Origin of the sequence: Nonomuraea maritima, from assembly GCF_900100395.1 — a bacterium.
In the GTDB taxonomy this organism is placed as follows: domain Bacteria; phylum Actinomycetota; class Actinomycetes; order Streptosporangiales; family Streptosporangiaceae; genus Nonomuraea; species Nonomuraea maritima.
Window position 1 is genome coordinate 1 of sequence record NZ_FNFB01000030.1, and the last position, 55,470, is coordinate 55,470.

Here is a 55,470-nt window from a genome sequence, read left to right on the forward strand (position 1 = left end):
CCGACTTTTGGGGGCGCCGCCTCTCGTACCAGCTCGATGGCCCGGCGAGTGGCGTGAAGCTCGGCCTCCAACTCGGCGATGCGCCGTTTCGCGGCCGCCAGTTCGGCCTTCTCCCCACTGGTCAGGCCAGGCTCCAGGCCGCGGTCGATGCGGTCTTGCCGCCGCCAGTTGTAGATCGTCTGTGTGCTGATGTCCAGGTCGCAGGCCAGCTCGGTAGCCGTGCGGCCTGCTTCGAGTAAGTCCAGCACCTTACGCCGGAACTCCGGCGGGTAGCCCCGTCGTCCCATGCCACTTTCCTCTCATCAAGTGGCACAAGAATCCAGAAATCCACCTCCACTCAACGCGGGGCACACCAAAGTCTCCATCAATCCCGGCGCAGTTCATCCGTCCAAGGCGCTCACACTGGCTCAGGCGGACGCCGTGCTAAAGGCCGCCGAGGGAACCCGGATGCATGGGTATCTGGTGATGGCCCTGCTCACGGGCGCACGCACCGGGGAACTTCGCGCGCTGACGTGGGATCACGTGGACTTGGAGGGCGTTCCTGACGCTGACCCCGCTGTGCCGCCGCACGTGGCCGTGTGGCGGTCCGTCCGTACCGGTGGAGACACCAAGACCCGGAAGTCCCGGCGGACTCTGGCGCTCCCACAGCGCTGCGTGGAAGCGCTCAAAGCGCAGAAGGCTCAGCAGGAGGAGGACAAGAAGGCGGCAGGGGCGCGATGGACTGACAACGGCCTCGTGTTCGCATCGACCGTGGGCACGCCCCTCGACTCCCACAACGTGCGGCGCGCCTTTCGCGCTGTCATCTCCAAGACCGCCCTCGACCCCGACCAGTGGACGCCCCGAGAGCTGCGGCACAGCTTCGTGTCCCTGCTCTCAGACCAGGGCATCCCACTAGAGGAGATATCTCGGCTGGTAGGTCACAGCAGTACAGCGGTAACCGAACTCGTCTACCGAAAGCAGATACGCCCCGTTCTTCAGGAAGGTGCCGTGGTCATGGACCGCATCTTCAGCGCCTCTTAAAGGGCTGTCACAGCTGTTCAGAGTCGGCTTGCCCTCAGGCCGAGGGAGCCATCCGCAAAGTCGATTGGCCAGGGGATCGGCGGCCTCTAGCATTGCTTGCTATGGCCACTGCGGTATGCCCTCATTGCCGAATCGCTTCGCATTTCATTCGCCAGCACAGTTACAAGATCCACCATGGGGAGCATACCGACGACTATCAGACGGTGGTTATGCACGCGTGCGCCCGCTGCGGAATGCCGCTCGTCGAGGTGTTCGAGGACGATAAGACAATTGGGCGGTGGCCGTCGGCTGCCACAAATCGTTTGCGCTACCCAGATGTTCCTGAAGGCATCACTGACCTAGCGCGGGAAGCCCATGCGTCGTTGGCAGCAGGAGCAACGCGGGCAGCAGTGCTGATGGCGCGAAGCACGGTAGAGGCAGTTGCAAAGGACAAGGGCATCACTAACGGAAGCCTCGTCCATAAGATTGATCAGCTACGCGCCGGGGCGCATATCTCTCCTCTTATTGCCGAAGCAGCTCACGAGATCCGGTTTGCAGGTAACGAGGCCGCACACGGCCCCCTTGACTTGGACCCAGTGAGCAACGAAGACGCCGAAGCAATCACCCGCCTCATGGACAAGATCCTCGAACGCGTCTATCACGAGCCTGCTGAGATCGAGTACATCCGAATGAAGCGAACGCTAGGACCAGCCACCGCGCAAAGACATCCTGACTATGCGCCCGGAGACTTCGGCAGCCTTCCCGAAGCCAGTTGGGTTGACCAGCCAGGGCCACCCTTCTGACTGCTCCAAGGCGTCATAGTCACTCACTTAGACACTCAGAAGCCCTCCGGGATCATCCCGGAGGGCTTCTGGCCTGGAGCCGCCTTCGGGATTCGAACCCGAGACCCCTTCATTACGAGTGAAGTGCTCTGGCCGACTGAGCTAAGGCGGCGTGCATGTGCAGCGGACAAGAGTCTACAGGAGGTGCGGGGGTTCTCGCTCCCGTCGATCGCCCGAATCCTCCCCAACATCGTGCGCTCAGGCCGGCGCGTCCTCACCGTACGTGGCGTCGTACGCCTTGCGAGGTGCGCAGACGCTCGCCTTCGAGCAGGCGCAGCGCCGCCCGCCGTCGTTCAGCCGGACCACCACCGAGTCGGACGGGACGTTGTGCCCCACCACCGTCCCCGCCCCCTGCGGGGTTTCCACAGCGACCCCCACGCGTGGGGCGGAGGCACGGAACTCCTGGTAGAGCGGGTGTTCGTACTTCAAGCAGCACATCAGCCGCCCGCAGGCGCCCGCGATCCGCAGCGGGTTGACCGGAAGGTCCTGGTCCTTGGCCATCCGTACGGAGACCGGCTCGAAGTCCTTCAGGAACGTGGCGCAGCACAGGTCGCGCCCGCAGGGCCCGATGCCGCCCTGCAGCCGCGCCTCGTCGCGCGGGCCGACCTGGCGCAGCTCGACCCGGGCGCGCAAGTTGCGGGCGAGGTCGCGGACGAGGGCACGGAAGTCGACCCGGTGCGGCGCCGAGAAGTACACCGTGTAGACGTTGTCCTGGTCGAGGTAGTCGATGCCGATGACCTTCATCGGCAGCTCGTGCCGTTTGATCAGCCGCTTTGACACGCTCCGGGCCTCGGCCCTGCGGCGTGTGTTGGTCTCGTCGCGGGCGAGGTGCTCCTCGCCCGCGATCCCGGCGCAGATGGGCAGTCCGTCGATGTCCTCGCTGGTCCACTGCGGCGCCCACACGCACTCCGCCACCTCGGGGCCCCAGTCCGTGGGGACGAGCACCTTGTCGCCCACCTTGGGGCTGTGCTCGCCGGGATCGAGGTAGTAGAGCCGCCCGTAACGGGTGAAGCTCACAGCCATGATCATTCCCATGGGCGGGGCTCGCCTCCTGACCGGCCTTCGGGGGTAAGTGTCGGCCTCCTCGCCACACTACGTCGATCAACGCGAAAGCAGCAGGGGGCAGCGGATCAGTTGGCGGTGCCGCATGCCTTGTGGTCCGTCGGAATGACGCCGAAACGGGTGCTCAGGGTCGCGTAGTCGGCCATGCACGGGCGGAAGACGACCTGGGACATTCCCGGCTGTCTCCGCAACTTGGCGAGCACGCGGCTCTCGTCCGCACCTGCCTTGAGGGTGATCTGGAACGACTCCGGCATGTCCCGCACCCTGGTCGCCTCCAGCAACCGCTTGTTGTCCTGGTACGAGCGCCGGAAGTTCTCGTACGCCGTCTCCTGGTCCTCGAAGACGTAGGACTCCACCTCGGGCAGCGCATCGATCAACGCCCGAATGGCCTTCCGCTGGCTTTTCGTCGCCGCCTTGCCTTCCTCGGTGACCATCATGTCGCCGTTGTCGCTTATCTCACGCTTCGCACCGCATTCGGGTATTGCCGTATGGTCCTGACAGAGGAAGGCGCTGATGTCCGCTCCTGTGAAGGTGTCCGGCGCGAAGATGTCTTCCCTCACCACATTCTCGATTCCGGTCATCCCGAGAAGGGACCTATTCAGCCGAACCAGGTCCGCCCCCGGTCTCGTCCGAAGCCGGAACGACGGAGGCAGGTCGGTGAGCTTCACCTCGTCCAGGAACCTCTCGTTGTGGGCGAAGGTCTTGCGGAAGTCCTGGAACGCGGTCACCTGGCTGACAAAAGTCAGCCTCTCGACCTGCGGCAGCCGCCTCAACTCGCCCTCGAGCTCCTTCGTCTGTTCAGGCGTGATGCGGCCGGAGCACCGCGGCGACTCGGACATGCAGAGGAACACGGCCAGCTCCGTCGGAGGCGACGGCGGGTTCGCCACCACCGCTCGGTCCTCCTCCCCGTGGCCGCCCAACCCCGTGACGAGCGCCGTACCGGCCACCACCACACTCACCGCCGCGGTCACGAGCCGCAGGTCGAGACGGAAACGCCGCCGCTCGGGCGCCCGCAGCGGACGCAGCGTGCTGACGTCCAGGCTCGCCCCCGCCTCGGCCAGCGCCCCGCGAAGGCGGTCCTCCACCGGGCTGCTCATGCGTCCTCCCCAAGTGCTCGGGCGAGGGCGGCCAGCCCCCGCGTGATCGTGGACCTGACCGTGCTCGCGCCGATGCCCATGGCGTCGGCGACCTCCTGGTCGGGAAGGTCGAAGTAGTAACGCAGCGTCAGGGCCTCGCGCTGCCGGCGCGGCAGCGCGCGTAGGGCGAGCAGAACCTCGCGCCGCTCCTCGCCCACCAGCGCGGCGCTCTCCGCCGACCCGGCAGGCGGTTCGTACGGCACCCCCCGGCGAAACCCCCTGGCCCGCCGCCGCAGCGTCGACCGGCACCCGTTGAGCACCGAGGAACGCACATAGGCCAGCGCCTTGTCGGCGTCACGGATCCGGGACCGGCCCGCGTGCGTGCGTTCGAACGCCTCCTGGACGATGTCCTCGGCGCTCGCCTGGTCGCCGACCATGAGGAGCGCCAGGCGCACGAGCCCCACGTGGTGCTCGGCGAAGATCGACGCTACGTCGACGCGCTGCCGAGCCAGCGCTTCATGTTGGGTGAGTAGTTCGACTTCCACGTAACAGAGACGCCGCCGAACCTCATCTGCTGCTTCGGGAACTCAGGAACGCAGCGCCAGCATCATCGCCTCGACGGCGATCTGCGGGTTGACGTTGGCCGCCAGGCGTTCGCGGCCCCGCAGGATCGCGTCGATCCGGCGCAGCGTCTCCTCCGGGGTGGACGACCTGGCCAGCTGGTCGAGGTCGAAGCGGAGGTCGTCGTTGGCCAGCTCGACCTCCGCCCCGAGCTGCATCGCCAGCACGTCGCGGTAGAACGACACGAGCTCCAGCAGCGCCGCGTCGAGCGAGTCGCGCTTGAGGCGGGTGGCCCGCGACTTCTGCCGGTCCTCCAGCTCCTTGAGCGCTCCCGCGCCGCCGCGGACGAGGCCGCGGTTGAGTCCCTTGCCCGTCGACCCCTCCCCGTACAGTTTGCGCAGTTCGGACGTCTCGTTCTCGTTGAGCGTGGCGGTGGCGGCGGCCGCTTCCTCCTCGGCCGTCTTCACCAGCCGCTCGGCGGCCGCGATGCACTCGCCGACGCCCGTCAGGGACCGCGGGATGCCCAGCACCGCCTCGCGGCGCTGCCGTACGCCCTCGTCGAGGGCGAGCGCACGGGCCCGCGCGATGTGGCCCTGGGCGGCTCGGGCGGCGAACCTCGCGATGTCCCACGGGACGCTGTCGCGGGTGGCCAGCACGTGGGCGACCGCCTCGGTGGCGGGGGTGGACAGGGTGACCAGCCTGCAGCGCGACCTGATGGTGATCATCAGGTCGTCGGGGGCGGGCGCGCAGAGCAGCCACACCGTACGCGGCGGCGGCTCCTCGATGGCTTTGAGCAGGGCGTTGGCGGCGGCTTCCGTGGCCCGGTCGGCGTCCTCGAACAGGATCACCCGGTACCGGCCCTGCGTGGGCGCCCCGGCTGCGCGCAGGATCAGCTCGCGGGTCTGCTTGACGCCGTAGGACAACCCCTGCGGACGTACGGATTCGAGGTCGGGGTGCGAGCCGACGAGCACCTGGTGGCACTGGTCGCAGTGGCCGCAGCCGCCGTCGGGACACAGCAGCGCCGCTGCGAACGCGCGGGCGGCCTCTTCGCGGCCCGAACCCGGCGGGCCGGTGAACAGCCAGGCGTGCGTCATACCGGCGCCCCGCCCGCCCTCGACGATCTCGCCGGCCGCCGCCGCGGCCCTCGACAGCACGGCTGTCGCCTGGTCCTGCCCGACGAGGTCATCGAAAACCGTCACGAGCCCAAGGCTAGCCGCCGCCGACGCCCACCATGTCCGTACGCCTGACCGATCTTGACCTCGGGCCGGCCGTCTGGACAAAGTGGACACCGGAGGAGGCTTGAGATGAGTGACGTGCTGAGCCGCGTACGGACCGCGCCCGCGACCACCATGGACACGGCCGAGTACGGGGCCGACTTCGCCAAGGAGTTCGAGGCAGCTGCCGGGATCGTGTGGAAACTCGAACGCGCCCAGCATTTCGACGAGGGCGATCTGCCCAGTTATCTGGCGATGCTCGACGGCGACTGGGACCGCGCGATGGAACTGGCTGACGAGATGCGTCCCGGTTTCCGTGCCGACAATCCCGACCGGATGGACTTCCGGCGGATCAGGGTGGTGGCGGAACCGCTCACCCCGTACCTGCGCTGGGAGCTCCCGCTGCTGTCCATGCGCGCCGAGGAAGGCGAGAACAGCCGGGTGGTGCCGGTGTCCGCGGTACGTCCGTACGAAGCCGACGGCCCCGTGCCGGAGCTCGTGCTGTTCAACTCGACTGCGCTGTACGAAGTGCGGTACGACGAGACCGGACGGCACACCGGCGCCCGCAAGATCACCGACCCAGAGATCGTCGAGCCCTGCGTCCCGGTCCTGGAGGCTCTGTTCGATGCAGGCGAGGAACTGCGCGCCTACAGCGCTCGCCTGACCGGCTAGTCGCGGATGGCGGGCATGGTGCCCGTGGCGTCTTCCGTCTCGTGGGGTACGGGGTCGGGCAGGATCTCGCGGATGCGGTCCTGGATCTGCCGGGTGATCACGTCCAGCGGCTGCAGGCCGTCGATCACGAGGTAGCGCTCGGGCGCTCGCGCCGCCAGCGCGCGGAACTCCTTGCGCACCCGTTCGTGGAAGGCCAGCGGCTCGGACTCGATGCGGTCGGCCGCCCCGCCGAGCCGGGTCAGGCCCACCTCGGGCGGCGTGTCGATGAGCACGGTCAGGTGGGGCACCAGCCCGCCGGTCGCCCAAGCGTTGATCTTGGAGACGTCGGCCGGGTCGAGCACGCGCCCCGCGCCCTGGTAGGCCAGCGACGAGTCGACGTAACGGTCGGTCAGCACGAGCGAGCCCCGCTGGAGGGCCGGCCGGATCACCTTCTCGACGTGCTCGGCGCGGTCGGCGGCGTAGAGCAGGGCCTCGGCGCGCGCCGACATGCCGCGCTCGGCGGCGTCGAGCAGAATGGCCCGCAGCCGCATACCGACCTTGGTGGAGCCCGGCTCGCGGGTCTGCACGACGTCGTAGCCCTGGTCGCGCAGCCAGATCGCGATGAGCCGCGACTGCGTGGTCTTGCCGGAGCCCTCGCCGCCCTCGAACGCCACGAACAGACCGGGCACGTGCTCGGGAGCCTCGGTGGGGAACCGCTCGCCGCGCACCGCCGCGATGAGGTCGGCGGTCAGGGGGACGCCCTTGCGGTCGTCCATGTGCCGCAGCGCGAGCACGCCGACGGCCACGGCGAGCGCCCCGCCGATGAGGAGCACCAGGTTGGTGCCGTCGAACCGGTAGGTCAGCCGGCCGAACGCCATCTCGTGCATGCCGAACAGGGCGGCCAGCGGGTTGGCCACGGCCACCACGAGCAGCAGCGTCACCCGCGCCGTCGACTGCAGGAACGAGAACGTACGGCCCCGCAGCGCGTCCTCGACCTCCAGCCCGATCAGCGTGTAACCGATGATCCAGGCGATGCCGGCGCACGCCCCCAGCGCCACGGTCAGCATGACCACGATCACCAGGTTGTGCACGAGCGCGATCGCGACCAGCACGAGGCCGGCCACGGTGATGGCCAGGCCGAACAGCCGCCGCCGCGACAACTCGCTCAGCAGCCGCAGCCCGAAGAACATGCCGAGCGCCATGCCGACGAAGACCGCCCCGAACACCACGCCGTACGCCGCGTCGCCGCCCCCCAGCGCCTCGACGTAGATCTTGGCCACGCCGACCACGGCCCCACCCGCGGCGAACGCGCCCAGCATGCCGATGATCAGCCCGCGGACGAGCCGGTCGCCGCCGACGAACCGCCAGCCCTCGAACACCTGCTTGAGCACGGACGGCGTGGAGACCGCGCCGTCGCGCCGCGGGATGTCGCGCAGGGTGAAGATCAGCACGGCCGAGACGAGGTAGGCACAGGCGTTGACGACCAGCGCCACGGTGGTGGGATCGCGGCCGTCGAGGAACGGCACGAGACCGGTGGCCAGGTCGCCCACCACCGACAGCGCGGCGAACAGCAGGGCCGCGACCGGCGCGGTGCCGTACGTGACGAGGAGGTTGAGCTGGTTGGCCGACTCGAGCTGGTTCTTCGGCACCAGGTTGGGCACCGTCGCGTCTTTCGCCGGCACCCAGAACAGGTTGACGCACTCGACCAGAAGCGTCGCGATGATGACCCACTGGTAGCTGCCCACGAACGGGATCGACAGCACCACCGCGAACCTGGCCACGTCGGCCACGACCATCGTGAGCCGCCGGTCGAACCGGTCGGCGAACACCCCTGCGAGCGGCCCGAGCAGCACGGCGGGCAGCATCTTCGCGACGAAGACGCCGCCGACGGCCAGCGACTGGACGCGGTAGTCACCCTGGGTGAGGTTGCCCGCCAGCGCCGTCAGGGCCAGCAGGTTGAGCCAGTCGCCAAGACTGCACACCGACATGGCCGTCCACAGCCGTCGGAACGGCGCATTGGCCAGCACATGTGTCGGGCGGCTACGGCCAGGGGCAGTCATGATTTCAGCGTATCCAGGAGGAGAGCGAAGACGGGCAGACTAGCGAGAAGCCGGATATTCCCGGCTGCTCGGGGCTGAGGGTATTACGAGATCGACCCGAGGTGCAGGTAACACACCTTGAATAACACCGGAAAAACTTCGTCAAAACATTACTCCGGTCTCTTGTCGCGCCTCTTGCACCAATGGCTCCCACGCCGCGCGGACCTCTTCCGGCAGCGGGAGATCGTCCCACAGCTCGACCAGCAGCACGCCGTCGACGTGAGCGAGCAGCTCGTCGGGCTCGCCCCCGCACAGCAGCGCGGCGTACGCGGCCCGCCGCTCGGCGCGGACGGCGAGATCGTAGACCCGGTCGCCGACGCGCGCGACCCCCAGGGCCGCCGGCACCGGCAGTCGCCACAACCGGCTCGGCACGTGGAAGGCGCGGCCGTCGCGGGTCGCCAGCGTCACGCACTCGACCTTGGCCTCAAGCGTCAACCGGAACCCGGCCGCGTCGAGGATGCGCCCCGCGGTCTCGAGCGTGGGCGACTTGCGGCCGTGTTCGTACGCCGACAGCGTCGTGCGCGACGTGCCGCTCACGCTGGCCAGAGCCTTCTGGTTGAGGCTCGCGGCACGCCTGGCCCGCCTCAGCAGCAGCCCGCCGTGCCTGGCCCAGTGGGCGACGTCGTCACGCAACGCCTGCTCCATGGGCGACGGAACCATGTCGCACCTCCTGAAAGTATCCGGACGGATACTACGCCAGGATGGCGTCCCGTGACCACTCGATTACCTGAAGTCAGCTGCGCAGTTCAACCAGGGTGATCTCGGGCGGCGCGCCCACCCGCACCGGCGGGCCCCAGAATCCCGCGCCCCTGGTCACGTACACCTGCGTGTCGCCGAACCGGGCGAGACCCGAGACCACCGGCTGCTGCAGCCCCACGACCAGGTTGAACGGCGCGATCTGACCGCCGTGGGTGTGGCCGGACAACTGCAGGTCGACGCCGTGCCTGGCGGCCTCGGTCACCTGGATCGGCTGGTGGGCCAGCAGCACCGACGAGCGGCTGGTGTCGCGCCCGCCGAGCGCCTTGGCGAAGTCGGGCGGCTCGCCCGCGGAGGCCCCGCCGACGTCGTTGACCCCGGCCAGGTCGAGCACGGCGCCCTGGTGCCTGATCTCCACCCGCTCGTTCCGCAACGAGCGAACACCCAGCTCCCCCAGCTCCTCGATCCACTCCCCCGGGCCCGCCGGGTCGAAGTACTCGTGGTTGCCGGTCACGAAGAAGGCCCCGTAACGCGACTCGAGGTGCTTCAGCGGCTGCGCCAGCGGCCCGAGCCGGGCCACCGAGCCGTCGACCAGGTCGCCCACGATCGCGACCACGTCGGCCTCCAGGCCGTTGATCATGCGGACGATGCGTTCGGTGTGCCCGATGCCCGTGAGCGGCCCCAGATGGATGTCGCTCACCACGGCGAACCGCAGCCCGCTCAGCCGCTGGTCGAGCTTCGGCAGCGTGACCCCGACCCGCTCGACCACGGGATCGCCCAGCGCGGTCGTGACGCCGTACCCGACCGTGCCTGCCGCCCCGACCCCTGCGACCACGGCGACGGTTCGCGCGAGGAGAAGGCGCCGGTCGGGCGAAGCGGGCTCGCCGCGATCGGCAGCCTCCACCGACGCGGGCGCGGGCTCAACCACCGGATCGGAGGCGGGCGCCGAGAGGGCGGGCACCGCGACAGGCTCGCGCGCCCGTTCGCGCCGCAGGAACGCCCCCACGACCGCACGCGGGATCTCCAGCACCACCAGGATCACGACGAGGTAGAACATCACCGCGATCCAGAGGTAGCCCGGCCAGGCCACCCAGCTCTCCAGCCCCAGCCTGGCGCCCAGGAACGTCGCCATGAGCGCGGCCAGCATGAGCACGAGAACCAAGGTCATCGCCCTGCGCAGGCGCCCCTGGCCGGTCGTCTGGCGCACCAGCCGCCACCACAGATAGGCGTGCCCGAGCAGGACACCGGCTAAGAAGATCAGGACGAACACACGTCAGATGCTACTTACGATTTGGACGCCGGCTTCTTCGCCGTCGTCTTTTTCGCCGGCGCCTTCCTCGTCGTGGTCTTCTTCGCCGCGGGAGCCTTCTCGCGCCGCTCGGCCAGCAGTTCGGCCGCCCGCTGGATGGTGATCTCCTCCACCGTGTCGCCCTTGCGCAGCGACGCGTTGGTCTCACCGTCGGTGACGTACGGGCCGAACCGCCCCTCCTTCACCACCACGGGCTTCTGCGAGACCGGGTCGTTGCCCAGCTCACGCAGCGGCGCGGCCGCCGCGGCGCGCCGCCCGCGCTGCTTGGGCTGCGCGAACAGCTCCTTCGCCTGCTCGATGGTGACCGTGAGCAGGTCTTCCTCGGACGCCAGCGACCGGGAGTCGGTGCCCTTCTTCAGGTACGGGCCGAACTTCCCGTTGTGCGCGACGACCTCGACACCCTCCAGCTCGCCCACGACCCTCGGGATCGCCAGCAGCTTGAGCGCGTCGTCGAGCGTGACGGTGTCGAGCGACATCGTCTTGAACAGCGAACTCGTCCGCGGCTTGGCGGCGTCGGCCTTCTTGGTGCGCTTCTTCGGCGTCTCCTCGGCCGGCGGCTCGGGCAGGATCTCGGTCACATAAGGCCCGAACCGACCGTCCTTGGCCACGATCATGTGGCCGGTCACCGGGTCGTGCCCGAGCTCGCGGTCGCCCGTCGGCCGCGAGAACAGCTCCTCGGCCTTCTCCGCCGTCAACTCGTCGGGCGTCATGTCCTCGGGCACGTTGACCCTGGCGCCGTCGCGGTCGAGGTAGGGGCCGTAACGCCCGACCCTGATGACGATGTCGGTGCCCTTGATCGGGAAGGAGCTGATCTCCCTGGCGTCGATGTCGCCGAGGTCGGTGACCATCTCCTTGAGACCTTCGTCACCGTCGGCGCCGTAGTAGAACCGCTGCAGCTCCGGCACCCGCTCGGCCCGGTCGTTGGCGATGTCGTCGAGCACCTTCTCCATATCGGCGGTGAAGTCGTAGTCGACCAGGTTGCCGAAATGCTGCTCGAGCAGGTTGACCACGGCGAACGCCAGGAACGACGGCACCAGCGCCGTGCCCTTCTTGAACACGTAACCACGGTCGAGGATCGTGCCGATGATCGAGGCGTACGTCGAAGGACGCCCGATCTCGCGGTCTTCCAGCTCCTTGACCAGCGACGCCTCGGTGTAGCGCGCGGGCGGCTTCGTCGAGTGGCCCGCCACGTCGAGCCGCGTCACGCTGAGCGTGTCGCCCTCGGCCAGGTTGGGCAGCCGCTTCTCGGCGTCGTCGCGGTCGCTCGCCGGGTCGTCGGCCCCCTCGACGTACGCCTTCAGGAACCCGTAGAACGTGATCGTCCGGCCGGACGCGCTGAACTCGACCTCTTCGCCCGTGGCGGACCGGCCGCCGACCTTCACCGAGATCGACTCGCCGACCGCGTCCTTCATCTGCGACGACACCGTACGCTGCCAGATCAGCTCGTACAGCCGGAACCGGTCACCGGTCAGGCCGGTCTCGCCGGGCGTGCGGAACTCCTCGCCCGAGGGGCGGATCGCCTCGTGCGCCTCCTGCGCGCTCTTGACCTTGCTGGTGTAGACGCGCGGCTTGTCGGGCACGTACGCGGCGCCGTACAGCTTGATGGCCTGCGAGCGCGCGGCGGCGATGGCGGTCTCCGACAGCGTGATGCTGTCGGTACGCATGTAGGTGATGAAGCCTTCCTCGTAGAGGCGCTGCGCCACCTGCATCGTGTACTTCGCGGAGAACCCCAGCTTGCGGCTGGCCTCCTGCTGCAGCGTGGTCGTCCGGAACGGCGCGTACGGCTTGCGCGTGTACGGCTTGCGCTCGACGGACCTGACCGCGAACGACGCCCCCTGCAACCGGCCGGCCAGCTCGGCGGCGGCGGCCTCGGACAGGTGGAGCACGTCGGCGCTCTTCAGCTGACCCGTGCTGGCGAAGTCGCGGCCCTGCGCCACCCGCCTGCCGTCGACGCCGGTCAGCGTGGCGGTGAAGTCGCGCGGCCGCTCCTCGGTCTTGCCGGTGTCGAACAGCGCCTGAAGGTCCCAGTAGTGGGCCGAGGTGAACGCCATGCGCTCGCGCTCGCGCTCCACCACCAGCCGCGTCGCCACCGACTGCACGCGGCCGGCCGACAGCCGCGGCTTGACCTTCTTCCACAGGACGGGGCTGACCTCGTAGCCGTAGAGCCGGTCGAGGATGCGCCGGGTCTCCTGGGCGTCGACGAGGCGGAGGTTGAGGTCGCGCGGGTTGGCCACGGCGTCCCTGATCGCCTGCGGGGTGATCTCGTGGAACACCATGCGGTGCACCGGGACCTTCGGCTTGAGCACCTCGCGCAGGTGCCAGGCGATGGCCTCGCCCTCGCGGTCCTCGTCAGTCGCGAGGTAGAGCTCGTCGGCATCCTTCAGCAGCTGCCGCAGCTTGGCGACCTGGGACTTCTTGTCCGGATTGACCACGTACAGCGGCTCGAACTCGTGCTCGACATTGACCCCGAGGCGCGCCCATGGCGCTCCCTTGTACTTCTCGGGGATGTCGTCGGCCTTCTCCGGCAGGTCACGGATGTGACCGATGCTGGACTCCACCGTGTAGCCCGCACCGAGGTATTTTTCGATCGTCTTCGCCTTGGCGGGCGACTCGACGATCACCAGGCGTGTTCCGCCGGTGCTGCCGTTGTTGGCTGGCACGCTGCTTCCTACCTCACTGTTCGCTTGCAATCCCCCTGCCGGGAGTCGGCACAGACTGAAAGGTAACCCGACTCGCGGAATTTTCCTTCCCCCGGGGCTACCCACTAGCTTCCGGGTCCACCCACAAGCACGCAGAATAAGGCCCATCGAGCGGCATAGCGCCCTGACTCACCCTGGAGACTAATCGTTGTGCTCGACTACTCCTACATGGATATCTTCATTCCGCGCGACCTCACTCGCGAAGCAGCACGTCAGCTGCTGACCGAACACGCAGAGTACGGTCAGTGGGAGCTCGCGCGCGTGCGGGTCCACCCCGACGGTAGCCGTCACGTGCGGCTGCGCCGCAAAGTCATGCGCGTCCGCCGCACTCTCTGAGTGCGGGCATGGCTTCGCCCGCCCCGGGCCGCGCCCCCGGAACGGGCAAAGCGTTCAGCGCTGCTCGCTCACTGAGCGTGAGCGGGAGCCGTTATGTTGTGCGGCAGGAACCGGACTCTACTTACGGCCGACCCGAACCCGGCGGGCCGAGGCGAACAGGGTCGCCGAGGCGGCCAGCATCGCGCCGAACACGAGCGCGACCAGCGAGCCGGAGTTCATGCCGGTGACGCCGGCGGGCTGCTCGGCGCTCATCAGGCCGAGGTCGCCGACGGGCAGCGAGCGGGTGGTGGACGTCACCACGCTGCCGGCCGGGGTGGAGGCGAGCAGGCTGGTGGCCGGCTCGAGCGCGGAGATCGCGGCCGGGGACTTGGAGCTGACCGGCGCCGCGTGGGCGTGCTTCTTGGGGGTCTTCGGAGCCTTGGGGGCCTTGGGCGCGAGCGGCTGCGCCGGGGCCTGCGGCTCGTTGGGCAGGCCGGGGAGGCCGGGCAGCTGCGGCAGGCCGAGCGTGCTGGAGACGTCACCGAGGACGGGCAGCTGCGCGGCGCCCATGCCGGGGATCGGCCCGCCGTGGTTGAGGCCCTTGGTGAAACCGCTCACGTCCTGCGGCACGACGGAGAGCATCTTGCCCTTGGCGTCGGCGGCCTTGACGTCGGAACGGGCGAAACGGGCGACCGGCCCGCCCCTGCCGACGGACTTGCCGACGCTCGCCCCGCCGAGGCACCCGGCAGCCGCGTCGCCCAGGACTGCGGCGGCGTTGCCGCAGACGTTGACCGGCGCGGCGATCGGGGCCAGCGTCTGGTTACCGCTCAGCACCCCGCCACGGCCGGAGGTACGGTTGCCGCCCGCGCCCGAGCCCTGCTGGTGGACGCTGCTGCCGCCGGTGCAGTTGGCCACGGCACGGCCGATCACGGCGGCGGCGTTGCCGCAGACGTTGACCGGCGCGGCGATCGGGGCCAGCGTCTGGTTGCCGCTCAGCACCCCGCCGCGGCCGGAGGTGAGGTTGCCGCCCACGCCCCCGCCGGACTGCTTGACCGTGGCGCCGCCCTTGCAGCCGGCGAACGCCCGGCCGACGAGGGCCAGGGTGTTGCCGCAGATGTTGACCGGCGCGGCGATCGGGGCGAGCGTCTGGTTGCCGCTCAGCACCCCGCCCTGCCCGGTGGTGCGGTTGCCGCCCACGCCGTTGCCCGACTGCTGCAGCTTGATCTCGCCCGTGCAGCCCGCGGTCGCGTTGCCCACGGCGTTGCCGCAGATGTTGACCGGCGCGACGATCGGCGCGATGAGCTGGTTGCCGCTGCCGACGCCGAAGCGCCCGTCGGTGTCGTTGCCCGACCCCGACCCCGACCTCGACCCCGGGCGGGGGGCGTGCTTGGGCGAACCGTAGTGGTTCTTGCCGCCGCCACCGGCCGACGAGCCGCCGGTGCAGCCCGAGAACGCCCGGCCGACGAGGGCGAGGGTGTTGCCGCAGATGTTGACGGGCGCGGTGATCGGCGCGGTGACCTGGTTGCCGCCGAGCACGCTGCCGTTGCCGGACGTACGGTTGCTGCCCACGCTGTGGCCCGAGCCGCCCTGCCGGGCGCTGGAGCCGCCCTTGCACCCGGCGGTCGCGTCGCCGAAGATCGCCACAGCGTTGCCGCAGATGTTGACCGGCGCGGTGATCGGCGCGTTCACCTGGTTGCCGCCGAGCACGCTGCCGTTGCCGGACGTACGGTTGCCGGAGCCCCCGCCCGAGCCGCTCTGCCGGACGCTGGAGCCGCCCTTGCAGCCGGCGTCGGCCCTGCCGACCAGGGAGATGGCGTTGCCGCAGAGGTTGACCGGGGCGGTGATCGGCGCGTTCACCTGGTTGCCGCCGAGCACGCTGCCGTTGCCGGACGTACGGTCGGAGTTGCCACCGGAGCGGCCCTGCCCGACGACCTCGGCGCCGCCCTGCGAGCTCGCCTTGGACGAGCCGATGACGCCGATGGAGTTGCCGCTGATGTCGATCGGCAGCGAGATCGGCAGGTCGAGCTGGTTGCCGCCGCCGATGGACCCGTCGCCGGAGGTGTCGGCCAGCGCGGTGGCGCTGCCGCCGAACGACATGGCGGCCGCGGCCAGCAGAGCAGCCGGGGTGGAAACCTTCGCCCACGTACGCATGATGGATTGCTCCTAGTGATTTCTGGGGGGATACCTGAACAGTTCGCGGGCAGCCCGAGGCCGTGTGGAGATTCCCGCACAGCGGAGACCTCGGACTCGCGAACGACGTTGACTGACGTGCTTTTCACCAGCGAGCGGAGGAATGGGCACCACGCTCCGCCGCATCGCGTTCGGGAAGGAGACCGCCTACCGGCACGGTCAGTCCGCCGGCGTTCGCACGCCGCGTCGTACCGGTGAAGGTTGTGGCCTGGAAGAGCGCCTGGCGGTGTCCCGCGGGCGCGGATCAGTCAGGTGAGAAAGAAGGGTCGTCCGCCGCTGTGCGGACGACCGGGGGAAGCAGGCGCGCCAGAGGCGCGCGCCCGGCCTGGAGCCGCGGGTCGTACACGGACCTCGCGACATCCCCGGAGACAGGCCCGAACGGGCCGCTGTTGCCGCCGGTGGGCACCAGACCATCGGTGTGCAGGATCTCTCCGGCGGTGGATCGTGCCGGAAGGCCGGGATCCCGCTGGCTGTTGAGGCCGTCGACCGTACGACCGGCCATGGCCTCGGCGTCGTTCGACACCGAGATGAGGGGGGACGCCGTGCTTTCCTCGGCGCCCTGTGCGGCGGTCGCCGCCGACTCCGATGAGTCAGCGGCCGCCGCGGCGGAATCGGCGTGCGTCGTCGCGGCCGTCGGGGCGGCGCCGAGCATGCCGAACAGGACGGTGAGCAGCCACCCGGCGACCACCAGGGCGCCCATCGCGGCCGCTCGCAGGAACACCTTGCGGGCACCGGTCGCGAACCGCGCCATCCGGCCCGCCCGCTCGATGTCCGTGTCCTGCGCCGAGTTCTGTGCCGGTGTCGTCACGCGCAGGCGGCAGCCGGAGAGGGCGATGGCCCTCGTCCGATGTACCGCCGTGCGCGTCACGTGACCTCCACTCCAGAACCGGCCTCACGTCGTGAGGCCGGTCCATGGACTCACCCCTCAACGGTCCGTAACCGTAGCAGTACTCAAGGTTGTCGCAAGGGCTTTTCACCTGAGTCCCAGAAATTGGCCAACAGCACTCCGCCCAAACCACCCTCAACCGCCCGGACACCCTTGTCACAAGCCCATGAGCCCCCCATCGCAGCCCCTCGGCGGCCCCATTTCGGCGCCGCCGGCGCCCGCCGGGAGACGGCTCGCGATACTTGGTATGACGCAGTGCGCAGAGTTTGCTAACCTTACTGAGCCGACGCGGGATGACGGTCCCACGTGCAGGCACCAAGTCCGGGTGGCGGAATAGGCAGACGCGCTAGCTTGAGGTGCTAGTGCCCAGTGATGGGCATGGGGGTTCAAGTCCCCCCTCGGACACCAACTCTGGTACAGGTTGGGCCTCGCCTCGACTGTGACAACCCTCTCCGAGGGTCACAGACGAGGTAGAGGCCCATCTTCATGTAGAGGTCGTTCCTGGTTGCCGGCCACTCCTGGGAATCTTGAGGAACTCGGCCGTCTTAGGGATCATCTCCTTCTCCGCGATCCACGCTTCTGTCGACCGTCCGCAGCCGGCCCTTCGGCCTGCATCCGCTCGGCTCGCGGTCAGGCATGATCGCGATGACGCTTGCCCGTCCACCGAAGTGATCCGGCTCGCATTGGCGTTGACGACCGGACTCGCTCCGACGGCTCCGGATTGCGACCCCTCGCAGGGGCTCGCGCGGCGGCTGCCGTGCCTCATCCCTCGTCCACGTTGTGACCCCTCATCGCCACCCCCGCGCCGAACAGGATGGAGGTCGAGCCCGGTCGTCAGCTGCCATCAATAAAGCGACAAATTGACAGATGGCGGCACTCGGCGCCTGTGTGTCGGCACAGGCGCAACGAATGAATGGCTGCAAGATGATCCGTACCGGGAGACCTGTAGTCGGCGGGTCTATCCGGGGAAATTCCGACATTGCACATCTATGTGTGCAATCCCATTATGAGGAGATCAATTGCCCAAGCTTGGCAGCCTCTTCAGGGTTTTCGCAATCGGCACGGTGCTGAGCGCAGGTGCCGTCGCCTTGGTCGACGTCGCCGCCTTCGCATCTTCCAGTCCTGCGCGTGCGGCCACCTCTCCAGCTCGCGACGGACACCTTCGCCTCGCTGTCCGCTCTTCTCATCGCTCGAACCTGAAACACAACGAGAACGACAAGCCCAAGCGTCAGAGTGCGAACCTGAACCAGAACCAGGTGACGGGGCAGCACAACGATTCCCAGGGACAGGCGGCCCCTCAAGGACCGGCAGATGCGTCCGGTGAGCAGGGGCCGGCGGGTTGGCCGTGGTATCCCCATCCGCACGGTAGGCAGGGTCCGCCCGGCCCGCCCGGACCGCGCGGGCCGCGCGGGCCTGCGGGTCCGGCTGGGCCTGCGGGTCCGGCTGGGCCTGCGGGTCCGGCTGGGCCCGAGGGTCCGGCTGGGCCCGAGGGTCCGGCTGGGCCTGCGGGAGTCTCAGGCTATGAGGTCGTCACCGGAACCCCATTCACCGTGCCCGGGGGGGTAAACCTAGCTAGCGAATCAACTCAGTGCCCCGCGGGAAAGGTGGCAATTTCCGGCGGATACAGGCTGCTGAGCGGCGGCATCTCGGGAGACGACAGCGTCGTCTCTGTGGTGACATCCGCGCCGAACGCGACAAATACCGCGTGGGATGTGTGGGCTTTCAACGACAGCCAGTTCACTGCGAGTTTCACCCCTTATGCGGTCTGCGCCAATCAGTCCTGACCAGTCGAGCGGAGTGGCCACGGGTTCGGCCGGCACGCCATCGGTGAGCAGACCTGTCAACGGCCCTTGCCGATCATGAGCTTTCAGCTCGCAGGGGCGATGACGACAGGGTCCTCCCGGTCATCGGCAGGGTCGTGACCCCTCGCAGGGGCGGGCGATGAGGATTCGTCATCGCCTCTGCGAGGGGTCACACCGTTGTCATCCGTGGCACAGGCACAGCTCGTCCATGTGACGGAACGACACGACTGCCACGATGAGCGCCGCCACACCCCGTCAGGCATCGCCCGGGAGCCGCTGGTCATCGGCGGATTCGCCGGGCCGAACGAATGGTGCGCTCTTTCATTCAGCGCGTGCACGAACAGCGTCATTTCGCCAAGCCGTGCAGCATCCTGTCAGCGCGGGCACCGGGATCCTGCTCGGCCTGTGGCTGCACCACGGGTTCGTCGTGGTGCCCGCCAACCTGCCGCAACTTCCCCGTCCTCAGCTGGCCGGGCGCCGTTTCCCGGGCTGTCGCTGCCGGTACATAGCTGGCAACTCATACCTGACGGAGGCGCTGTGCTCACGAAGAAGGAAGCCGCTGAGGCCGTACGGAATGCGAAGGTTGTCACGGGCGTGACGTGGGCGCAGCTCGCCGAGGCGGTCGGACGGCCCCTCGCCTGGACGACGGCCGCGCTGCTCGGGCAGCACCCGATGAGCAAGGAAGAGGCGGGCGCGGCGACAGCCCTGCTGGAGCTCGGAGAGGACGTCGCGCTGGCCCTCCAGACGCAGCCGACCCGGGGCGCGCTCGACGCCGCCGTGCCCGTCGATCCGACGATCTACCGGCTGTACGAGGTCATCCAGGTCTACGGGCCGACCATCAAGGAGCTGATCCACGAGCAGTGCGGCGACGGCATCATGAGCGCCATCAACTTCCGCCTGGACGTCCGGCGGGTGCCCGACCCGGGCGGCGACCGCGTCGTCATCACCCTGGACGGGAAGTACCTGCCGTACCAGTGGTGACGGCTACGGGGCCGGGCAGTCGCAGGGGTCGGCCAGTGCAGGGCGATGTAGGACGTGGGCCGGTCGCGGTAACGTACGCGCTCGCGAGTGATGCGGTAGCGGGCGCACGCTCGCGGCTCGTCGGGCGTGCGGTACGGCACCGGCACGTCCAGGACGCCGATGTCCTGGTCGATGTGCGTGAGCAGGCCGTGGCAGGGCCCGCCCAGGCAGATGGCGTTGCACTCGTGACGGTTCATGCGCACGTCTCGATCGCTTTGACGGCAGCCGGCATCAGGGGGCCTCGAAGCCGGCCTTGGTGAGCACGTCCTCGCCCTGCTGGGACAGCACCAGGTCGACGAACTGCTTGGCCAGATCACCTCCGGGCGCCTTGGCCAGGGTGGCGATCGGGTAGTCGTTGACCGCCTGGCCCGCCTCGGGGAACGCGATGCCCCGCACCTTGCCGCCGGAGGCGATCACGTCGGTCCTGTACACCAGGGCCGCATCCACCTCGCCCAGCTCGACCTTGGTGAGCGTGGCCTTGACGTCCTGCTCCAGCGTGACCGGGGTGACCTTCAGCCCGGCCGCGTCCAGCGCCTTGACCGCGGCGGCGCCGCACGGCACCTGCTCGGCGCACAGCGCCACCTTCACGTTCGGGTCGGTGAGGTCCTTCAGCTCGTCCACCTTGGCCGGGTTGTCGGCGGGCAGCGCGATCTGCAGCTTGTTCCGTACGAACGTGACCGGCGGCCCGGCGAGGGACGCGTCGGTCACCGTCTTCATCGTGGCGGGGCTCGCGGCCGCGAAGACGTCCGCCGGCGCGCCCTGGACGATCTGCTGGGCCAGCGTCGCACTGGACCCGAAGTTGAACCGCACCGCCGTGCCCGGATGCGTCGCCTCGAAAGCCTTGCCCAGCTCGGTGAACGTCTCGGTCAGCGACGCCGCCGCGAACACCGTCACCTCCTTGCCCCCATCGCCGGCCGAGGCCTGTTCGCCGGAACCGCAACCGGACACGACAGCCAGCGCGAGCGCGACCGGCAGAACGACCGCCCATCGGGAGGGACGCCTGAACACCAAGGGGCCTCCTCACATGTGACCGTCCACCCGCTCATGACCCGAACCCGACGCCGGGCCCCCGGCCAGCGCGACGCCTTCACTGATCCAAAACACTGCCGCAGCCCTCACCATACTCCTTGCACATTCCAGCCTGAAGACCCTGTACCAACCGCAGTCACGGCAAATTTATGGGGGATGGCATGGCATCCACGATGGCATGACGTGGAACATCGGTCTTACCTCATGGAGGGCTACGTCTCCACGGCCAGCAGGTCGTTCAGCGCCCCGAGGATGACCGTGGAGGCGTCCTTCCTGGCCAGAGCGAGCGGCTTGAAGGACGGTCGCTTCGCGTAATTGGCAGCGACCAGCAGCTCTGGCATGTTCGCCCATCCAGGCAGTACGGAGAGGGCTTGAGCGAGTCGCTCCAGCCGATCCACCGACACTCCCCCGTTGCGCATCCACTCGAAGTTGATCGACAGGACCGACTTGGTCACGCCGGTGTAGATGCTCCACATCGCCGCCTCGTGCTTGCCGGTGCTGAACCAGGCGGTGACGGAAGGATGGGCGGCTTCCCCGAAGTAATAACCGCGGAAGGCGGGGTGCTCTCCGCATGCCGGTACACGGCGAGGATGGTGTCGGCCACGTCAGGAGGACAGTACGCGTCCAGAGCGCCCAGCAGGCTCTCCTCGTTCCACTTGGACAGCGCGCGGATCAAGCCTTTGCGCTTGGCGTCGGCCTGGGCTGGGGCAGCGCCGAGGGAGCCGGCCTCGACAGGGGGACGCCGTAGTCCGTGGCCGGCGCCGGGTCGCCGAGGGCCTGGAGTATCGCGATCACAACCGACTCGAGCACATCGATGGTCTGCTCGGCGTCCCGTACGGTGATCCGTTTCTTCCTGCGTGAACCGTCCGGATCGTGGTCGGCCGTGTGTGCGATGTTGTTCCGGCGCCTGGCGATCTCGGTGAGCCGCGTGCGGACCTCGTCGGCCGCGATCGGCGTGCTCGGGTCCTGATCGGTCAGCCTGTCGGCCACGGACTTCCACAGCCTGACCTTGCTGACGTGGGAGAAGCCCTCCGCTATCTTGTCCGGATTCTGGAAGCTCTTGAACTCGAAGAACCGTTCCAGCGCGGCACGGAACGCGTCCTCCAGCGGTTCGGCATTCCGGTGCACCTTCTCCACCAGCTGGGTACGGTCACCACACGACGCGGAATGCCATAATTGCGATATACGTGTGCCGCACCAGGCCACGCATCTCAGAAATGTCAGTAAATTCGGCCGAACGCGCCGCCTGCACTCTTCGTTGCATGAGGTTCTGCCGGGCACGGCAAGCCTGAAAGGCCATCGCCTGATCCCGTGGCCTTCCGGCCGGCCAGGAGACACCCTTGTCCGAAACCGCGTTGACCTGCGGGGACAGGGGTCGGGGCTCGGTTATGGTCCGCACTATGCGTCCGATGCCGTCGGCTGAGATGGTCAGTCTGATCTCGTTTCTCGCCGTGTTGCTGATCTTCTTCAGCATCGACGTACGGGCGCGGGAGTCGGGGGAGACGGACCCGTGGCACGTGCAGTTGTTCGGGTGGACCTCGCGGGTCGGGGGCATCTCCACCGCCCTCGCCCTCACCTTGGGGTGGGTGGACCTGTTCCTGCCGGACGAGAGCAGCCCGATCCATGTGGCGTTCGTGGCTTTCCCCGGGTCCTTCGGGGTGCTGTGCGCGATCGTGCTGGGGCTGGAGATGCTCTGGCGGTGACGGCGACCCCCTCGGCCGACTGACAGGTCAGCGCCAGTCCAGCACCAGTTGGGTGTGGCGCTTGCGGAAGACGCGGCCCACGGCGGGAGTCGGCACCGCGGCGTCCGCCGGGTGGAGGCTGAACCGCGGGCCGGGGTGGTCCCGCCAGTCGTGGTGCCAGGTTCGCTGGTGGGCGGCGAGCCGCTGTGCGAGTTCGGCGCCGTCGGGGCCGTGGCCGTGGACGCCGAACTCGATGTCCGAGCTGTTCGCTTCTCGGTAGGTGAGGTACGCGAAGCTGTCCTGCGTCACGAGTGCGGGGCAGAACCAGCGGAGCACCGGTTTGACGAGGTCTCCCTCATGGGCCGGGTTCGGCCAGATCACGCCGAAGGCGTCGTCGTGGACGGCCAGCCACAGGTGCAGCGTGTCGAAGGGGACGCCGGGCCGGGCGACGATGCCCGTCCACAGTTCGCTCGGGTCGCCCGTCAGCGCCCGGTCGAGTGCGGCGGTGTCGAGGGGCGGGCCGCCGTCGAGCGTCAGCGTCACCGCTCCACCGGCCAGCGCGGCCACCTGCTCGTGGTGCGCCCCGGCGCCTTGCATCGGTACGAACCCGCACACCGTCGGGTCGAGTCCGACGAGCCGGTCGCCGTCCCGGACGAAGGTGATCGAGCGGGTGATCGCGCAGAACCGCAGCGGGACGACCATCCGCCCGCCAGGAGCCAGCAGGTGCGCCCACGGGCAGTCCCAGGCGCCGACGGTGACGATGACGGCGTCGTACGGGCCGTGCTCGATGTGCTCGGCGTCGCCCAGGACGACCTGGACGTGCGGGTAGCCGGTCTCGGCGAGGAAGCGGCCGGCTCGCTCGGTGACGAACGGGTCGATGTCCATCGTCACCACGTGCCCCTCGGGGCCGACGATCTCGGCGATGAGCGCCGCGTTGTAGCCGCCGCTGCCGATCTCCAGCACCCGATCGCCGGGCCTGAGCCGGGCGGCTTCGAGCATCTCGGCCTGCAGCCAGGGCGCGCTCACCGAGCTGGTCGCCTTGCCGTCGGCGCCGCGCTTGGTGATGACGACGTCGAACACGGAGTACACGGAGGTGAGAGACGTCTCCTCGGGTGCGAACCTCTCGCGCGGGACCTTCGCGAACGCCCGTGCGACCTGGTCGCTGCGGATGGCGCCGTGTGCCCGCAGCCGGGCGACCATGTCGGCTCTGAGGTTCTCGGCGGTGCCGGACGGCGTGTCGGTGTCCACCGGCCGGATGGTAGCTCCGTGGGGTGTTGTGACACGCGGGGTTCGGGTAATGCCGGGTGCTGGTCGTGGCGGGTCGTAGCGTGGTGTCGACCCTCCTTGAAACGCCGGGCTGCTGCCTGGCCACGACGTGTTCCTCGGAGGATGACGCTGATGCGCGCATGGAGATCAGGCCGCGAACGACACGGAGACGGGGAGCGGCGGCTTCGGTACGGGGGCCTGGTGGTTTCCGCGTTCACCGTGGGCTGCCTCGCGGGGGGCCTCCTGGTGGCTCCCTCGGCGGCCGCGGAGGCGCTCGCCGACCGCCCGCCGACCTCGCGTTCGGACCGCGCCAAGCCAAGGACGAGCGGTACGGAGTCGGCCACCACCACGGAGCTGGCCGCCGAGCCGAACCAGGCGGCGTCGGGCCAGGAGGTGGCGCTGACCGCGACGGTGACCTGTCCTGCCGGAACCCCTAGCGGCACCGTCACCTTCTGGTCCGGCGAGGTGGCGCTCGGCGCCGCGGAGCTCGTTCCGGTCGACGTCGACGCCATCGCCACGTACACCGCGACCGGGCTGTCCGAGGGCAGGCACCAGGTCGTCGCCCGGTACGAGGGTGACGAGTCGTGCTCCAGCTCCACCTCGTCGCCTCTCACCGTCCCCGTCTCGACTGCCGAGCAGGGCCGGCTGGGCGTGGACCTCAATGTCGACAAGCTGACGGCGCGGGTCGGCGGCAGGGTGGCGTACCGGATCCGCATCGTGAACGCCGGCGACACGACCCTGACGGACGCCCGGGTCGTCGACGACCTCTCGAACGTGCTGGCGCGCAGCCAGATACGGGTGAGCCCGGAGGCGACGATCGGCACGGTCAGGCAGGAGGGCGACTCGCTCATCTGGACCGGCACCCTGCCGCCTGGCGAGATGGCGGTCGTCACCTTCGCCGTCTCACCGTTCAAGCGGGGCCTGCTGGAGAACAAGGCCGTCTGGGACGGCGGCCAGGACCTGACCTCGACGCGGATCGTCCGTAAGGCTAAGGCCGGCCGTCGCTGAGCTCCCGCTGTGCCGGCGTTCTGACGAACGCCGGCACAGCGGTGATCACGCGTTTTGCCCCGGCAGCTCCGGTACATGACCGGACGTTTCCCTACTCTGCGCGTCAATGGCGATATTTACGGCAAAGAACCTGAGAGCGACAAAACTGCCTCGGGGGTCGATCTATGACGAAGCAGCCATTCAGGAGCGAAGGGGGCACATATCTCATACGCGCACACACGGGAGGCGCGCCAGCCGGTCCGTTCCTGCCTGGGTTCTGGCGGAGCCCGCTGCGCGGGCCCTGGCTCACATCGGTGTTCGGTCTGGTGCTGCTCGTCGGGCTCATCATCGTCGCCGTCACGGGACTGCTGTCGTACGCCGCCTACCAGCCCCGGCTGCCCGGGAACGACACGACGCCGGGCAAGGGCCTGCTGGGCTTCTACCTCTTCGACTGGCCGACGAACCCCGCCTGGATGTACCGGATCACCCAGGGAGCCCACGTCATCCTGGGGCTGACGCTGGTGCCGGTGCTGCTCGCCAAGCTGTGGTCGGTGATCCCCAAGCTGTTCGACTGGCCTCCGGTACGGTCGCCCGCCCAGGCCATGGAACGCGCCAGCCTGGTGCTCCTGGTCGGGGGCGCGGTGTTCCAGTTCGTCACCGGGATCCTCAACATCCAGCTCTTCTACGTCTTCCCGTTCTCCTTCTATCCGGCGCACCTGTACGGCGCGTGGATCTTCCTCGCGGCACTGGCGCTGCACGTGGCCCTGCGACTGCCCAAGGCGATCCGCGCGGCGCGGTCGCGGAGCCTGCGCCAGGAGCTGCGGACCCGCCTGGCCGACACCCGGCCGGAACCGCCCGACCCCGACGGCCTGGTCGCGGCGGAGCCGGCGCCGCCCACCATGTCCCGGCGCGGAATGCTGGGGTTCGTCGGGGGCGGCTCCGCGCTGATGTTCGGCCTGTCGGTGGGACAGACGCTGGACGGGCCGCTGCGCCGTACGGCCCTGCTCGCGCCGCACGGGCGCGTGTACGGGCCTGGCCCCAACGACTTCCAGGTCAACAAGACGGCGGCCGGCCTGGGCGTCACCGCGGCGGACGCGGGCGACGCGTGGCGGCTGACGGTCGCCGGGGCGAAACAGGTGCGGCTGTCCCGCGCGGACCTGCTCGCGATGCCGCTGCACACGTACGCGCTGCCGATCGCCTGCGTGGAGGGGTGGTCGACCGAGCAGGTCTGGACCGGCGTACGGCTGGCGGACCTGGCGCTCCTGGCCGGCATCCCGCCCGGCGCGGCGGAACTCACGGCACGGTCGCTGCAACGGTTCGGCTACTTCGGCCAGGCGTCGTTCAGCGTCCGGCAGGTGGCCGACCCGCGTTCGCTGCTGGCGCTGCGGGTCAACGGCGCCGACCTGTCGCTCGACCACGGGTTCCCCGCGCGGATCATCGTGCCGAACGCCCCTGGCGTGCACAACACCAAGTGGGTGCGCGAACTGGCCTACCGCAGGGAGAGCCGGTGAAGTGGCGCAGCGCGTACGGCGCGGGCCCGTGGCACCTCGTGGGGCTGGCGGCATGCTTCGCGGTCGCCGGTTACGCCGCCACGCGGGTGGTGGGGGCGGGCATCCTCATCGGGTTCGCGGTGTGGTTCATCGGGGCCGTCATCCTGCACGACCTGGTGCTGTGGCCGCTGTACTCGGTGGCCGACGGCGTGCTGCGGCGGGGCGTCGTCAGGACACGTCCCCCAAGGCGGCGGCCCGCGGTGGTCAACCACGTGCGGGTGCCGGTGGCGCTGTCCGGGTTGCTGCTGCTGGTGTGGTTCCCGCTCGTCCTGGGCCGTTCCGAGGGCAACTACCGGAGTGCGGTCGGGCTGAGCACGTCCCCGTACTTCGCGAGGTGGTTGTTCGTCGCCCTGGCGCTCTTCGTCGTCTCGGGTGTGATCTACGCGGTGCGGTGGTGGGCCGCGGGACGGTCGGATCATTGAGCGGCGATGACGCGACGCCGCCGGACCTCCGGCTCCCGCGGCCGTACCGGGTCGCGGGAGCCGTCGGGAACCCGTGATAGGCGCCTTCTACGAGCACGGCCTGCGCGGGGGGAACGTGGAGGTCGAGTACGCCGACGGCCGCGTCCTGCCGCTCGCCGCCGAGCGCTGGCTGCGGCCGATCGAGGGCGACGAGGAGGTCCTCGCGCGGTGCGGCGGCCCCACGCTGGACGTCGGCTCCGGGCCGGGCAGGCTGACCGCGGCGCTCGCGCGCAGAGGGGTCTTCGCGCTCGGCATCGACGTCACGCCCCTCGCCGTCGAGCTGACCAGGCGCGCGGGCGGCCTGGCCCTTCTGCGGTGCGTCTTCGATCCGCTGCCCGCGACAGGACGGTGGGCCGAGGCGCTGCTCATGGACGGCAACATCGGCATCGGCGGCGATCCGGAGACCCTGCTGCGGCGCCTGCGGCAGCTGGTCAGGCCGGGCGGCTGGGTGATCGCCGAGGTCCACGAGCCCGGTTCGAAGAGCACGGTGGACATGATGCGGCTGCGCCACGACGGGCGCGCCGACGAGTGGTTCGCCTGGGCCACCGTGTCGGCCGACGACATCGGCGGGCTCGCCGAGCGGTGCGGGTTCCCCGCCGCCGAGCGGTGGAACGCGGCCGGACGGTGGTTCGCGGCCCTGTCATGACCGCCGGGCCCGGACGAGCGAGCCCGCGATCACGGCCGACGCGGCGACGGCGTAGGCGGCCGTCCCGAGATGGTGCTGAACGCCCAGGTACGCGGCGGCCCCGGCGAGCGGGACGCCGAGCCATTCCCACCGGCCGTCGAGGGCGGCGAACGCGACGACCAGCAGGGCGTACCAGGAGTATCCGGGCGTGAGCGCGAGGAACGCGATCCCCGTCACCAGGAGGGCCCCGCTCCACGGCCGGTCGGCGGCGCCGCGACGGAGCACCAGCACGGCCGCGACCGCGACGACGGCGAGAGCCGCCGGCAGGGCCGCCGCGTCGGGCAGCACCAGGCGCAGCAGCGCGTAGCGGTCGCCGCCGGAGTCGTCGTAGCCCTCCTCGTCCAGGTAGCCGGACAGGTACCCGAGGACGGACCCACCGGACACGAGCACGTACGGCAGGTACGCGAGCGCCAGGACGAGGGCGGCGGGCCCGAGCACCGCGAGGGCGTCGAGCACCCGCCGCCGCGCAGGCGGACCGTCCTTGGCCAGCAGCCCCGACAGCGCCCCTGGCACGGCCAGCGCGGGCAGGAACTTGACGACGGTCGCCGCACCGAGCAGCATGCCGCCGCCCACCCTGTGGCAGGCCACGACGGTCAGGGCGGCGACGGCGAGCAGGACGCCGAGGGCGTCCACGTGGGCGTTGTTCACCGCCTCCAGCGGGACGGCCGGGCACCACGCCCAGTAGGCGGCCCTCGCGGGTGCCGCCCGGCGACGCAGGACCAGCGTCGTCGCGAAGGCCAGCACCGCCCCGCCGATCTGCAGCGGTTTGTACCTGCTGCCTTCCGGCGAGAGCCCGTGCACGGCCAGGAAGTACAGCTCCGCGAGCGGCGGGTAGATGGTGTGGACGGCGGGACGGTTGATCCGCGTGCACGTCCGCGCGTCGACGGGATACCGGTACGGGGCGTTGCAGCCCGCGCCCTGCGGGAAGAGCCAGCGGTCACGCAGCGGGGCGAGCGCCGGGTCCGCCGGGACGTGCGCGTACGGTGAGATCCCCGCCGCCTGGACGCGCCCGTCCCAGATGTAGCGGAAGGAGTCGGTGCTCGTGGTCGGCGGTGCGAGCAGGCCCGTGGCGGTCACGGCGGCGGCTCCGGCGACCAGCAGGAACACCGCCTGGCGCTCCGGCACCGCGCGCAAAGCCCACGCCGCCGCGGCGAAGAGCACCCAGGAGAGCGCGTACCACCGCAGCAGGGCCGAGGTGTCGCCGGTCAGCGACCCCGAGGTGATCGCCAGCGCGAGCGCGCCGACCAGGGCCAGGAGGAGCACGGCCGTACCGCCGACGCGGTATACCCCGGGTGCCACGGGTCAGGCCGGCGGTGCGGTGGCGAACTCCTTCATCCCCTCGGCGAAGCCGACGCGGGCTCGGAAGCCGAGCTCCGCCTCCGCCCGGTGCGGCGCGGCCACGATGTGGCGGACGTCGCCCATCCGGTACTCCCCCGTGGTGACCGGTTCCTGGCCGCCCCGCTGCGCGGCGAGGGCCGCGGCCAGCTCGCCGACGGTGTGCGGCTCCCCGCTGGCGATGTTGTAGACGGCGAGCGTTCCCGGCGCGCCGCCGGTGAGAGCGGCCACGTTCGCCTCGGCGACGTCGCGGACGTGGACGAAGTCGCGCGTCTGCCCGCCGTCCTCGAACACGCGCGGGGCCCGACCGGCCTCCAGCGCCGACCGGAAGATCGCCGCGACCCCCGAGTACGGGGTGTCCCTCGGCATCCTCGGCCCATACACGTTGTGGTAGCGCAGGGCGACCGCCGTGCCGCCGGTCTCGCGCGCCCAGTTCGCGGCGAGATGCTCCTGCGCCAGCTTGGTGGTGGCGTAGGCGTTGCGCGGATCCGTCGGCGCGTCCTCGCCGATGGTGGCGAGGGCCATCTCGTCGCCGCACCGGGGGCAGCGCGGCTCGAACGAGCCTCGCGCCATGTCCTCGGCCGAGCGCGGGCCAGGCCGCACCCGCCCGTGCCGCGCGCAGTCGTAGGCGCCCTCGCCGTACACCACCATCGAGGACGCCAGCACCAGCCGCTCCACGTCATGGGCGGCCATCGCGGCGAGCAGCACCGCGGTGCCGTACACGTTGATCGAGGCGTAGTCGGGCAGGTCCGCCACGTCAACGCCGAGCCCGACCTTGGCCGCCTGGTGCACGACCACGTCCGTGCCCGGCAGCAGCCGGGCGAGCAGGGCGGCGTCGCGTACGTCCGCGCCGGACCGCAGGTCGAGGCCGGTCACCTCGTGGCCGTGCGCCTCCAGCGCCTCGACCACGTGACTTCCGATGAACCCGGCCGAACCGGTCACCAGCACTCTCGTCATCGTCGTGCCCCGATCCCGGCGAGCGCGGCGGCGTAGCGGGAGCGCGGGACCATCGCCGCCACCTCGACCGCGTCCGCCATCGTGTCCACATCGGTCAGGCACGGCATCAAGGCGACGCTCATCCCCGCCTCCCTCAGTCTGCGCAGCTGGATCTCTCCGGTGGTCGGCTTCGACATCGGTACGCCGAGCAGCAGCGCGGCGTCGGGGACGCGCAGCCCGAGCAGCCAGAAGCCGCCGTCGCTCGCCGGGCCGAACACCGCGTCATGGCCGGCGAGCAGCGACAGGGCGTCGGCCAGCAGGTCCGCGGCGACCTGCGGGGTGTCCATGCCGATGAGCACGACGGGGACGGGCAGCGCCCGATGGGCGTCCTCGAAGGCCGCGGCCAGCCGTTCGTCCAGTCCGCCGCCTCGCTGTGGCAGCACGGTGAAGCCGGTGGGGAGCCAGGCGCCCGGGGCTCCGTCGAGGACGAGCACCCGGCCGGCGTCCGGGACCCGCGCGACGGTGCGCAGCGTGTCCTCCAGCGCGGCGCCGGCCAGCGCGGCGGCCTCGTCCGGGGTGAGCGGCGGGACGAGCCGGGTCTTCACCTTCCCCGGCACGGGCTCCTTGGCGATCACCACGATCTGTCCTCGGGGAGCGCCACCGTGTGGGTCCTGGTTCACGCGGCCCTGTCCTGGCGGGCCATCACGCGGCGCATGTCGCCGACCGCGCGCAGCGTGCCGCGTACCGTGCCGGTCACCTTCGACCTGCCCCTGCGCGGCAGGTAGTCCACGTCGGTCTCGCCGATGCGCCAGCCCGCGGCCCCGGCCCGCAGGACCATCTCCAGCGGGTAGCCGAAGCGCCGGTCGACGAGGCCCAGCTCGAGCAGCGGCGTCCGCCTGCAGGCGCGCATCGGCCCGAGGTCGCGCAGCGGGACACCGGTGCGGCGGCGCAGCCCCCTTGCCAGCACGGCGTTGCCGAGCCTGGCGTGCACCGGCCACGACGCGCCCTGCCGCAGCACGCGGCGGCCCAGCACCAGGTCGGCCTCACCGGCCAGGACGGGATCGCACACCCGGGGCAGCTGCCCCGGGTCGAGCGAGGCGTCGGCGTCCATGAAGCACACGACGTCCGAGGTCGCGGCGGCGAGGCCCGCGTGGCAGGCGGCGCCGAAACCGCGGCGCGGCTCGCTCACCACCGTCGCGCCGAGCTCGGCCGCGATCGTCGCGGATCCGTCGGTCGAGCCGTTGTCGACCACGATCGGACGGAAGCCGTCCGGCATCCGTCCGAGCACCCACGAGAGGGCCGCCGCCTCGTTCAGGCACGGCAGCACCACGTCGATCTCCATGCCACCGACGCTATTCGGGCATCCGCCCGCACACCTTGACGAACAGTGCGCCCTGGCCGAGAAATTACCCAAACACAGCGCACCGGCCCCGGCGCTCGCAGCACCGGAGCCGGGGTTCCGTCAGGCGGCCGGGCGGATGTTGTGGTTGAGGCGGAAGAGGTTGGCCGGGTCGACGCGGTGCTTCAGCGCGGCCAGCCGGCGGTGGACGTCCGGCGTGTAGCCGCGCTCGGTGGCGTCACGGTCGGACAGGAAGCTGGGCAGCGCCATGCCGGTGGACCAGGGCCGCAGCCGTTCGAGCGCGGCCGTCTGGGCGGCTCCGACCACCTCGGGGTCTCCGCCGACGGTGGTGATGAAGAGCGTGAAGGCCGCGTCACGGCACGAGATCGCGTTCGGCACCGCGGGCGGACGCGCGAACGCTCCGCCGAGGTGCCGGATCTCCACCAGGTCCGGCGGGGCGGTCGTCTCATCGGCGACCGCGACCAGGGCGTCGACCGTCTCGGCGGTGAGCTCGCGCAGCAGCCCGCTGCGGTCGCGGGCGGGGATCGGGCCCGGCGGGTCGGCGTGGATGGCGGCGAAGTCGGCGTACGGCATCTCCCCCACCGTGTCGAGGAGCGGCGTCGTGACGGCGCGCAGCGGTTCGACCAGCGCGGGGCCGTTCACCGCCGGATCGCTGCAGCTGATCCGCACGCTCACCACCTGCCGGCCGCGCAGCGGGTCGGGCAGGAACGGCGCGTCCGGCATCCGCAGCAGCGCGACGGAGGACGACACGCTCTCGGGGACGGTCTCCACCCACGCGCGGTAGGCGTTGAGCACGGCGGCGGCGCTCTTGCCGGGGAAGAAGACGGAGCCCGCGTACAGGGTGGTGACCGGGAAGAGCTCGATCTCGACGGCGGTGACGATGCCGAAGTTGCCCCGTCCGCCGCGCAGGCCGAAGAACAGCTCGGGGTCGCTGTCGGCGGTGACGGTGCGCAGGGCGCCGTCGGCTGTGACGACCTCGATCTCGGTCACGTGGTCGGCGGCGAACCCGTGGGCCCGGCCGAGCGTGGGGCTGTGCCCGCCTGCCAGGACGAAACCGACGACGCCTACGCCGGGGGCGGCGCCGTTCAGCGGCGCGAGCCCGTACTTGGTGATCTCGGCGACGGCGTCCGCCCAGCGCACCCCGGCCTCGATCCGGGCGGTACGCGCCTCGGCGTCCACGGTGACGCCGCGCAGGGCGCGGGTGCTGACGACCACGGCGTCCGGCCCGATCGGCACCGGCGGCAGCCCGTGCCCGGTGGACAGGGCGGCGACGGGAGCGTTTCCGGCGGCGGCGAACCGTACCGCGGCCTGGACGTCGAACGCGGACGCGGCGGCGACGACGACGCCCGGCCTGATGTCGGCGCACAGGTTGAAGGTGCTCGTCTCGTCGGCGTATCCCTCGTCGCCGGGCAGCAGCGCCCGGCCCTGGAGGTCGGCGGGCAGTTCCGCCCTTACGAAGGTCGATTGCTGGTCGGTGGTGCGGTCTGGCATGGGGAACTGGCCTCGGATCGGGATGGAGCGCGGCTCGGCCGCGAGTGGATGGTGAAGTGGCGCAGGGGGAATCACCATGGATCGCGATTGCGCCGAAATAGCCATGACCTGGGGTTTCATGGCCGAAGCTGGGACGAGACTACCCCCGTCACCCCAGTCTCTTGACACCCACCCGTACCTACGGGAGCGCCGGGCGGGTCAGCCGGGTAATAAGTCGTGGACGAGCATCGGGGTGTCCTGTGTCGGGGCGGGTGACGGTGCGGGCGGCACGGCCGAGGGACGTTGTGGTGACAGCGGAGCGGCCGGGACGGACGCGAGGCGGGCCGGGCAGCGGCGCGCGGCGGCGCGGAACGGACGGCGGCCGAGGCAACGGGCGTACCTGACACCGGTCGCCGGCCCGTCGGTACGCGGGGAAGTGATGCGGCCGGTGGGCCGGCGAACGGCGTGTCCTGGGGCGCCTGCCGGGCGGCCGGCGGGCGGCCGGTTCCGCGCTGGACGGCGGCGCACGGCGGCCCGTGTCGCTAACGGTCCGTTCTTGGGCTCGGCGGTCGGGTGGGTGGTGCGCATGTTCACCAGGAGCGGTTGGAGTAGCTGCTCCAGTCGAAGTGACCCGGACGGCCCTCGCCGATGCGGAACTTGAAGCCGTCGAAACCGCCACGGGCGCTGTAGCTGAAGCGGTACTTCGCGTGCCCGCCCGTCACGAACCGGCGACCCTGGTGCCAGCCACGGTCGTCGTGGTAGACGAAGTCGACGTAGGTGTTCTCACGGTCGCGGTCACGGTCCCACACGTCCACGTCGAAGTAGTAACGACCGTTGGAGAAGTAGTAGTAGCCCTTGTAGTACGAACGCTCACCCCGCGACTCACCCCGGCTGAAACCGGAGTACCCGTCGAACCAGTGCTTCGTGTACGACACAGAACCGGCGGCCTGCGTGGTGGCGGCCTGCGCGGGAGCGGCGGCCACGCCGGCCATGACCGCACCGGCGAGAACGGTACCGGCGAGAACGTTGCGGAGCTTCATGATGATCTGTCCCTGAGTGTGAGGAGAGGGTTCCCGGGAGCGGCGATCGCTCCCGACGACCATCAACTTAGGGATCAGCAAGCCCGCGTTCTGCGTACAAACACACAGATCACCGCGAGCGTGCACAACTACACAGAACAGTCAGAACGCCTGCTCGCCGAGCGCCTGGAGGAACTCGAAGCGGTCGGCGGTGGCCGACCCCGGCTGCGGCCGGAAGATCACCATCCGGTGGCCGGTGGTGGAACTGAGGACGACGTCGCACTGCACGTCGAGCGCCCCCGCGCGCGGATGGACGAGCCGCTTGCGGGTGGTACGCAGCGGTTCGACGGCCATCTCGGCCCAGTACGCGCCGAACTCCTCGCTCGCGTCCAGGAGGTCGGTGATGAGGCGGTCGGCGATGGCGTCGTCGCCGCGCCGGGCGGCCGACGCGCGCAGGTCGGCCGCGTAGCCACGGCCGATGACCTCGTGCTCCTCGGGGACGTTGAGCGCGCGCGACGCCGGGTCGGTGAACCAGCGCCAGATCACGTTCCCCGCCCGGTCGTCGCCGAGTTCCCACGAGCCGACCAGGGCCCGGCTCAGCCGGTTCTGCTCGATCAACGTGCCGAGGTCGTCCATGACATGCGCGGGCACGGTCGTCAGGGAGTCGAGCAGGAACATCATCGCGGGATCGACGTATCGGCCGGTCGCGTTCCTGAGCGGCGGCGCGTGCCCCGCGAGCAGGTAGAGGTGGTCGCGCTCCTCGACGGACATGCGCAACGCCCTGGCGAGGCTCGCCAGCATGGCCGGCGACGGATGGGCGTTGCGCGACTGCTCCAGCCGTTCGTAGTAGTCGACGGAGACGTCCGCGAGCAGCGCGACCTCCGACCTGCGCAGCCCTGGGGTGCGCCGGCGGCCGCCGGCGACGATGCCGACGTCGGCCGGGCGCAGCGCCTCACGCCGGGCCCGCAGGAAACTCCCCACGTCGTTGTGCCTCATGCTCACTCCTGGATGATCCTCATCCCGGCGGGGACGTACCGCTCGCCCGCCACCTCGTCCGGCGAGATCGCCTCGCGCAGCGCCGTCAGGCTGTCCTGGTCGAGCGTGAGCGCCGCCGCGGCCACGTTCTCCTCCAGGTAGGCGCGCCGCTTCGTGCCGGGGATGGCGGTCACGCCCTGGGCGAGCACCCACGCCAGCGCCAGCTGCCCGGGCGTCACGCCGTGCTGGTCGGCGAGCGCCGCGACGCGGTCGGCGAGCGCGAGGTTGCGCGCGAAGTTCGCGCCGTCGAACCGGGGCGCGCTGCGGCGCCAGTCGCCGTCCGGCAGGCCGTCGAGCGAGCGCAGCCGGCCCGTCAGGACCCCCCGCCCGAGCGGCGCGTACGCCACGAACCCGATGCCGAGCTCGTGCACGGTGTCGAGCACGCCGTTGGTCTCCACGGTACGCGTGAACAGCGAGTACTCGGTCTGCACGGCCGTCAGGGGCGCAGCGGCGTGGGCCGCGCGGATGGTCTCGGCCGACGCCTCGCTGATGCCCAGGTAGCGGACCTTGCCCTCGGCGACCAGTTCGCCGAGCGCCCCGAAGGTCTCGGCCACCGGCACGTCCGGGTCGACGCGGTGCTGGTAGTACAGGTCGATGCGGTCGGTGCCGAGCCTGCGCAGCGATCCCTCAACCGCGCGCCTCAGGTAGTCGGGACGTCCGTTCGGCCCGCCGATGACCCCGCCCGTCTCGTCGAACGTCGCTCCCCCGAACTTGGTGGCGATGACGACGCGGTCGCGGTGCGGGGCGAGCGCGCGTCCGACGAGTTCCTCGCCGGTGAAGGGGCCGTACAGGTCGGACGTGTCGAACAGGGTGACCCCGAGCTCGACGGCCCGCTCGAGCGTCTCGACCGAGCTCGCGTCGTCGCGCGTGCCGTACATCGCGGTCATCCCCATGGTGCCCAGGCCTTCGACCGAGGCCGTCATTCCCTGGCCGCCGATGTGGTGCGTCCTGATGCTCACGTGCTCCTCCTCGTGGTGGCGGGCCGCCGTGCGGCGGCCTCCCCGCCAGGATCCTGCGGTTCCCGCCGGTTCCCGGCGTCCGGTTCAGACCCGTCCCGCGAGGACGACTATCGGTCGTGACGCAGGAGATCGCCGGGCTGGCAGTCGAGCTCGCGGCAGAGCGCGGAGAGCGTGGAGAAGCGGATCGCCCGCGCCCGGCCGTTCTTCAGCACCGACAGGTTGACGATGGACACGCCCACCCGCTCGGCCAGCTCGGTCAGCGTCATGCCCCGATCGGCCAGCAGCTTGTCGAGGTGGACGGTGATGCGATGGTCGTCTTCCGGAGGCATCAGACCAGGCCCTGGAGGTCGGAGCGGAGCCGTGTGCCCTGGCGGAAGAACTCGGCCAGGGCGAGGACGCCGAGGCCGACGATCGGCGCCCACCTGTAGTCCTCGGCCGGGGTGATGGCCGTCCCTTCGAGCGGGGTGCCGGACACCAGCAGCCGCAGCACCCAGGCGTCGACCATCGGGATCGCGGCGATGCTCATCAGCAGCAGGCCGATCGAGGCGAGCCTGACCGCGTTCACCGGGGTGAACGGGTCGCCCTCGCGGAAGCTGCGCATCATGAGCAGCAAATATACGGCGACCGCGCAGAGCACCGGGACGAGCAGCAGCTCGGGCAGGATCAGCAGGAAACTCTGCCAGTGACTCGGCTCGGCGATGGTGAGCGTGGCCTCGAACGTGGGCTCGCGGAGGGTGACCGTCCCCGAGGGCACGGAGACCGGCGCGGAGACGGGCGCGGAGACGGGTGCGGGGGTGGCGGTCGCGTAGGGGTTGACGTGGACGTGACGGGCGCCGGTCCGGTTGCTGTTGAAGACGGAGATCATGGCTATCATCACCACGGCTGCGGCGACGTACAGCCCGATGTACATGACGATCTCGACGATGCGGATGGTCGCCGGCTGTCTGTTCACACCTGCTCCTCACGGTCTTATCGTTCTTCGTTAATAACGATAAACGATAAGACCGAGGGATGCGTGGATGAATTCCTCCGCCGGGGGTCGGAGCTAGCGCCACATGGCGGCGATGCGGGCGGCGGCGGCGCGGCCCTGGGCCAGACCGGCCCGCGCGCTGGGGGTGCGGACGGCCGGGTCGAGGGGGTCGGGGCCGGACGCGGCCAGCGAGGCCTCGTCCGGGGTGACGACCTCGACCACGCCGTCCAGCTTCGCCCACGACGGCTCGCCCGGCTCGGCGAGCGGGGCCAGCACCAGCACCCGGTCGTACCCGTCCGCGAGGTCGGCGTTGCTCATCGTCCGTACGCCGCCGTCCATGTACGGGACCCCGTCGATGGTCACGCACGGCCACACGCCCGGCACCGCGCAGCTGGCCGCCACCGCGTCCACCAGGCTCACCCCCGAGCCGGGGCTGAACAGCCTTGGCTCGCCCGTGAGCGCGTTCACCGCCACGATCACCAGGTCGCGCTCCGGCCACTCGTGCACGGGCAGCCGCCCCGCGATGACCTCGCGCCGCCGCTCCTCGCTGACGGTGGAGGCGGCCAGCGCCATCGCACCCATCTCACGCCGCTGCTCGGACGCGTCCCCGGCGTTCTCGGCGATCTGCTGGAGCTTGACCCACAGCTCCTCCGTCGCCACTCCGGAGGACAGCTCGGTCGTCTGCCGCGCCGGGTCGGCCTGCCGGGCGAACAGGTCGGCCGGCGGCAGCCCGCTGGTGAACTGGGCGGCCACGGTGGAACCCGCCGACGTGCCGATGATCCGATCGGCCGCCAGGACGTCGAGCCCGGTCTGCGCGAGGCCGGCCAGCACGCCCGTCTCCCACGCGATCCCGGCGATACCCCCGCCGCCCAGCACCAATGCCCGCCTGACACTGCCCATGTGACCCTCCTCGTACGATTGCTCCACATTAGAGCGCCAGCCGTACGGCGACCGTCAGCGAAGCCCCCTCCAGGCCGGCCAACCCGAACACCAGGGCGTCCCCGGACAGCCGCGCGTCACCGTCGAGCACCTCGGCCACCGGCCGCGACCAGGTCACGGACAGTCCGCCGAGATCGCGCCGTGGGTCGGCCACGGTGATCGTCGCCGTTCCCCGCGCGCCTTCCCTGACCAGCACCGCGCACGGGCCTGAGACGGTGAGACCGCCCACGCTCCCGGCGTTCCAGAAGTTCACCGCCGTGACGCCCATGGCCGGCACGTGGACGGCCTGCTGCCGGGAGGTGTTGGCAAGGACGCGCAGCCACCCCGAGGCGGCGCGTGCCCTGGTCACGTCGCGGCTCGCCCCGGGCAGCAGCACGTACGCGTAGCCGGCGGAGCGCGGATCGACGCCGTGGTCCAGCCAGAGCGTCACGTAGTCGCGGGACACCCCGCCGCCGGCCCGGCTCTCCCGCAGCGTGCGCAGCTCCTGGCCCACGAGATAGCCCCCGTGCCCGTCGAGGTGCGCCCAGCCGTCGCCCACGGTGAGCGGGGCGCTGGTCCTGCGGTTGTCGACGACGGTCTCGACGGACGTGCCGTCGTCGCCGGTGATGCCCGCGCCCAGGCAGACGACGGCGTCGTCGAGGAAGATCCAGGACTTGAACGCCTCCATCGTGCTCCCGAGGCCGCTCAGGTGCTGACCGACGGTCGCGTACGTGCCGTCCGTCGCGCCGCCCACCCACCTCCAGGGCGTGCGGGTGTCGCCCCAGGCCGCGCCCGCCCCGTCGGGCAACCGCCTGGTGGAGACCGTGGTGCCGGGCAGGCGGTAGGGGTCGACGGTCGCCCAGAACGCGTCGGAGTACTGGTCGCCGTGCCCTTCGGCCCACCAGTAGAGCATCCCGGAGCCGGTGTGCCAGCCGCGCGGGTTCTCGCCGTTGCCGTGCTCGTAGTGGCCGATCCGGTCAGAGGCCATGCTGAGCGCCGCGCACCAGCCCGGCCGCCGGTGCACGGCCCGCGCGCTCGACGGCAGCAGCCGGTGGCCGACCGGCTCGGGCGCGGCGGGCACCGCGGGGTCGGCCACGACCGCCGCCAGGCGCGCGTGGAGGGCGGGCCCGGCGTGGTCGAGCATCGGACGTACGGTCTCGCGCGCCGCCCACCCCTTGACCAGGGCGTGCCAGCGCGCCCGCACGGCTGCTGGAGCGCTCTCGCCGAGCAGCAGGATCGCGGCGGCGATCGCCCGCCCGCTCTCGTGGTCGCCGAACGACCGGCGCGCGACGGCCCGGCCGCGTACGAGGTCCATGCAGGCGCCGTCGTGCACGAAGGGTGCGAACGACCGCTCGACCAGGGCGAAGACGCGCTGGTCGGCGATCTCCCACGGCGAGCCGCGCAGCACCGCGTACAGCGTGGCCAGCCCCTCCAGCAGCGTCACCCCGTACCCGCCCTGGTACGGCACGGACGAGTGCTGGATGAACGACCCGTCCCGGTGGAAGCCGTCGCCTTCCCTGACCACGCGGAACACGGGGGTCAGCGCCGAGGCGGCCAGTTCCGCCCGGCCGTGGTCGTCGCCCGCCATGGCCCGCAGCAGCATGACGACGCAGCGGTCGACGCGGTTGGCCGCGGTGCTGGTGCCGTCGTGGCGTCCGAGGCGGCTCGCGGGGGCGAAGTGGTCCACCGCCTCCAGCAGCGCGGCGGCGCGCGGTCCGTGGAGGCCGGTCAGCACGGCGGCCTCCAGCAACGCCTTCGGGACGCCGATCTCCCAGTGCCACCAGTTGCCGGCCGGGTCGGCGCCGGCCGCGTACACGTGCCGCCGGTAGTGGTCGACGCCCTCCGCGACGGCCGCCGCCAGCGCGGCGTCGCCGGTCAGGCCGGTGCCGTCCAGCGCGTACGCGTGCGCCATGGCCCGCAGCCGCCGCGGCGTGGCCGTGAACGACGGGTACGCCTCGTCCGGCCAGAGCCGGTCGCTGGTCGGGGCCATCGTGTCGCGGTGGCGGGCCGCCGCCCTTCCGCGCGCCGCCAGCAGGGCCAGGTACGGTTCGGCCGACGGGTCGCGTACGGGGCCCGCGAGCACGTCCAGCCAGCGTCGGCGCAGCCGGACGAAGGTGTCGTCGGGGGTGTGCGCGGCCCGGGCGGGCACCAGCGCGCCGAACGTGCCCGCCGCGGCGACGCCGCCGAGCCGGAGGAACGACCGCCTGGTGGGCACGCCCCGATTATCCGGCCGCGCGCCGCGGCCCCGCCAGGCTCGACGGACGGACGGGCGGACGCGGGGCGGCCGGGCTCAGCGAACGGGCGGGCGGAGGGCGATCATGGCGATGTCGTCCGTCGTCTGGGTGCTCATCCGCGCGAGGAGCTGGTCGCACAGGATGTCGAGCGGCTTGCGGGCCAGGGAGGCCGCGTTGCGCTGGAGGGTGGCAAGGTCGCCTTCGAGGTTCTCGTGGGGGTGCTTGACCAGGCCGTCGGTGTAGAGCAGCAGGGTGCCCCCCGCGGGCAGGTGCGTCACGACGCTCGTACGCGGCCGTTCGCAGACGACGCCGAGCAGCGGGTCGTTCGAGCCGTCCAGGTAGTGGGCCTCGCCGTCCCGGGTGACGAGCAGCGGCGGCGGATGTCCGGCCACGGAGTAGGTGAGCCGCCACCCGCCGGACTCCGACGCCTCCAGCCTGGCGAGCACGCACGTGGCCGTGACCTCGCCGTACAGCGCCTCGGTCGCGACGTTGAGGCGGTGCAGGATGTCGCCGGGCGGCTCGTTCCTGTCCATGGCGAGCCCTCTGAGCATGTTGCGGATCTGGCTCATGGTGGTCGCGGCGCCGAGGTCGTGACCGGCCACGTCGCCGATGGCGACGACGACCGAGCCGTCGGGCAGCTGGAAGCAGTCGTACCAGTCACCGCCGATCTCGGCGACCGTGGTGCTGGGCCGGTAGCGGGCGACGATGTCCAGGCCGCTCAGCTTGGGCGGGTCGGGCAGCAGGTAGTGCTGCAGAGCGAGGGAGATGCGCTGGGTGCGCTGGTAGCGCAGGGCGTTGCTGAGGTGGGTGTGGGCGTGCTCGATCAGCCCGTTCAGCAGTTCGATGTCGGCGTCGTTGATCGGCTCCCGGTCGCCGCAGATCACCGCGTCGAGTACGGCCGCCACCACGCCGTCGACGACCACCGGCACCAGGGCCACGCTGTTGGCCCCGCTCGCCCTGAACCACTCCTCGGCCCCGCGCGGGGCCAGGTCGGGCGGCGGGCATCCGGGCGGGAAGGTCCGGTACACCGTCTTCCTCGTCCTGACCGCCTCGGCGAAGGCGCAGCGGCCCTTGACGGCCACCCTGCCGGGTTCGGGGGCGGGCCGCAGCGGGTCACGGACAATGCTCACGAACCGCTCCGCCACGAGTGGGTCCGGCAGCGGCTCGTCGTACTCGGGGACGAGGTAGATCCCGCACCCGTCGAGCACGGCGGGCACGATGACGTTGGCCAGCAGGGTCAGCACCTCGTCGAGGCCGGCCATGTTGGCGGTGACGGCGGCGGCCTCCTGCAGCAGCTTCTCCCGCCGTTCCCGCTGCCACTCCTGCTCGACGTCGACGCAGGACCCGACCCATTCGACCAGATCCCCGCGTTGGAACACCGGGGCGCCACGTACGCGGACATGCCGGTGGGTCCCGTCGGCCATCCGCATCCGGAAGACGTACTCGAACGAGGTCATCGTGCGTCTCGCCTCGGACCACATCTCCACGACCTCGTCCCGGTCGTCGGGGTGAATGGTGTCCTGCCAGCCCTCGCCGCGCTGCTCGGTCCAGGCCTGCCCGGTCACGCGCTGCAGCGCGGGGATGGGCTCGGTCACCATCCCGTCGGCGTCCGTGACCCACACGACCTGCTCCCCGTCGACCTGCAGGAGGCCCTGGAAGCGCTGGAGGAACCTGCGCCGGCTCTCGGCGGCGGGCTCGGCCTCGGGGGCGGCGACGACCTGGTCGGTGACCTCGACGACCGTCATGAGCACGCCCTTCACGTCGTCTTGCAGCGGGATGCGGGTCAGGGTGATGGTGGCGTACCGCTCCGGTCCGCCGTCTGTCAGCGCGTACGGCATCTCCTTCAGGGCGAGCGACTCCCCCGTCTCGTACACGTAGTCGAGGTCGGAGAAGTAGTTGCGGTGGACGAGGTCGTGAAACGCCTGGTGGAAGGGGATGCCGAGCTGGCGGTCGCCGTAGATGGCCCGGTAGGCGTCGTTGATGTAGACGAGCCGGTGCTCCGGTCCACTGGTCATGGCGACCCCGGCAGGCGCGATGTTGAAAGCGTGCAGCGGCAGCCCGCTGAGATCCGTTGCGTGTTCCATCGGTGCTCCCAGACGCCTCTCCCCCTACGCGTCTCGTGAATGGTGTGCGACATAACGCCATCATTCGACTAAGCCCACAAACAAGATAAAAAGCGCAAAAAGCCGTTTACCTGAGGTCAGACGCCCGCGCGGATCGGCACCACGTTTCCCGCCGGGCCGTGGCGCGGCAGTGCGAACCAGGTGGCCTTGCCCACCAGGTCGGGCCGGGTGACGTAGCGCTGCGGGTGGCAGCCGTGGAAGCCGTCGGAGAGCCGGGCGACGATGCTGAGCCCGCGCCCGTGCTCGGCCGAAGCGTCCGCCTCCACCGGTTCGGGCAGCAGCGGGCTGCCGTCCACGACCACGCACATGACCTCGCGCGCGTCGGCGTGCAGGGCGAGCTCGTACGGGCCCTCGCCGTACATGAGGGCATTGGTCACCAGTTCGCTGACCATGAGCATCGCGTCGTCGACGAGGTCCGGAGCGAGGCCGAGCGCCGTCAGCTCGTCCCGGACGACGGATCGCGCGTGGCGGACGGTCCGCGGGTCGCCGGACAGCGGCCACACGTTCCGCGGCAGCCTGGTCATGGCGTCTTCTTCCCGTGTTTCGCGCAGCAAGAGAACCTGCCTCTTGAGGGGGACGAATGCGGCTGTCGAAACCTGTACGCACGACAGGCCGTCACGGGTCGAATCTTCGGCGAGAAAACGTCATTCTTTTGCCGGACGCCCGAAATCGGGAGAAAAGTACGGGTACGGACACCCGCATGACGCTTGATGAACACAAACCGAAGAACGACCGCCGTCCTTCCGGGAACAACCGGCGGCCCGCGGAACCGGTACCCGCCGGACGCAAGGCGCTGGAGCAGGCGCTCTCCAAGGCCGGCATGAACCTCGAGGACCTCGTCCGCCCACCCTCCGGATGAGTCCCGCCCGGACGAGCCGCGGGCCCGTCCATGAGCTCCGGAGTCCCTGACCGCTGGGCCGTGGCGACGCACGCCACGGCCCTTCCCTCAGGCGCCACACACGACAGCCGGGGTCAACGGCACGGACGTGACCCGTCCGGCGATCTCCGGCAGGGCGTCGGCCACCGCGTTCGCGATCGCCGCGGAGCACGTCAGCGGGGGTGACGATGCAAACGTTCCTGCCCTATCCGGACTTCGCGGCCACGGCCGCGGTCCTCGACCCGCTGCGGCTGGGCAAGCAGCGGGTGGAGGTCCTGCAGGTGCTGCGCGCCCTCACCGTCCCCGGGTACGGCTGGCGGCACCACCCCGCCGCGAAGATGTGGACCGGCTACGAGGAGGCGCTCGTCCGGTACGGCCTGGAGATCTGCCACCGCTGGCGACTGCTGGGCCGAGCCGACACCTGCGCCACGACGATGGCCGTCGAACTGGCCGAACTGCTCGGCACACCACTGGTCCGCACCCAAGCCGAACTCGCGGCAGCCGACGAACTGCCGCCCTGGCTCGGCGACCCGGCCCTGCACCTGAGCCACCGCTCCGCCCTGCTCCGCAAGGACCCCACCTTCTACCGCCCGGTGTTCGGCGACGAACCCGACGACCTCCCCTACGTCTGGCCCAAATCCAACCGCCCACCCCGCCACCCCACCTGACGCCTCCGCCCCGCTCCCACGTCCTTTTGGGTGGACGTGTGTGAGGCGAGCTCTTGTGGGTGTGCGGGTCCTTCGGGGTGGGGATGGTGCGCCGGCAGCCCGGTGGGCACGAGGTCCTCGGTGCCGGCGGCGCCGCACCCCCGTGGACGCGATGTGCCGCCGGTGCCCGCGTCCCCGTGTGGGCGAGGCCCTGTCCTTGGTGCCCGCACCCCCGTGTGGTGAGGTTCTGTGTACTTCCCTGGGAGTAGTGGGGGGCTCCCCCTTGGCGCCGATGACCGGGCGCGCGACACGATCTACTGTGCAGGGATGAGGTCTGTGCGCGGATGGCGTCCCCTCGCGCTGGACGGCGCTCTCGCCGCGGCGGTGTTCGTGCTGCTGGGGGTGACCGTGTCGGCCGTCCCGGGTGCGGTGGTCCTCGACGCGGCGGCGGCCTTCATCGGCTCGGCGGCGCTCGTGGCCTGGCGGCGGGCGCCGCTGGTGGCGGTGCTGGTCACCACGCCCTGCATGCTGGTGCTGGCGGTGCACCTGCAGCCGGGCCCGACGGCCGCGTTCCCCGTCCTGCTGTCGGTGTTCGCCGCCGCACGGGCCGGTCACCTGCTGATCCCGGCGCTGGCGGGGGTGGCGTTCCTCGGGGGCACTCTGGCGGTGAACCTGGCCGCCCCCGCTCCCGGGCAGTCCGTGCAGGAGATCACACAGGACTCCACGCTGCTGCTCGGCTGGTTCGTGGCCGCGACGGTGGCGGGCACGGTGAGCCGGCACCGGCAGGCGTACCTGGAGCAGGTCGAGCAGCGTGCCCTGGAGGCCGAGCGGACCCGCGAGGAAGTGGCGCGCCGCCGCGCGGGCGAGGAACGCCTGCGGATCGCCAGGGAGCTGCACGACTCGCTCACCCACAGCATCTCGATCATCAAGGTGCAGGCGGGCGTGGCCGTCCACCTGGCACGTAAGCGCGGGGACGAGGTGCCCGCGGCGCTGCTCGCCATCCAGGAGGCCGGCAGCGACGCCATGCGCGAGCTGCGCGCCACCCTGGAGATCCTGCGCGACCCCGACCAGGACGACGACCAGGACACAGATCCGGTCCTCGACCAGGACACGGGTCCTGGCACCGGCCGGGACACCGAACCGGGCTCCGGCCAGGGCACCGCCCGGGACATCGAGCCGGGCTCCGGCCAGGGCACCGAACCGCTTACCGGTCCGCGCGCGAGCGGGCTCGACCGGCTGGGTGATCTCGTCGACCGTGCCCGCTCGACCGGCCTGCCCGCCACGGTGACGGTCAGCGGCGAGCGCCGCACGCTGCCCGCCGCGGTCGACCGGGCCGCGTACCGGATCGTGCAGGAGGCCCTCACGAACGTGACCAGGCACGCGGGCCGCGCCGCCGCGAGCGTGCGCATCGACTACGCCGGCACGGAGCTGGTCGTGCAGGTGGACGACGACGGCCTGGCCACCCCGGACGCCCCGCCCGTGCCCGGCGTCGGCCTGACCGGCATGCGCGAACGCGTCACCGCCCTCGGCGGCCGATTGCGCGCCGAACCCCGCCCCGGTGGCGGCTTCACCGTCCGCGCGGAGCTGCCCCTGGGAGACCCGTCGTGATCCGTGTGTTGCTCGTGGACGACCAGGCGCTCATCCGAGCCGGTTTCCGTGCGCTGCTGGACGCCGAGGAGGACATCGAGGTCGTCGCCGAGGCCGCCGACGGGGAGCAGGCCGTGGCGCTGGCCCTCGAACACCGCCCCGACGTGGCCCTCGTCGACGTGCAGATGCCCGTCATGGACGGCATCGAGGCCACCCGGCGGATCGCCGCCGACGAGCGGCTGAGCGACGTCCACGTGGTGATCCTGACCAACTACGGCCTCGACGCGTACGTGTTCGAGGCCCTGCGCGCGGGCGCGGGCGGCTTCATGGTGAAGGACACCGAGCCCGCCGACCTGCTCCAGGGCGTCAGGGTGGCGGCCAGGGGCGACGCCCTGCTGTCCCCGTCGATCACCAGAAGGCTGATCGGCGAGTTCGTGGCCCGCCGCCCCCAGCCCGACGCCGGCGGGCTCGACGTGCTCACCAACCGCGAACGCGAGGTGACCGCCCTGGTCGCGCGCGGCATGTCCAACGACGAGATCGCCGCCCACATGGTGATCAGCCCGACCACCGCCAAGACGCACGTCAGCCGGTCGATGACCAAGCTCGGCGCCCGCGACCGCGCCCAGCTGGTGGTTCTCGCGTACGAGTCCGGCCTGGTGACCCCCCGCCCCCGCCGCTGATCGCGCGACGGGGATACTGAAGGGAGATCCAGGAGGGTTTCGTGAACGTCATCTCGCGCGGTTTCCACGGCAGACGCAGGGACGAAGGCGACCGCCTGCCACCCGGCCAGTACCTGGTGGAGGACTTCCCCGTGCTGTCGGCGGGGCCGACGCCGCGGGTGCCCCTCGACCGGTGGGAGTTCGCCATCGACACCGAGGCGGGCGTCACCCACCGCTGGTCGTGGCCGGAGTTCCAGGCCCTGCCCCAGGAGACGCCGACGGTCGACATCCACTGCGTCACCGAGTGGTCCAAGCTGGACACCTCCTGGGAGGGCGTCTCGCTCGACGTGCTGTTCGAGGACGTCGACACCGACGCCTCGTACGCGCTCGTCTACTCCTACGGCGGCTACACCACCAACCTGCCGCTGGAGGACCTCCTCGACGGCAAGGCGTGGATCGCGCACCGCTTCGACGGCGAGGAGCTGGAGCCCCGTCACGGCGGCCCGGCGCGGCTGATCGTGCCGCACCTGTACTTCTGGAAGTCCGCGAAGTGGGTGCGCGGCATCCGCCTGCTGGACGACGACCACCCTGGCTTCTGGGAGACCGCCGGCTACCACAACTACGGCGACCCATGGCGCGAGCAGCGCTACGAGGGCGACTGATGCCCCGCCTGACCTGGCAGGCCGCCGAGCTCGTGACGAGCACGCCCGAGACCGGCACCGCGCGCACGCTGCGCCTGCGGGTGCCCGGCTGGCGGGGGCACCTCGCGGGCCAGCACGTCGACGTCCGGCTGACCGCCGAGGACGGCTACAGCACGCGGCGCAGCTACTCGCTGGCCGGTCCCGCCGACGGCGAGTTCCTCGACCTGACGGTGGAGTCCGTGCCGGACGGCGAGGTGTCGCCGTACCTGACCGAGATCATGCGACCCGGCGACCAGGTCGAGATCCGCGGCCCGGTGGGCGGCTGGTTCGTCTGGCGGCCGGGCGGCGACCGGCCGGTGCTGCTGGTGGCCGGCGGGTCCGGCATCGTGCCGCTGATGGCCATGGTGCGGGCGCGCCGCCAGGCGGGCAGCGACACGCCGTTCAGGCTGGTCTACTCGGTACGCGGCCCAGACAACGTCTACTACGCCGACGAGCTGCGCCGCCCCGACCCCGGGCTGGACGTCTCCTACCTGTACACGAGGTCGGTCCCCGAGGGCGTGTCCCGGCCGGCGGGCCGCGTCACGCAGGCCGACCTGGCCGAGGCAGGCCGGCCGGCCGCGCTCGCGCCCGACTGCTACGTGTGCGGCCCGACGGGCTTCGTGGAGACGGCGGCCGACCTGCTGCTCGCGCTCGGCCACGCGCCCGAGCGCATCAGAACCGAACGTTTCGGCCCGAGCGGAGGCTGACATGACGCAGGAACACCTCGACGGCAACACCCTGGCCGGTCCGCTGAGTGAGATCTTCGCCGTGGACGTGACCACCGCCACCGGCCGCTGCGCGAGCTGCGGGATGTCGGGGCCGATCGGCGCCCTGCACGTCTACGGCCCCGATCCGGGTCTGGTGGGCCGCTGCCCCGGCTGCGAGGAGGTCGTCCTGCGGCTCGTCCGCGGTCCAGGCTCGGCCTGGCTCGATCTGCGCGGCACGATCTCCTTGAAGGTTCACCTGCCGGACTGAGCGCACGGCGCTGAGCTGGCTTGAGTACACTCAGGCCCGTTCAACGGCTCGTGGGGCGTGGCCCTCGGCCTCATCCCTGTGGGAGTCACGTGAGCAGCGGGCTTGTCGACGCGCCACCTTCCGAGTCCGGCGTACCGCCCAGGCGGCGGCGCCGCTGGGTGCGCTGGGTGGTCGGCATCACCCTTGCGGTCGTCCTCGTGGTCGTGGGCGCGACCGTGAGCATCACCGCCATGCTGACCGGAAACGTCACGCATGAAGACGTCAGCGAGGCCGACCTGGGCGCGACCCGCCCGCCGAAGGTCGCCACCTCTGCGATGAACGTCCTGGTCGTCGGCTCCGACCAGCGCGACGGCAAGAACGCCAAGTACGGCCACAGCATCGCGGGCGAGCGCACCGACACGATCATGCTGGTCCACGTGTCGTCGGAACGCGACAACGCGATGGTGGTGAGCTTCCCGCGCGACTCGCTGGTGCAGCTGCCGGCGTGTCGCGGCACCAAGAAGTTCCCCGGCCAGCAGGCCCACCTCGGGATGATCAACGAGTCGTTCAACTCCGGCGGCATCGGCTGCACGTGGAAGACGATCGAGTCGCTCACCCGCATCCGCATCGACCACTACGTGAAGGTCGACTTCACCGGCTTCAAGAGCATGGTCAACGCGGTCGGCGGCGTCCAGGTCTGCCTGCCCGAGCCGGTCGACGACAAGAAGGCGCTGCTCCGCCTGCCCGCCGGTCGCCAGACGCTGAACGGCGAGCAGGCGCTCGGCTACGTCCGCGCCCGCTACAGCCTGGGCGACGGCTCCGACATCGGGCGCATCCAGCGGCAGCAGATGTTCATCGCGTCGATGATCAAAAAGGTGATGAGCGGCGACACGCTCACGAACCCGACGCGGCTCTACAACGTGCTCAACGCCGGCACCAAGGCGGTCACGACCGACAGCGGCCTGACGCCGGGCGTCATGCTCGATCTCGCGACGAGCCTCAAGGGCATCGACATCGGGAGCATCCGCTTCATCACGACGCCGTGGCACTACTCCCTCACCCAGCCGGGCCGGGTCGAGTGGGTGCAGCCGCAGGCCAGGAAGCTGTTCCAGATCGTCGCGAAGGACCAGAGCGTCGAGGGCGTCAAGGGTGGCCAGACCAAGGTCGGACGTTCCAAGATCACAGTCGAGGTGCGGAACGGCACCTGGCGTAGCGGCCTGGCCACCGAGGTGGCGGCAGTGCTGGAGCAGCGCGGGTACCACATCGCCAAGACCGGCGACACCGCCAAGAAGCCTCAGGCGAAGACCACGATCATGTACGGCCCCACCGGCGAGACCCGCGTGCCGACGCTGTCGAACGACATCATCAAGGCCACTACGAGGCAGCTTCCCGCGGCGCGGACCAACCGGCTCGTGCTGGTGATCGGCGACGACTGGAAGAGCCTCAAGCCGCAGCGCGCCGACGACACCGAAGCGATCAAGGGCTTCGACGCGACCCACGACACGTGCGCCGCCTGACCTCAGAGATGCGCGTCAGGGCACGGTGACCTGGTCGCCCGTGCCCCGCGAGGCGAAACCGCGTCAGCGCGCGCGTTCAGGGTCTTGCTCGGACGACGTGGGCGGGTAGATCTCCTCGCGTCGTACGTCAGCGCCCAGCTCCTCGCGGAGCCGGTCGTAGTCGATGTTGTGGTTCGTGTACTTCAACTGGCGAGCGACCTTCGTCTGCTTCGCCTTGGCTCTTCCTCGACCCATGGCTACTCCCTAGTCCCCGCTGTGCATGCTACCCAACAAGCTTACGACTTGAAGAATTATGCAACTGCGCTGGATTAGTCTGGACGATATGCACGTGGAGGTCCATCAGGCCAAGGCCGACTTCTTCCGAACGCTCGGCCACCCCGCTCGCATCCGAGTGTTGGAGCTACTCCAGGAAGGGCCGCTTCCCGTCAGGGATCTCCTGGCCCAGATCGACATCGAGGCGTCCAGCCTCTCGCAACAGCTCGCCGTCCTGCGCAGGGCGGGGATCGTGAGTGCCATCCGTGAGGGCAGCACCGTGGTCTACACGCTGGCCACACCGGAGCTTGCCGACCTGCTCGACGTCGCCCGGCGCATCCTCACCGACATGCTCGCCGACCAGGGAGCCCTGCTCGCCGAGCTGCGGGCCGAGGTCACCTAGGGGGGCCGTACGCGGACACGTCGTCGCCGTGCCGCCCCAACCGGACGGCGACGCCGTGCTCCCAGCACGTCGCGAAAGAGGCATCCGTTAGGCTCTCGCCCATGGTCTCCGAACTGTTCGATCCCAAGGCGTGGCAGGCCGTCGAGGGATTCGAGTTCACCGACATCACCTACCACCGCGCGGTCGACCAGGGCACCGTCCGCATCGCGTTCAACCGCCCGGAGGTCCGCAACGCCTTCCGGCCGCAGACCGTCGACGAGCTCTACCGCGCCTTCGATCATGCCCGCCAGTCCACCGACGTCGGGTGCGTGCTGCTGACCGGCAACGGCCCGTCGCCGAAGGACGGCGGCTGGGCGTTCTGCTCGGGCGGCGACCAGCGCATCAGGGGCAAGGACGGCTACCAGTACGCCGACGGCACCCCGGCGACCGGCCGGCTGCACATCCTGGAGGTGCAGCGGCTGATCCGCTTCATGCCCAAGATCGTGATCGCCGTGGTGCCCGGCTGGGCGGCCGGTGGCGGCCACAGCCTGCACGTCGTGGCCGACCTCACCCTGGCCAGCGCCGAGCACGCCCGTTTCAAGCAGACCGACGCCGACGTGGCGAGCTTCGACGGCGGCTTCGGCTCGGCCTACCTCGCCCGTCAGGTGGGGCAGAAGTTCGCCCGCGAGATCTTCTTCCTCGGCGACACCTACTCCGCTGCCGACGCCCACCGCATGGGCATGGTCAACGCGGTGGTCCCGCACGCCGAGCTGGAGGCCACGGCGCTGGAGTGGGCGCGCAAGGTCAACGGCAAGTCGCCGACGGCGCAGCGCATGCTGAAGTTCGCCTTCAACGCGATCGACGACGGCCTTGTGGGCCAGCAGGTGTTCGCGGGCGAGGCGACGCGGCTGGCGTACATGACCGACGAGGCGGCCGAAGGCCGTGACTCGTTCCTGGAGAAGCGCGAGCCCGACTGGTCGCCGTTCCCCTGGCACTTCTGAGATGACAGTCCGGGTGCCCCCGGCGCTGACCGCCTCCCACGTGAAGTGGATGGGGGCCGCCGGGCGCGCCTGGTCCGCAGGGCTGCCCGCGCTGGCCGGGCGCTACCTGGATGAGTGGGAGCTGCGGCTCGACGGCGAGCCGCGGCACGGCGTGGTCTCCCTCGTGCTGCCCGTCGTCCTGGCCGACGGCACCCCGGCGGCGCTCAAGCTCCAGCCGGTCACCGACGAGAACGCCACCGAGGCGCCTGGACTGCGCGCGTGGGCGGGCGACGGCTCGGTGCTGCTGCTCGACTCCGACCCCGCGACCGGCGCCCTGCTGCTGGAACGGCTGGAGGCCGACCGGTCGCTGGCCGCGGTGCCCGACGCCATGGAGGCGCTGGAGTTGCTGACCGGGCTGCTGCGCCGCCTGGTGGCCCGTTCCGCGCCCGAGGGGATGCGCCGGCTGGCCGACATCGCGCAGGGCATGCTCGACGGCGTCGACGGCGCGCTCGCCGGGCTGCGCCGCGAGGACGACCGGCGGTGCCTGCGCCGATGCGCCGCCGCCGTCGCCGAGCTGCTGCCCGAGCCCGGCGACCGGCTGCTGCACTGGGACCTGCACTACGAGAACGTGCTGGCGGCCGACCGTGAGCCGTGGCTCGCCATCGACCCGAAGCCGCTGGCCGGTGATCCGGGGTTCGACCTGCTGCCCGCGCTGCACAACCGCTGGGACGAGGTGGTCGCGACCGGCGACGTGCCGCGCGCGGTGCTGCGGCGCTTCGACCTCATGGTGGACGCGCTCGGCCTCGACCGGCGTCGCGCGGCCGGCTGGACGCTCGGCCGCGTGCTGCAGAACTCCCTGTGGACGGTCGAGGGCGGCGGCGGCGAGCTGGACGCCGTCCAGGTGGCCGTCGCCGAGGCACTCCGGCTCAGATGGTGAGCACGATCTTGCCCTGGCCGTGGCCGGTCTCGATCTCGCGGTGCGCGCCCGCTGCGTCCTCCAGCGGGTACGTCCGCCGGATCGGGAAGACGAACGCGCCCTCGGCGTACAGGGCGGCGTAGCGGGCGAGGCGTTCGGCGGTGCGCTCGCCCTGGACGGTCCGTACGCCCAGCTCGGCCGCCCTGGCGTGCTCGACGAGCGTGACGACGCGACGGCGGTCGGCGACCAGTTCCAGCGAGACCTCCAGCGCGTGGCCGCCCGCGCCGTCCAGGGCCGCGTGGACGCCTCCGGGGGCCAGCGCGCGCACCCGTCCGGCGAGCCCCGCCCCGTACGTCACCGGGACGGCGCCGAGAGCGCGCAGGTGGTCGTGGTTGGCCTCGCGGGCGGTGCCGATCACGGTGGCCCCGCGCCGCCGCGCGATCTGCACGGCGGCCGTCCCGACCGCCCCTGCCGCGCCGTGCACGAGCAGCGTCTCGCCGTCGGCGACGCCGATGCCGTCGACGGCCATCTCCGCGGTCTGTACGGCGGCGGTCAGCGCACCGGCCACCTCCCACGGCATGCCGTCCGGCTTGGGCGTCACGTCGGTGGCGGCGACCACGACGCACTCGGCGTAGGCGTGCAGCCGCGAGAAGCCCATCACCTCGTCGCCGGCCGCGACCCCGGTGACGCCCGGCCCGACCTGGTCGACCACGCCCGCGAACTCGTTGCCCAGAACGCGCGGGCCGTCCACGGCCGGCACGTACGGCGGCAGGTAGCCCCGCCGTACGTACGCGTCGACCGGCTGCACGCCGGCGGTCCGCACCCGGACGCGGACCTGCCCGGGGCCTGCCTGAGGGGCGGGCAGCTCCATCACCTTCAGCACTTCGGGACCGCCGGGTTCCTCGAACGCCGCCGCCCTCATCGTCTCGGTCATGGACGCCAGCCTGTTCCCTCAAGCAAGGTTGAGGTCAAGGTTTCACGTAAAACATTCACGGACTGCCGTGACGGTAGCGGGGTCGGCCTCGACCAGCGGGAGCCGTACGGCGGGGGTCGGGATGAGGCCCTCGGCGTGCAGCACGCCCTTGAGCAGGGTGGGGTTCGGGGCGGTGAACAGCGCCGCGGACAGCCGCGACAGCCGGTGCCCGAGCTCCCTGGCCCGCGCCACGTCACCGGCGTGCCAGGCGTCCACCAGGTCGGCGAACGACCTCGTCGACAGGTGCGCCGAGGCGAGGATGCCTCCCGAGGCGCCCATCGCGAGCAGCGGCGAGACGAAGACGTCGTCGCCACCGAGGACGTCGAAGCCCGCGGGCGGGTCGGCCAGCAGGTCGACCGCGTCCTGGTCGATGCCGCCCGCGGCGTACTTGACGCCGGCGACCATCGGGTGGGCGCCGAGCCGGCGCAGGGTCGCGGCGCCGACGGCCTGTCCCGTCCGGTAGGGGATGTGGTAGATCACCAGCGGCACCGGCGTCTCGTCCGCCAGCGCCTCGAAGTGGGCGACGACCCCGTGCTCGCCGGGCCGCAGGAAGTACGGCACCGTCACGAGCGCCGCGCCGACCCCCTCGGGCAGTTCCCGCAGCGCACGGGCCGTGGAGCGGGTGTCGTTGCCCGTCACGCCGACCGTCAGCAGCGCCTGCCGCTCGGCGCAGACCCGCGCGCACGCCTCGATCACGCGGGCGCGTTCCGCGGGGTCGAGCGCGGCCACCTCGCCGGTGGTGCCGAGGGCGACGAGCCCGGCCGCGCCGTCGTCGAGCACGCGGTGGGCGAGCTTCTCGACCGACTCCACGGCGACCTCGCCCGCCGCGTCGAACGGGGTGACCAGCGGGACGTGGATTCCTCTCATCATGCTCCGAGCCTGGCCCTTGATGACTCTTCAGGTCCAGTACGGATTTCTACGGTCGAGCGTAAGCTCAACTTATGCTCGACCCGCGCAAGCTCCACCTGCTCCGCGAACTCTCCCGGCGCGGCACGATCGCCGCCGTCGCGGAGGCGGTGACGTTCACCCCTTCGGCCGTCTCCCAGCAGCTCAGCGCACTCGAACGCGAGGCGGGCGTCCGGCTGCTCGAACGCACCGGCCGCACGGTGTCGCTCACCGCGGCAGGGCACGTGCTCGTGGAGCACGCCCACGCCGTGCTCGAACAGCTCGAACGCGCCTCCGCCGCGCTCGCCGCCGCCCGGGGAGGGCCGTGCGGGCCACTCAGGATCGGGGCGTTCCCCACGGCGGCGCGCGTGCTGCTGCCGCCCGCGCTGACCGCGCTGACCGGGGCGCACCCGGGGCTCGTCCCCATGGTGTCCGAGATCGACCCGGCCGACGTCTCGGCGGCGCTGCGGGCGGGCGAGCTCGACGTGGCCCTCGTGCACGAGTACGACTTCGTCCCGCCGCCGGCCGACGCCTCGATCGAGACCGAGCCGCTGTTCCGTGAGGCGATGTACCTGACCGTCCGCGCCTCCGTCGCCGCCGCCCGCGACGACGCGTGGATCACCAACAAGCCGGGCACGCTCTGCCACGCCATGACGATCAGGGCCTGCCAGGCGGCGGGCTTCGAGCCCGACGTACGCCACCACGTCGACGACTTCGACACCGTGCTCGCCTTCGCCGCGGCCGGTCAGGGTGTCGCGCTCGTCCCCCGACTCGCGGCCACCGCCCCGCCGCCCGGCGTGAGGCTCACCCGCCTGCCGCTGGCCCGCCGCACGCTGGCGGCGTTCAGAAGGGGCAACGGCGACCACCCCGCGATCAGGGCGGCCGTCACCGCCTTCCACACCGCCGTCCCCCACCTCCCTCTGGACGATTCCGCCTGACGTACAGAGGGCCTGAGTAGATGAAATCTTACTTAGATAGGTTCTTACTTCGGAGTCGCGTCACGGTGAGTGAGTTCACGGGCCGAGCGCATGACCTCCGGCTGCTCGACAAGCAGCTCCGACTGGTCACGGAGGAGAAGCTCACGACCAGAGGCAGAGCGCTGATCATCACGGGTCGCCCCCCCGTATCGCTGTCTCACGGGCCGGCGCCGTACGCGGCCTACCGCTGGATCAGGTCTGGCGGCCGGAGGACCTGCTCACGGTCTGGGCGGGTTGACCCGTCAGGCGCGGCGAGCAGGGGGCCGAAGACGGTGGCGAAGAAGGTGTCGAAGGGCTGGGACGACCGGTCGGCGCGGGCTCGGATGAGCGTGCCCTCCCAGGCATCGAGCAGGAAGCCGGCCACCGTCGCGGCGTCGAGGTCGGCGCGTACGGCCCCGGCCTGCTGGGCCTCCTCGATGGTGGCGGCGAGCGCGGCGGACCAGTGGGCGAAGCCCTGCCGGACACTCTCGCGGATCACGTCGCTGTGGTCGCCGATCTCCGCGCCGAAGTTGCCGAGAAGGCAGCCGCGCCGGTAGTCGTGCCCCACGCAGTCGTCGCGCAGGCCCTCGAAGTGGGCGCGCAGCCGGGCCACCGGGTCGGCGTCGCCGTGCAGGGCGTCGAGCAGGCCGTCGCCGTACTGCCGCAGCGCCTCGACGGCAAGGGTCTCCTTGCTGTCGAAGTGGTTGTAGAACGACCCCTTCGGTACGCCGGCCGCGTCGGTGATGACCTTCACCCCGGCCGCGTTGTAGCCGAGGGTGTGGAACTGCTCCAGCGCGGCCTCGACGATCCGGCCGCGCATGCTCGGTCTGCCCATGGCCCACCTCCGCGGTAAATATGGCCGGTCGTCTCAGGGAGTGTCAAGTCGCTTGACGCCATTTAAGACGACCGGTCATATTAAATCGGACCGAGACGAGGAGAAGACATGTCCACCTACCGAGCGTTCGAAGTGACGGGTTCGCGCCAGTTCCGCCTGGTCGAGCGTGAGATCACCCATCCGGAGCCGGGCCACGTACGCGTCCGGGTCGAGGCCTGCGGGGTGTGTCACACCGACGCCCTGGCCGCGGAGGGAAGGCGCGCCGACCCGCAGGCGCCCATGGTCCCCGGCCACGAGATCGTCGGCGTGATCGACGCCGTCGGCGACGGGGTGCGCGGCCGGCACATCGGCGAACGGGTCGGCGTCGGCTTCCTCGGCGGGCAGTGCGGCCAGTGCGACGGCTGCCGCCGCGGCGACTTCGTCAACTGCTCCGACCAGCCGCTGGTCGGCACCACGATCGACGGCGGCTACGCCGAGATGGTGCACGTCAGGAGCAGCGGGCTGGTACGCGTACCCGACGGGCTGAGCCCGGTGGACGCGGCGCCGCTGCTGTGCGCGGGTCTGGCGATGTACCAGGCGCTGCAGCAGGCGCAGGCCCGCCCCGGCACGCTCGTGGCGGTGCAGGGCATCGGCGGGCTCGGCCACCTCGGCCTCCAGTACGCCGCCCGCCTCGGCCACCGCGTGGCCGCCGTCGCCCGCGGCACCGCCAAGGCCGAGCTGGCCCACCGGCTCGGCGCCGACCACTACATCGACAGCTCCGCGCAGGACCCCGCGCAGGCCCTCCAGGAACTCGGCGGCGCCGCCGCGATCATCGCCACCGCCACCAGCGGGGCCTCCATGACCGCCCTGGTGGGCGGCCTCGCGAACCGCGGTCACCTGGTGATCGTCGGCGTGCCTGCCGACCCGGTCAGCGTGAGCACGCCCGACCTC

The 55,470-nt window shown here is 70.9% G+C and carries 57 protein-coding genes and 2 tRNA genes (1 of these 59 only partly in view); 24 read left to right on the top strand and 35 right to left on the bottom strand.

Going from position 1 to position 55,470, the window contains the following annotated elements:
• Nucleotides 1-287, bottom strand: a 287-nt coding sequence (locus BLR04_RS40080) for a transposase (RefSeq protein ID WP_143022318.1), incomplete at its 3' end; no start/stop codon positions are given.
• Nucleotides 288-306: 19 nt separating this feature from the next.
• Here BLR04_RS40080 and BLR04_RS32220 point away from each other — a divergent pair.
• The gene (locus BLR04_RS32220) at nucleotides 307-1,020 is read left to right on the top strand and encodes a site-specific integrase (protein WP_245740782.1); all 714 of its coding nucleotides are present in this window, start codon (nucleotides 307-309) and stop codon (nucleotides 1,018-1,020) included.
• Nucleotides 1,021-1,121: 101 nt separating this feature from the next.
• Nucleotides 1,122-1,802 carry a DUF4145 domain-containing protein gene (locus BLR04_RS32225; RefSeq protein WP_090772436.1) on the top strand — a complete coding sequence of 227 codons (681 nt, stop codon included), beginning with the start codon at nucleotides 1,122-1,124 and terminating at the stop codon, nucleotides 1,800-1,802.
• 74 nt (nucleotides 1,803-1,876) lie between these two features.
• Here BLR04_RS32225 and BLR04_RS32230 read toward each other — a convergent pair.
• The 5 genes from BLR04_RS32230 to BLR04_RS32250 all read right to left on the bottom strand — a co-directional run bounded on the left by BLR04_RS32230 (nucleotide 1,877) and on the right by BLR04_RS32250 (nucleotide 5,739).
• Nucleotides 1,877-1,953: transfer RNA gene (locus BLR04_RS32230), tRNA-Thr, on the bottom strand.
• An 86-nt stretch (nucleotides 1,954-2,039) separates the two neighbouring features.
• On the bottom strand, nucleotides 2,040-2,870 hold the full coding sequence (locus tag BLR04_RS32235) for a PSP1 domain-containing protein (protein ID WP_090772438.1): 831 nt from the start codon (nucleotides 2,868-2,870) through the stop codon (nucleotides 2,040-2,042).
• A gap of 101 nt (nucleotides 2,871-2,971) precedes the next feature.
• Nucleotides 2,972-3,874, bottom strand: coding sequence for a permease-like cell division protein FtsX (locus BLR04_RS32240; RefSeq protein ID WP_143022319.1), 903 nt, complete (start codon nucleotides 3,872-3,874; stop codon nucleotides 2,972-2,974).
• A gap of 122 nt (nucleotides 3,875-3,996) precedes the next feature.
• Nucleotides 3,997-4,524, bottom strand: a complete 528-nt coding sequence (locus tag BLR04_RS32245; protein WP_143022320.1) for a SigE family RNA polymerase sigma factor — start codon at nucleotides 4,522-4,524, stop codon at nucleotides 3,997-3,999.
• Nucleotides 4,525-4,566: 42 nt separating this feature from the next.
• Entirely contained in the window at nucleotides 4,567-5,739 is a 1,173-nt protein-coding gene (locus BLR04_RS32250) for a DNA polymerase III subunit delta' (RefSeq protein ID WP_090772442.1), read from the bottom strand.
• A 105-nt stretch (nucleotides 5,740-5,844) separates the two neighbouring features.
• On the opposite strand from BLR04_RS32250, the gene BLR04_RS32255 reads away from it, so the two are divergent.
• A complete protein-coding gene (locus BLR04_RS32255; RefSeq protein ID WP_090772444.1) occupies nucleotides 5,845-6,426 on the top strand; it encodes a DUF6879 family protein in 582 nt (193 codons plus the stop codon).
• On the opposite strand, the gene tmk is transcribed toward BLR04_RS32255, so the two are convergent.
• From tmk to topA, 4 genes are all read right to left on the bottom strand, one after another.
• Nucleotides 6,423-8,465 (bottom strand): dTMP kinase, encoded by a 2,043-nt coding sequence (tmk, locus tag BLR04_RS32260; RefSeq protein ID WP_090772445.1) that lies wholly within the window; start codon nucleotides 8,463-8,465, stop codon nucleotides 6,423-6,425. The genes BLR04_RS32255 and tmk overlap by 4 nt on opposite strands.
• Nucleotides 8,466-8,606: 141 nt before the next feature.
• Nucleotides 8,607-9,164 carry a helix-turn-helix transcriptional regulator gene (locus BLR04_RS32265; RefSeq protein WP_245740784.1) on the bottom strand — a complete coding sequence of 186 codons (558 nt, stop codon included), beginning with the start codon at nucleotides 9,162-9,164 and terminating at the stop codon, nucleotides 8,607-8,609.
• Nucleotides 9,165-9,237: 73 nt separating this feature from the next.
• On the bottom strand, nucleotides 9,238-10,470 hold the full coding sequence (locus BLR04_RS32270; RefSeq protein ID WP_218129249.1) for a metallophosphoesterase: 1,233 nt from the start codon (nucleotides 10,468-10,470) through the stop codon (nucleotides 9,238-9,240).
• A 14-nt stretch (nucleotides 10,471-10,484) separates the two neighbouring features.
• The gene (gene topA / locus BLR04_RS32275; RefSeq protein WP_090772447.1) at nucleotides 10,485-13,169 is read right to left on the bottom strand and encodes a type I DNA topoisomerase; all 2,685 of its coding nucleotides are present in this window, start codon (nucleotides 13,167-13,169) and stop codon (nucleotides 10,485-10,487) included.
• A 189-nt stretch (nucleotides 13,170-13,358) separates the two neighbouring features.
• Here topA and BLR04_RS32280 point away from each other — a divergent pair, with 189 nt between their 5' ends.
• Nucleotides 13,359-13,544 (top strand): DUF5703 family protein, encoded by a 186-nt coding sequence (locus tag BLR04_RS32280; protein ID WP_090772450.1) that lies wholly within the window; start codon nucleotides 13,359-13,361, stop codon nucleotides 13,542-13,544.
• Nucleotides 13,545-13,661: 117 nt separating this feature from the next.
• Here BLR04_RS32280 and BLR04_RS32285 read toward each other — a convergent pair whose 3' ends face one another.
• Both BLR04_RS32285 and BLR04_RS32290 read right to left on the bottom strand, forming a co-directional pair.
• The gene (locus BLR04_RS32285) at nucleotides 13,662-15,674 is read right to left on the bottom strand and encodes a chaplin family protein (RefSeq protein WP_090772452.1); all 2,013 of its coding nucleotides are present in this window, start codon (nucleotides 15,672-15,674) and stop codon (nucleotides 13,662-13,664) included.
• Between the two features lie 283 nt (nucleotides 15,675-15,957).
• Entirely contained in the window at nucleotides 15,958-16,581 is a 624-nt protein-coding gene (locus tag BLR04_RS32290) for a hypothetical protein (RefSeq protein ID WP_425413464.1), read from the bottom strand.
• 337 nt (nucleotides 16,582-16,918) lie between these two features.
• Between BLR04_RS32290 and BLR04_RS32295 the strand changes: the two genes are divergently transcribed.
• A tRNA-Leu gene (locus BLR04_RS32295) sits at nucleotides 16,919-17,007 on the top strand.
• A 1,177-nt stretch (nucleotides 17,008-18,184) separates the two neighbouring features.
• Here the strand turns inward: BLR04_RS32295 and BLR04_RS41490 are convergent.
• Nucleotides 18,185-18,352 (bottom strand): hypothetical protein, encoded by a 168-nt coding sequence (locus tag BLR04_RS41490; RefSeq protein WP_218129250.1) that lies wholly within the window; start codon nucleotides 18,350-18,352, stop codon nucleotides 18,185-18,187.
• Nucleotides 18,353-18,938: 586 nt separating this feature from the next.
• Here BLR04_RS41490 and cynS point away from each other — a divergent pair.
• Nucleotides 18,939-19,382, top strand: coding sequence for a cyanase (cynS, locus tag BLR04_RS32305; RefSeq protein ID WP_090772454.1), 444 nt, complete (start codon nucleotides 18,939-18,941; stop codon nucleotides 19,380-19,382).
• A 270-nt stretch (nucleotides 19,383-19,652) separates the two neighbouring features.
• Here cynS and modA read toward each other — a convergent pair whose 3' ends face one another.
• The 3 genes from modA to BLR04_RS32320 form a co-directional block, all read right to left on the bottom strand.
• The gene (gene modA, locus BLR04_RS32310; protein ID WP_090772456.1) at nucleotides 19,653-20,432 is read right to left on the bottom strand and encodes a molybdate ABC transporter substrate-binding protein; all 780 of its coding nucleotides are present in this window, start codon (nucleotides 20,430-20,432) and stop codon (nucleotides 19,653-19,655) included.
• Nucleotides 20,433-20,662: 230 nt separating this feature from the next.
• A complete protein-coding gene (locus BLR04_RS32315) occupies nucleotides 20,663-20,926 on the bottom strand; it encodes a hypothetical protein (RefSeq protein ID WP_090772458.1) in 264 nt (87 codons plus the stop codon).
• Between the two features lie 196 nt (nucleotides 20,927-21,122).
• Entirely contained in the window at nucleotides 21,123-21,587 is a 465-nt protein-coding gene (locus tag BLR04_RS32320; RefSeq protein ID WP_090772460.1) for a hypothetical protein, read from the bottom strand.
• Between the two features lie 272 nt (nucleotides 21,588-21,859).
• Between BLR04_RS32320 and BLR04_RS32325 the strand changes: the two genes are divergently transcribed.
• Complete coding sequence (locus tag BLR04_RS32325; RefSeq protein WP_218129251.1) at nucleotides 21,860-22,153, top strand: hypothetical protein; 294 nt, start codon at nucleotides 21,860-21,862, stop codon at nucleotides 22,151-22,153.
• A gap of 27 nt (nucleotides 22,154-22,180) precedes the next feature.
• Here the strand turns inward: BLR04_RS32325 and fxlM are convergent, their stop codons facing one another.
• Nucleotides 22,181-23,380 (bottom strand): methyltransferase, FxLD system, encoded by a 1,200-nt coding sequence (fxlM, locus tag BLR04_RS32330; protein WP_090772462.1) that lies wholly within the window; start codon nucleotides 23,378-23,380, stop codon nucleotides 22,181-22,183.
• A 219-nt stretch (nucleotides 23,381-23,599) separates the two neighbouring features.
• Between fxlM and BLR04_RS32335 the strand changes: the two genes are divergently transcribed.
• The 4 genes from BLR04_RS32335 (at nucleotide 23,600) to BLR04_RS32350 (ending at nucleotide 27,042) form a co-directional block, all read left to right on the top strand.
• Complete coding sequence (locus BLR04_RS32335; protein WP_176903387.1) at nucleotides 23,600-24,406, top strand: Ig-like domain repeat protein; 807 nt, start codon at nucleotides 23,600-23,602, stop codon at nucleotides 24,404-24,406.
• A 293-nt stretch (nucleotides 24,407-24,699) separates the two neighbouring features.
• Nucleotides 24,700-25,896: a molybdopterin-dependent oxidoreductase gene (locus tag BLR04_RS32340; RefSeq protein ID WP_245740785.1), complete on the top strand. Its 1,197-nt coding sequence runs from the start codon at nucleotides 24,700-24,702 to the stop codon at nucleotides 25,894-25,896.
• Nucleotides 25,893-26,357 (top strand): hypothetical protein, encoded by a 465-nt coding sequence (locus tag BLR04_RS32345; protein ID WP_090772468.1) that lies wholly within the window; start codon nucleotides 25,893-25,895, stop codon nucleotides 26,355-26,357. Before BLR04_RS32340 ends, BLR04_RS32345 begins: the two co-directional genes overlap by 4 nt.
• Nucleotides 26,358-26,430: 73 nt before the next feature.
• The gene (locus BLR04_RS32350) at nucleotides 26,431-27,042 is read left to right on the top strand and encodes a methyltransferase domain-containing protein (protein ID WP_090772470.1); all 612 of its coding nucleotides are present in this window, start codon (nucleotides 26,431-26,433) and stop codon (nucleotides 27,040-27,042) included.
• Here BLR04_RS32350 and BLR04_RS32355 read toward each other — a convergent pair.
• From BLR04_RS32355 to BLR04_RS32420, 14 genes are all read right to left on the bottom strand, one after another.
• Nucleotides 27,037-28,380, bottom strand: a complete 1,344-nt coding sequence (locus BLR04_RS32355) for a glycosyltransferase 87 family protein (protein WP_090772472.1) — start codon at nucleotides 28,378-28,380, stop codon at nucleotides 27,037-27,039. The genes BLR04_RS32350 and BLR04_RS32355 overlap by 6 nt on opposite strands.
• A 3-nt stretch (nucleotides 28,381-28,383) precedes the next feature.
• Nucleotides 28,384-29,373, bottom strand: a complete 990-nt coding sequence (locus BLR04_RS32360) for an NAD-dependent epimerase/dehydratase family protein (protein ID WP_090772474.1) — start codon at nucleotides 29,371-29,373, stop codon at nucleotides 28,384-28,386.
• A complete protein-coding gene (locus BLR04_RS32365) occupies nucleotides 29,370-29,990 on the bottom strand; it encodes a TIGR04282 family arsenosugar biosynthesis glycosyltransferase (RefSeq protein WP_342672319.1) in 621 nt (206 codons plus the stop codon). The genes BLR04_RS32360 and BLR04_RS32365 overlap by 4 nt, the downstream gene beginning before the upstream one ends.
• A gap of 38 nt (nucleotides 29,991-30,028) precedes the next feature.
• Nucleotides 30,029-30,694, bottom strand: coding sequence for a glycosyltransferase family 2 protein (locus BLR04_RS32370; RefSeq protein ID WP_090772478.1), 666 nt, complete (start codon nucleotides 30,692-30,694; stop codon nucleotides 30,029-30,031).
• Between the two features lie 120 nt (nucleotides 30,695-30,814).
• Nucleotides 30,815-32,203, bottom strand: coding sequence for an FAD-binding oxidoreductase (locus BLR04_RS32375; protein WP_090772480.1), 1,389 nt, complete (start codon nucleotides 32,201-32,203; stop codon nucleotides 30,815-30,817).
• Between the two features lie 569 nt (nucleotides 32,204-32,772).
• Complete coding sequence (locus BLR04_RS32380; protein ID WP_090772482.1) at nucleotides 32,773-33,222, bottom strand: hypothetical protein; 450 nt, start codon at nucleotides 33,220-33,222, stop codon at nucleotides 32,773-32,775.
• Between the two features lie 141 nt (nucleotides 33,223-33,363).
• Nucleotides 33,364-34,197, bottom strand: coding sequence for a helix-turn-helix transcriptional regulator (locus tag BLR04_RS32385; protein WP_090772484.1), 834 nt, complete (start codon nucleotides 34,195-34,197; stop codon nucleotides 33,364-33,366).
• 2 nt (nucleotides 34,198-34,199) lie between these two features.
• Nucleotides 34,200-35,195 (bottom strand): aldo/keto reductase, encoded by a 996-nt coding sequence (locus BLR04_RS32390; protein WP_245740786.1) that lies wholly within the window; start codon nucleotides 35,193-35,195, stop codon nucleotides 34,200-34,202.
• A 107-nt stretch (nucleotides 35,196-35,302) separates the two neighbouring features.
• Nucleotides 35,303-35,524 carry a helix-turn-helix domain-containing protein gene (locus BLR04_RS32395; RefSeq protein WP_090772485.1) on the bottom strand — a complete coding sequence of 74 codons (222 nt, stop codon included), beginning with the start codon at nucleotides 35,522-35,524 and terminating at the stop codon, nucleotides 35,303-35,305.
• Nucleotides 35,524-36,147, bottom strand: a complete 624-nt coding sequence (locus tag BLR04_RS32400) for a DUF2975 domain-containing protein (RefSeq protein WP_090772487.1) — start codon at nucleotides 36,145-36,147, stop codon at nucleotides 35,524-35,526. The genes BLR04_RS32395 and BLR04_RS32400 overlap by 1 nt, the downstream gene beginning before the upstream one ends.
• 93 nt (nucleotides 36,148-36,240) lie before the next feature.
• Nucleotides 36,241-37,065, bottom strand: a complete 825-nt coding sequence (locus tag BLR04_RS32405; protein ID WP_090772489.1) for a patatin-like phospholipase family protein — start codon at nucleotides 37,063-37,065, stop codon at nucleotides 36,241-36,243.
• A gap of 28 nt (nucleotides 37,066-37,093) precedes the next feature.
• Complete coding sequence (locus BLR04_RS32410) at nucleotides 37,094-39,298, bottom strand: polysaccharide lyase 8 family protein (protein WP_090772491.1); 2,205 nt, start codon at nucleotides 39,296-39,298, stop codon at nucleotides 37,094-37,096.
• A 75-nt stretch (nucleotides 39,299-39,373) separates the two neighbouring features.
• The gene (locus tag BLR04_RS32415; protein ID WP_090772493.1) at nucleotides 39,374-41,401 is read right to left on the bottom strand and encodes a SpoIIE family protein phosphatase; all 2,028 of its coding nucleotides are present in this window, start codon (nucleotides 41,399-41,401) and stop codon (nucleotides 39,374-39,376) included.
• Nucleotides 41,402-41,517: 116 nt separating this feature from the next.
• Nucleotides 41,518-41,964, bottom strand: a complete 447-nt coding sequence (locus tag BLR04_RS32420) for an ATP-binding protein (protein ID WP_090772495.1) — start codon at nucleotides 41,962-41,964, stop codon at nucleotides 41,518-41,520.
• A gap of 176 nt (nucleotides 41,965-42,140) precedes the next feature.
• Here BLR04_RS32420 and BLR04_RS41000 point away from each other — a divergent pair, with 176 nt between their 5' ends.
• From BLR04_RS41000 to BLR04_RS32455, 8 genes are all read left to right on the top strand, one after another.
• Nucleotides 42,141-42,299 (top strand): hypothetical protein, encoded by a 159-nt coding sequence (locus BLR04_RS41000; protein WP_176903388.1) that lies wholly within the window; start codon nucleotides 42,141-42,143, stop codon nucleotides 42,297-42,299.
• Nucleotides 42,300-42,505: 206 nt separating this feature from the next.
• Nucleotides 42,506-42,985 carry an MSMEG_6728 family protein gene (locus BLR04_RS32425; RefSeq protein ID WP_090772591.1) on the top strand — a complete coding sequence of 160 codons (480 nt, stop codon included), beginning with the start codon at nucleotides 42,506-42,508 and terminating at the stop codon, nucleotides 42,983-42,985.
• A gap of 306 nt (nucleotides 42,986-43,291) precedes the next feature.
• The gene (locus tag BLR04_RS42050; RefSeq protein WP_090772497.1) at nucleotides 43,292-44,572 is read left to right on the top strand and encodes a sensor histidine kinase; all 1,281 of its coding nucleotides are present in this window, start codon (nucleotides 43,292-43,294) and stop codon (nucleotides 44,570-44,572) included.
• Nucleotides 44,569-45,231 (top strand): response regulator, encoded by a 663-nt coding sequence (locus tag BLR04_RS32435; RefSeq protein ID WP_090772499.1) that lies wholly within the window; start codon nucleotides 44,569-44,571, stop codon nucleotides 45,229-45,231. The genes BLR04_RS42050 and BLR04_RS32435 overlap by 4 nt, the downstream gene beginning before the upstream one ends.
• A 41-nt stretch (nucleotides 45,232-45,272) precedes the next feature.
• Nucleotides 45,273-45,872, top strand: a complete 600-nt coding sequence (locus tag BLR04_RS32440; protein WP_090772501.1) for a sulfite oxidase-like oxidoreductase — start codon at nucleotides 45,273-45,275, stop codon at nucleotides 45,870-45,872.
• The gene (locus tag BLR04_RS32445; RefSeq protein ID WP_245740788.1) at nucleotides 45,872-46,597 is read left to right on the top strand and encodes a ferredoxin reductase; all 726 of its coding nucleotides are present in this window, start codon (nucleotides 45,872-45,874) and stop codon (nucleotides 46,595-46,597) included. The genes BLR04_RS32440 and BLR04_RS32445 overlap by 1 nt, the downstream gene beginning before the upstream one ends.
• Nucleotide 46,598: 1 nt before the next feature.
• The gene (locus tag BLR04_RS32450) at nucleotides 46,599-46,865 is read left to right on the top strand and encodes a DUF6510 family protein (RefSeq protein WP_090772505.1); all 267 of its coding nucleotides are present in this window, start codon (nucleotides 46,599-46,601) and stop codon (nucleotides 46,863-46,865) included.
• A gap of 89 nt (nucleotides 46,866-46,954) precedes the next feature.
• Nucleotides 46,955-48,361 carry an LCP family protein gene (locus tag BLR04_RS32455; RefSeq protein ID WP_090772507.1) on the top strand — a complete coding sequence of 469 codons (1,407 nt, stop codon included), beginning with the start codon at nucleotides 46,955-46,957 and terminating at the stop codon, nucleotides 48,359-48,361.
• A 63-nt stretch (nucleotides 48,362-48,424) separates the two neighbouring features.
• Here the strand turns inward: BLR04_RS32455 and BLR04_RS42495 are convergent, their stop codons facing one another.
• Nucleotides 48,425-48,595 carry a DUF3073 domain-containing protein gene (locus BLR04_RS42495; RefSeq protein ID WP_090772509.1) on the bottom strand — a complete coding sequence of 57 codons (171 nt, stop codon included), beginning with the start codon at nucleotides 48,593-48,595 and terminating at the stop codon, nucleotides 48,425-48,427.
• Nucleotides 48,596-48,683: 88 nt separating this feature from the next.
• On the opposite strand from BLR04_RS42495, the gene BLR04_RS32465 reads away from it, so the two are divergent.
• The 3 genes from BLR04_RS32465 to BLR04_RS32475 all read left to right on the top strand — a co-directional run bounded on the left by BLR04_RS32465 (nucleotide 48,684) and on the right by BLR04_RS32475 (nucleotide 50,912).
• Nucleotides 48,684-49,016, top strand: coding sequence for an ArsR/SmtB family transcription factor (locus BLR04_RS32465; RefSeq protein WP_090772593.1), 333 nt, complete (start codon nucleotides 48,684-48,686; stop codon nucleotides 49,014-49,016).
• 101 nt (nucleotides 49,017-49,117) lie between these two features.
• Complete coding sequence (locus BLR04_RS32470) at nucleotides 49,118-49,996, top strand: 1,4-dihydroxy-2-naphthoyl-CoA synthase (protein WP_090772511.1); 879 nt, start codon at nucleotides 49,118-49,120, stop codon at nucleotides 49,994-49,996.
• Nucleotide 49,997: 1 nt separating this feature from the next.
• On the top strand, nucleotides 49,998-50,912 hold the full coding sequence (locus BLR04_RS32475) for an aminoglycoside phosphotransferase family protein (RefSeq protein WP_090772513.1): 915 nt from the start codon (nucleotides 49,998-50,000) through the stop codon (nucleotides 50,910-50,912).
• Here the strand turns inward: BLR04_RS32475 and BLR04_RS32480 are convergent.
• Entirely contained in the window at nucleotides 50,902-51,825 is a 924-nt protein-coding gene (locus BLR04_RS32480) for an NADP-dependent oxidoreductase (RefSeq protein ID WP_245740789.1), read from the bottom strand. The genes BLR04_RS32475 and BLR04_RS32480 overlap by 11 nt on opposite strands.
• Before the next feature lie 42 nt (nucleotides 51,826-51,867).
• Nucleotides 51,868-52,734, bottom strand: coding sequence for a 4-hydroxy-tetrahydrodipicolinate synthase family protein (locus tag BLR04_RS32485; protein ID WP_090772515.1), 867 nt, complete (start codon nucleotides 52,732-52,734; stop codon nucleotides 51,868-51,870).
• A gap of 71 nt (nucleotides 52,735-52,805) precedes the next feature.
• On the opposite strand from BLR04_RS32485, the gene BLR04_RS32490 reads away from it, so the two are divergent.
• A complete protein-coding gene (locus BLR04_RS32490; protein WP_090772517.1) occupies nucleotides 52,806-53,687 on the top strand; it encodes a LysR family transcriptional regulator in 882 nt (293 codons plus the stop codon).
• A gap of 220 nt (nucleotides 53,688-53,907) precedes the next feature.
• Here BLR04_RS32490 and BLR04_RS32495 read toward each other — a convergent pair whose 3' ends face one another.
• Nucleotides 53,908-54,540 carry a TetR/AcrR family transcriptional regulator gene (locus tag BLR04_RS32495; protein ID WP_090772519.1) on the bottom strand — a complete coding sequence of 211 codons (633 nt, stop codon included), beginning with the start codon at nucleotides 54,538-54,540 and terminating at the stop codon, nucleotides 53,908-53,910.
• Between the two features lie 108 nt (nucleotides 54,541-54,648).
• Between BLR04_RS32495 and BLR04_RS32500 the strand changes: the two genes are divergently transcribed.
• Nucleotides 54,649-55,470 carry the 5' portion of an alcohol dehydrogenase catalytic domain-containing protein gene (locus tag BLR04_RS32500; protein WP_090772521.1) on the top strand. It continues 195 nt past the right edge of the window, so only the first 822 of its 1,017 coding nucleotides appear in the window; it begins with the start codon at nucleotides 54,649-54,651; its stop codon lies beyond the right edge, outside the window.

What these genes read in the sequence shown, in the direction of transcription:
- BLR04_RS32450 (WP_090772505.1), top strand. Translation starts at nt 46,599, where the DNA reads ATGACGCAGGAACACCTCGACGGCAACACCCTGGCCGGTCCGCTGAGT.
- BLR04_RS32385 (WP_090772484.1), bottom strand. Translation starts at nt 34,197, where the DNA reads ATGAGGCACAACGACGTGGGGAGTTTCCTGCGGGCCCGGCGTGAGGCG.
- BLR04_RS32360 (WP_090772474.1), bottom strand. Translation starts at nt 29,373, where the DNA reads ATGACGAGAGTGCTGGTGACCGGTTCGGCCGGGTTCATCGGAAGTCAC.
- BLR04_RS32265 (WP_245740784.1), bottom strand. Translation starts at nt 9,164, where the DNA reads ATGGTTCCGTCGCCCATGGAGCAGGCGTTGCGTGACGACGTCGCCCAC.
- BLR04_RS32445 (WP_245740788.1), top strand. Translation starts at nt 45,872, where the DNA reads ATGCCCCGCCTGACCTGGCAGGCCGCCGAGCTCGTGACGAGCACGCCC.
- BLR04_RS32490 (WP_090772517.1), top strand. Translation starts at nt 52,806, where the DNA reads ATGCTCGACCCGCGCAAGCTCCACCTGCTCCGCGAACTCTCCCGGCGC.
- BLR04_RS32235 (WP_090772438.1), bottom strand. Translation starts at nt 2,870, where the DNA reads ATGATCATGGCTGTGAGCTTCACCCGTTACGGGCGGCTCTACTACCTC.
- BLR04_RS32375 (WP_090772480.1), bottom strand. Translation starts at nt 32,203, where the DNA reads ATGCCAGACCGCACCACCGACCAGCAATCGACCTTCGTAAGGGCGGAA.
- BLR04_RS32415 (WP_090772493.1), bottom strand. Translation starts at nt 41,401, where the DNA reads ATGGAACACGCAACGGATCTCAGCGGGCTGCCGCTGCACGCTTTCAAC.
- BLR04_RS32370 (WP_090772478.1), bottom strand. Translation starts at nt 30,694, where the DNA reads ATGGAGATCGACGTGGTGCTGCCGTGCCTGAACGAGGCGGCGGCCCTC.
- BLR04_RS32470 (WP_090772511.1), top strand. Translation starts at nt 49,118, where the DNA reads ATGGTCTCCGAACTGTTCGATCCCAAGGCGTGGCAGGCCGTCGAGGGA.
- tmk (WP_090772445.1), bottom strand. Translation starts at nt 8,465, where the DNA reads ATGACTGCCCCTGGCCGTAGCCGCCCGACACATGTGCTGGCCAATGCG.
- BLR04_RS32465 (WP_090772593.1), top strand. Translation starts at nt 48,684, where the DNA reads ATGCACGTGGAGGTCCATCAGGCCAAGGCCGACTTCTTCCGAACGCTC.
- BLR04_RS42050 (WP_090772497.1), top strand. Translation starts at nt 43,292, where the DNA reads ATGAGGTCTGTGCGCGGATGGCGTCCCCTCGCGCTGGACGGCGCTCTC.
- BLR04_RS32225 (WP_090772436.1), top strand. Translation starts at nt 1,122, where the DNA reads ATGGCCACTGCGGTATGCCCTCATTGCCGAATCGCTTCGCATTTCATT.
- BLR04_RS41000 (WP_176903388.1), top strand. Translation starts at nt 42,141, where the DNA reads ATGACGCTTGATGAACACAAACCGAAGAACGACCGCCGTCCTTCCGGG.
- BLR04_RS32475 (WP_090772513.1), top strand. Translation starts at nt 49,998, where the DNA reads ATGACAGTCCGGGTGCCCCCGGCGCTGACCGCCTCCCACGTGAAGTGG.
- BLR04_RS32405 (WP_090772489.1), bottom strand. Translation starts at nt 37,065, where the DNA reads ATGGGCAGTGTCAGGCGGGCATTGGTGCTGGGCGGCGGGGGTATCGCC.
- BLR04_RS32395 (WP_090772485.1), bottom strand. Translation starts at nt 35,524, where the DNA reads ATGCCTCCGGAAGACGACCATCGCATCACCGTCCACCTCGACAAGCTG.
- BLR04_RS32425 (WP_090772591.1), top strand. Translation starts at nt 42,506, where the DNA reads ATGCAAACGTTCCTGCCCTATCCGGACTTCGCGGCCACGGCCGCGGTC.
- BLR04_RS32495 (WP_090772519.1), bottom strand. Translation starts at nt 54,540, where the DNA reads ATGGGCAGACCGAGCATGCGCGGCCGGATCGTCGAGGCCGCGCTGGAG.
- BLR04_RS32480 (WP_245740789.1), bottom strand. Translation starts at nt 51,825, where the DNA reads ATGACCGAGACGATGAGGGCGGCGGCGTTCGAGGAACCCGGCGGTCCC.
- BLR04_RS32325 (WP_218129251.1), top strand. Translation starts at nt 21,860, where the DNA reads ATGCCGTCGGCTGAGATGGTCAGTCTGATCTCGTTTCTCGCCGTGTTG.
- BLR04_RS32420 (WP_090772495.1), bottom strand. Translation starts at nt 41,964, where the DNA reads ATGACCAGGCTGCCGCGGAACGTGTGGCCGCTGTCCGGCGACCCGCGG.
- BLR04_RS32285 (WP_090772452.1), bottom strand. Translation starts at nt 15,674, where the DNA reads ATGCGTACGTGGGCGAAGGTTTCCACCCCGGCTGCTCTGCTGGCCGCG.
- BLR04_RS42495 (WP_090772509.1), bottom strand. Translation starts at nt 48,595, where the DNA reads ATGGGTCGAGGAAGAGCCAAGGCGAAGCAGACGAAGGTCGCTCGCCAG.
- BLR04_RS32315 (WP_090772458.1), bottom strand. Translation starts at nt 20,926, where the DNA reads ATGTGGAGCATCTACACCGGCGTGACCAAGTCGGTCCTGTCGATCAAC.
- BLR04_RS32255 (WP_090772444.1), top strand. Translation starts at nt 5,845, where the DNA reads ATGAGTGACGTGCTGAGCCGCGTACGGACCGCGCCCGCGACCACCATG.
- BLR04_RS32380 (WP_090772482.1), bottom strand. Translation starts at nt 33,222, where the DNA reads ATGAAGCTCCGCAACGTTCTCGCCGGTACCGTTCTCGCCGGTGCGGTC.
- BLR04_RS32485 (WP_090772515.1), bottom strand. Translation starts at nt 52,734, where the DNA reads ATGATGAGAGGAATCCACGTCCCGCTGGTCACCCCGTTCGACGCGGCG.